Below are 57,671 nucleotides of genomic sequence, written 5' to 3'. Positions count from 1 at the left end.
TACCTAAGATAAGCACTCCGAAAAGTGTACCAATAATCTTACCACGACCACCTGTCATTCTTGTACCACCTATAATAACGGCAGCAATCGCATCTAATTCATATTGAACTCCAGAGCTTGATGATGAAATAGAATTTAAGCGTGATGTTTCAATGATAGCTGCTATACTTACTAATAATCCTGCTAAACTATACACAGCTATTTTAATACGATCCACCCGAATTGCAGAAAGCATGGCAGCTTTTTCATTACTTCCAAGTGCATACACGTATCTTCCAAAACGTGTCTTGTGCATCAAAATATAAACCAATGCAGTCATAGCAAAGAAAATAATGACAGGATAATCAAATATCCATAGATCACTGTTTGCGATAGCTGTAAAACCCTTCACTTCTCCTGAAACGCTTCCACCTTCGGCAATATATAACGCAATGGAGCGAGCTGCTGCCATCATTCCTAATGTAGCGATAAAGGAGGCAATCCTTCCTTTTGCAACCATTAATCCGTTCAAGAATCCTGCAAAGGAGCCAACGACTAGTGCAGTAAAAATCCCAACAAGTATACTCCCTGACGCATTTAACGCTAAAACTGTGATAACACCGACTAGCGCTAGCACTGATCCGACCGATAAGTCGATTCCACCTGACAGCATAACGACTGTCATACCTAAAGCAACAATTCCGATAATAGAAACTTGCATTAGTATATTTAGTTGGTTATTAATATCTAAAAATCTTGGATTCATAATAGTTGATGCGATAAAAATAATAATGAAAGCAATAATAACGCTATATTCTGACCACAGCCATGCAAGACGACTTTTTGCATTTAAAACTTGCGGACTATATTCTTTTACATTTGTATTAGCCAATTTTTGTGGCCTCCCTTTTCGAGCCGGTTGCATAATTCATAATTTCTTCTTCCGTTGCTTCTTCCCCGTTAAATCGTGCTGTTATTTCTCCTTGGTACATCACATTAATCGTGTGACAAATCCTTATTACCTCTGGTGCCTCTGAGGACAATATAATCACTGATTTTCCTTGTTCAGCTAATGCCACAATTTGTTGATAAATCTCCTGCTTAGCTCCAACGTCAATCCCCTGTGTGGGGTTATCAAAGATAAGTATATCCGCCCCGACTTCAAGCCATTTGGCGATGATGACTTTTTGCTGATTTCCACCACTTAGCTTATCGATCGTAATACGTGGGTTGTGTACTTTGATGTTCAATAGTTCTTTATAATACTGAAACTTTTCTGTCTCGACATTATTTTGTATAAATCCCGATTTCTCAAAATTTCCTATGGATGACAAGCTCATATTATGGATTACACTTAAGTCTTTAATAATCGCATTTTCCTTGCGATCCTTTGGAACAAGACCTATCCCTGCTTCCACCGCTTTTCGAGGGTGATCTATTTTTATGAGCTGACCATTGATTTTTATTTCACCAGTGTATTTTTTTCGGTATCCAAATAAGCTTTCAAAAAGCTCTGTTCTACCGTCCCCTGCTAGACCAGTAAAGCCTACTATTTCCCCCTTTTTCACTTTAAAATGAATGTTCTTAAACAATCCTAAGCTTGTTAAATTATTCACTTCTAACAATACTGGTCCAAATGAATGCTCATGTACGAAACGGGTTTGAGATATTGATTTGCCAACCATTAGCTTAGTGATTGTATCTAGATCTTCTTGCTCTACATTTCCACTTTTAATCATTTCTCCGTCACGTAATACGGTATAACGGTCGCATACTTCTTTAATTTCCTTCAGTTTGTGGGATATATAAATAATGGAGATGCCTGATTTCTTTAAGTTCTTCATCAATTCAAATAATCGATTCACTTCATGCTCAGCTAATGAGGTTGTAGGTTCATCCATAATAATAACGGTCGATTTATGAAGCAGTGCCTTGGATATTTCTATCAGTTGTTTGTAGGAGGTTGCTAGATTTCTTACGTATTCCTTTGGGTCGATGTCCACACCGAGCTTAGCTAAAATTTCATGTGTTTGCTGGCACATCTCTTCTACTTTTAAAAAGCCCACTTTGTTTCGAAGTTCGGAACCTAAAAACATATTTTCATACACTTTGAGATCAGTTACCATGTTTAGTTCTTGATGGATAAAGCTAATCCCTTGCTCCTGCGATATTCTTGGATTGGTCATTTTGACTTCTTTATCGTTTATGTAAATAGAGCCATTATCAGGCTGATGAACCCCCCCTAGAATATTCATTAAAGTGGATTTACCGGCACCATTTTCACCTAACAAAGCATGAATCTCTCCTTTTTCAATCTGAAGAGTCACATTCTTTAATACAGGTACACCATTAAATGACTTCTTAATGTTCTTCATTGTTATATAAGAATTTTTAGTCATGGTATTTATCCCTCCTAATATAGGAAAAGAGGAAATACAACAACTGTTTACACAACCATTGTATTTCCTAATATTCATTTAGAATTTAGATTCCGGATCATAGAACTCATCTACGTTATCTTTTGTTACTTGAGTAGCTTCTTTTACGACCATAGATTCTTCTGGTTCATTTCCTTTTGCGATATCCGCCGCAATTTTCACTGCATCTTCTACCATCGTTGGTGAGTAAAGGAATGTAGCTGTTATAAATCCATCTGCTTTGATATCTTCGAATATCGCTTTACCACCACCAGCACCTGTTACAAATTGAATATCTGTACGATTTGCTTCTTTAATGGCTTGTATAACACCAAGTGCCATTCCATCATCCTGTGTAAATACTGCATCTATTTGTGGATGTGCTTGTAAAATGTTTTCCATCACTTCTAGCGATTTTTCAGTAGAAAAGTCACCACTCTGTGAAGCAATTATTTCCATTCCTTCTGCACTTTCCATCGCTTCTTTAAAACCTGATCCGCGTTGCTCTGTAACTGAACTCGGCGGTCCGGAAATTTCCACAACTTTTCCTTTTCCATTTAACTTTTCTACAAAATATTTACCAGCATTTACTCCGATACCTTCATTATCCCCTTTTACAACAACCGTAGCTGCATCATTTTCAAGCTCACGGTCCACTATTATTAAAGGAATTCCTGCATCTTTAATCTTTTGTCCTACAGGTGAAAGTGCTGCCGATTCAATTGGAAGCATGACAATAACATCCACACCCTGTGCGATTAAATCATCTACATCGTTTGCTTGCTTATTTGGGTCAGCGGCATTTGTCATCACATATTCAATGCCATCACTTTCTTTAAGTGCTTTCGCTTGCTTTTCAGCACTATCAATTAATGCGCCCATCCATCCATGTGTTGCTGAAGGTAAAGAAATACCGATTTTTAGAGTATCGTCTTCTTTTCCATTTGCAGAATTCGTATCATCACTACATGCCACCAAACTAAAGACTGTTACTAAAGATAAACATAAGATTAGAAACTTCTTCAACACCATTCCCCCTTTGTTTTTATAAAAAGCTCCCCTTTTGTAATCGATTACATGTGAAACTAAGGGCAACGCTCTATTATTAATCCCCTTTAATAACAGAGCGCCAACCTTAGTTATATATCCTCACGTAGACTCTCGAAGAACTAGTTCATGATTCAATATGACACTATCCACATTATTTCCTTTGATCTTATCGATTAACATTTCCGCCGCCACAGTACCCATCTTATACATTGGCTGCGCAATCGTAGTGAGCGTTGGATTTGTCATACTAGAAAAATCAATTTTGTCAAAACCTACTACCGCTACATCATTCGGTACATGCAAACCAGATGCATTTATCTCTTTGAGTGATCCGATTGCTAAAAGATCCGATACCGCAAATATAGCTGTCGGGCGATCCTGTATTGCTAATATCTTTTTCACAGCCTGCTGTCCATACTCAAATCCTAGATGCTTTGTATAAATAATATAATCATCGTTCAAAGGTATACCATGCTCTTCTAATGCTCGTTGGTAACCCATTTCCCTCTGTCTCGCATATAAAAACTTCTCATCAGAATTCATTAGGGCTATTTTTTTATGACCAATTTGTATTAAATGCTTGACCGCCCGATAAGAGGCTTCTTCATTATCTATCGACACGTAAGGAATCCCACTATCGAGGTTATACTCACTACATTGAATGATGGAATACTTTTCTGCTAGCTCTTTTAATGTTTCAATATTAACCGCTGGATCCATTGAAATAATTCCATCAGCCATCTTTTTCCTAACAAGGTCAAAGTAAATATTTTCTTTTTCCGGATTCGAATCGGTTTCACATAGCAGGATATTGTAATTCTGACTAAGTGCAACATGTTCAATTCCTTTAATAACTTCTAAATAGAAAGGGTTGGAAATGCTCGGAATTAATATTAAAAAAATTCTACTTTCTGAATTTCTTAGATTTCTTCCTAACATACTAGGCTCATAATTTAAATGCTTTATAGCCTCTTCTACTTTAATTCGTGTTTTCGACGAAACTGTATTTTGTCCGTTTAGTACCCTTGATACTGTAGCTACAGATACCCCTGCTTGTTTAGCCACCTGCTGGATGTTTGTCATCTTCGTAGTCTCGCTTTCTATGATTCCATTTTAATATAAAATGAAATCGTTTACATTTACATCTTATTATATTCCGAATTATGCGTCAATATTTATTTTTCATTAGAAAAAACTATTGATTTACTTGAATATTTTATATATGTTAGTAATGTAACGGTTTACATTACAGTATATTCTGATAAATATATAGGAGGTTATTTCTTTGAAATTAGGTGTTTTTACGGTACTCTTCTCCGATAAGAGTTTTGAAGATATGTTAAGCTATGTTTCTTCTAAAGGTATAGAAGCAATTGAGTTGGGAACTGGGGGATATCCCGGCGATGCTCACTGTAAACTGGATGAATTGTTAAATGATGATACGAAATTGGAGGGCTTTAAGCAAAAGATCAGTGATTATGGATTAATCATCAGCGCACTAAGCTGCCATGCAAACCCACTGCATCCACAGAAAAAAATTGCAGAGCCTGCTGATGAGTTATTTATAAAAACAATGCACCTTGCATCAAAACTTGGCGTGTCCGTAGTAAATACATTTTCGGGCTGCCCGGGAGATCATGAAAATGCCCTTTATCCCAACTGGCCAGTAGCCCCTTGGCCACATGATTTCCAGGAAATATTAAAATGGCAATGGGAAGAAAAACTTATACCATACTGGAAAGAAAAAAATGATTTAGCACAGTCACTTAACGTAAAGATCGGATTAGAACTGCATGGAGGATTCTCTGTACATACTCCTGCTACACTATTGCGATTAAGAGAAGCTTGTGGACCTATGATTGGTGCTAACCTTGACCCTAGCCATATGTGGTGGCAAGGTATCGACCCAATTGAAGCCATTAAAATACTTGGACGTGAGAATGCCATCCATCATTTTCATGCAAAGGATACAATTATCGATCAGCAAAATATGAATCGAAACGGACTTACGGATATGACCGACTACGCCAATATGCGTGATCGTGCATGGTATTTTAGATCTGTTGGTTTTGGACACGATCAAAAAACATGGGCAGACATGATTAGTATGCTACGATTATATGGCTATGATTATGTAGTTAGTATTGAACATGAGGATGGATTGATGTCGATCGAAGAGGGATTCACGAAAGCAGTCGAAAATTTAAAACCGATTATTGTGAAAGATTCGATCAGCCAGATGTGGTGGACGTAATCGTCATAAACGAGAACCAGGTTCTAACACAATTTTAATTTCAGCTAGAACCTGGCACTCTAATTAACTAGAATTCACATAGGAAATTTCCTCTAAAAAAACGATTTCTTATTTGAAATCGTTTTTAAAATTTTTATCTGCTTTAATGCCTTTTGCTAAATAAATTATTAACGTCACTGTTCCTGAAACGGCAATGAGTAAGCTGATCAAGAAGCCTGTAATCCATAGACCAAAATCCATTGTTAAGTCTGCAAACATAAAAATAGCGAGCATAATCGCTCCTATAAACATTAGCACTGCTCCGGTTATTTTCAATGGTAAACCTCCTCTTGCTGTAACACGAAGAATTTATACTTCTTCTCATCTTACCGAACTTACGAAAGATCTAGCAAGCAATTAACAACTAGTCGTACCATTTCGATAACATATTTCATAAACGGGTACCAGGTTCTACCAAAATTCTAATTTCAATAAGTACCCGTTGCCCTTAATAAGAAACATTTAGATCAAAGCATCGGCCATTACAATCTCAAGCATCAGGTTTTCCCTTGCTCCTAAATCAATTTCATATGGGGACACCTTTTCATTTTCTTCACTTTTTATAATTCGAATCTCCGGACGACCAACTGCCTGGTAGTTATATTTTGAAACGATACCTGTACGCCCATCATTTAATCTAACCGTTAGGCCTGGTGGATAAATTGCGATACAATCTCTAAACAAGTTAACTTGATGCATGTCGAACTGCGTACCACTCCCAGCATACAAAATCTCGAGTCCTTGATGTGGCATCACTGCCGGCTTAAAGGCTCTTGGGTTTGTTACTGTATCAAACACATCTGCAACACTGATGATTTTGGCATATTTATGAATTTCATCACCTCTTAACCCCCTAGGATAGCCTGTACCATCGATTCGTTCATGATGCTGCAATGCACAATGAGCAACAGGTAATGGTATTTCATGTATTTTTCGTAGTATCTCAAAACCTTGTTCACAATGCTGTTTAACCAAAGCATTTTCCTCTTTTGTTAATTCACTTGGTTTATTTAATATTTCTAGTGGAACTTGCACTTTCCCTAAATCATGTAGTATGGCTCCCAATCCGATTTCTTCCACATTTTTAAGAGGTAATCCATTTGCAAGTGCAAGCTGACACGCATATATAGAAACATTCAATGAATGATTGAATACATAGTTTTCATGTATTTTTGTTGAAGCCAATAGATTCAATGCATTTTTATTGTCTGTGAGCAATGCCACTATATCTTTAAAGACTTTTTGAAAACTCCTTATAGTTCTACTTGATTTCATCATTCCTTGAAGATTTGAGTTAGACTGACTTAAATCCATTAATGTTTGAAATCCTTCCGTAATTGTATGTAGAGTTTCCATACGTAGCGCTTCTGGAATAGACTCGACAATATCTATTCCTTCCGATACTTCATCATCTATGTATAAAGTTGTAACATTATATTTCTTTAATCTAGGGATGAGGCGGTCTATTAGTTCTACTCCCTTAGCTAACAGAATTTTACCATTGTTATTCATTATTGGCTTACCCAATTTCATACCTGGCTTCCACTTATCTATTTTTACTAATCGCATAGTCCAATCTCCCCTCTTTAAGTACAATGAGTCAATTGTACTTACAAGATATAAAATACAAATACTAAAGGTTATATTTTTATATAGTTCCATTATATTACACTCTGCGATAAATAAGAATAACAAACGGGTATCTAGACCTAAAAAAATATTTTAGGCACGGTCCTTAAATTGGGTGTAAAGGACCACACTCTCACATAATTCCAAGTTCTATTGAAATTTACCTCTTGAAAAACTGTATCTATTTGGAAGTCCCTTTGCTTAACTAGGTGGCTCTAACGTCGTTTGGACTGCCATGCACAACGGAAAAATTGACGTTATTCCAGATTATACTGGCACTATCGTTATTAACTATTATCATGAATCTACTGGTAATGCGGATGAAACGCTAGCGAAAACAAAAGAGTTAGTTTCAGCTGATGGTATCACCGCTCTAGAATCCTTTGGGTTTAATAATACGTATACATTAGCTCTTGATGAAGATGAAGCTGAGTTGTTGGGAGTAAAAACATTTAGTGACTTCACGAAGGTATCAGATGACTTTATACTTGGCATAGTATTTGAATTTATCGATCGTCCAGATGGATTACCAGGGTTTCAAAAAGAATACGATCTCCAATTCAAAGATGTAAAAGGAATGGATCGTGGGATTATGTATCTCTCCATCAATGCTAAAGAAGTAGAAGTTATTAAATCTTATACAACAGATGGTCAGCTTCAAATGTATTATCTACTTGTGTTAGAAGACGATAAGGGCTATTTCCTACCCTATCATGCTCTTCCCCTTGTTCGTACAGAAATATTAGAACAGTACCCTGAAATTGGAGATGTGCTTCTAGAATTAGCTGGTAAAATAGATGAAACAGCGATGCAAGAAATGAATGCAAGAGTGGATAATGAGGGACAGATGGTTGAACTTGTGGCTAAAGAATTCCTTCAGGAAGCTGAATTTATTAGTAAAGATTAGATATGTTGAAAAACCGATTTCCTTTTGGGAATCGGTTTTTGTATGTGCCCTATGTAACACACAATTTGGAGTAATGTCCTATATAGGGCAGGGTATTATTTTATCGTCTCTACAAAATGCTTCAACACCCTAGCCGTCAGACCCCAAATCGTATATTTCTCATAGTCATAAAACCATTCTTCAATCGCTCGAGGTCTCCATTGGTATTTGTCACCGTTGAATATTTTATCATATGGAAAGTCCATAGGCGGCATCGGTTGGACAGAGACAGTGTGCATATAGGGCTCATGGCTCAAAAGCCAGCTAACTGGGATAGTGAATACCGCTTCGACCTCTTCTTTGTTAAAGGTTTTGATGTGGTGATGGTCGAGAGTAGCAACAAATGGATAAACAACAAAGGACGGAGAAGCTATATATGCACTCATCTGTCCTAGAACTTGAATACATGCTGGATCAACACCTAGCTCTTCGTGGGTCTCTCGTATTGCCGCTTCCATTGGAGATGAATCTGTGGGGTCGATTCGACCACCTGGAAAACTGATATCTCCTGGTTGCTTCCTCATCGTTAATGAGCGCACCTCGAATAGGACATGCCATTCATCATCCACTTGCACTAGCGGTATTAAAACAGCAAAACGTAGCGCTGTGTCCTCTCCTATAAAAAGCGGTTGCTTATAATGTAGGTCCTTTTTCAGCTTATCCAAAAACACAGAATCTCCCCCAACAGTAAGTTTGTTCTATTATCGTATCATTAAAATTGCTGTCCATGAAATAAATGACATCTTTCGCCAAATAAAGATAAGGTTTCTCTTTTCCCCACTCAAAGCGAAGCATCAAATAAAGTAGAAAAAAGCGAGGATGATACGATGGACAACCTGTATGATGAATGAAAGGAGCGAAAGCTTCATTTGGAATACTTTCGACTAAATGGTGGATGGAAAAGGCAATATCATTTTTTTGTAATTTCACTTCTAAATCTAGCGGTAAAATGAGTTGATTCATGTTATAATTTTTAAACATAAGGACACTTTAACAGATGATGTCCTTTTTTGTTGCCTGAAATTATGTAGAGATTAACTGAATATAGAAGAAATATTAGTTGTGCGGAGTGAAGGCGGCGACTCCCAGGGGACAAGCGCGTGGGAGAGACTACTGGCTCGACCCGTGCCCCCAGGAAAGCGTCCGCCGTAACGGAGAACAACGGCTACGAAGTAGACATAAAAATAAAGCAGTTCAAATTTTACTCATCGTAAAATTTGAACTGCTTTTAATTTTGAGGTGGGTTTTGTCCCAGCCTCACTTTTTATTACGGTAAAGTTATAGTTAGGTTTTAATAATTAACCCACTTTTTCCTTTTTAAGCTGTTTACTTCTTAACTGACCACAGGCTGCATCAATGTCTGTTCCATGTTCTTGGCGAATTTTGCAATTGACGCCTCTCTTTTTAAGCGTGTCATAGAAAGATAAAACTGATTCCTGCTCACTTCTCTGGTATTGACTATGTTCATCAACAGGATTATATGGGATTAAGTTCACATACAGTTGGTCCTTAATATCATAAAGTAGATCGGCAAGCTCCTCAGCTACCTCTTTCGTATCATTTACGTCCTTCAGTAAAATATATTCAATCGTAATTCTACGGTTGTTTTTTGCTAAATAATATTTTAGAGATTCCATTAGTTTTTCAATTGGCATTGCACGATTTATCTTCATAATTCTAGTGCGCAGCTCATTATTAGGTGCATGTAAGGATATCGCTAGATTTACTGGGATCCTCGTATCAGTGAATTCATAGATCTTATTAACAATTCCACTCGTTGAAACAGTAATTTTCCTAGCTGCTATTGCCAGCCCTTTATGATCGATAACTACGTTTAAAAAGTCTAACAGATTTGTAAAATTATCAAATGGCTCTCCAATTCCCATCACGACAATATGACTTACCATGTCTTTTTGTTCCAATTGATCGAGATGCAATTGGATATTCATAATCTGTTCGACGATTTCCCCACTTGATAAATCACGACTTTTTGCGAGTAAGCCACTTGCACAAAAACTACAGCCGATATTACAGCCCACTTGAGTTGTCACACAAACGGAAATGCCGTATTTATGTCTCATCATAACCGTTTCGATCAGGTTTCCATCCTGCAATCTAAACAAAAACTTCATCGTCCCATCGGCCGCTTCCTGCTTTATATGTTCCGTTAACGTTTGTATTGTATAGTGGTCTTGCAATAATTGAATACATTCTTCATGTACGTCTGTCATGTCTGCGAAATTCGTGACACGTTTTCTATATAGCCAATCCCAAACCTGCAGTGCTCGAGACTTTTTGTGACCATGCTCATGAAGCCACTCTATCAATTGATGTAATGTTAATCCATATATAGATTTTTTGTTCATATCTATCCTCTTCTCTTCATACTAACTTTAAAGCAATCTGCTGCTAGTTCTAGTACCAGACATTTAAACTTTATTATAGCATTTGATGGAACAACTCTCTACAAACCCATTGTTTAAACGCTTCCTACTTTATGGTAGCAACGTCATGACAGCAAAGAAATGCAGGATAGACGCTGCGAGCACAAATACATGCCAGACTGCGTGATGATATGTAAACCCACGCCACACGTAGAAAACTGCTCCGATTGTATACAAGATACCCCCAATTGCTAGCAGTATGAGTCCTTGAGATGATACATTCTCTAAAAGAGGTTTCCATCCAAATACCATTAACCAGCCCATCACAACGTATAACAATGTGGAAGTATGTAAGAATCTTTTCACAAAAAACGCTTTAAACACGGTCCCCGCAATCGCAAGCCCCCATACGATACCGAACAAAGTCCATCCTAATGGTCCTTTAATAGCGAGGAATAAGAACGGTGTATATGTTCCAGCGATAAAAAAGTATATAGCCGAGTGATCCATAATCTCAAAGAAATCTTTTAAGCGTCCTGCTGGAAACCCGTGGACCAGTGTGGAAGACAAATATAAAAGGACCATCGACGAACCAAACAATGTAAAACTTACAACATGCCAAGCTGTTCCATGTATTACGGAAGTTACGATTAATATTACAAGAGCTGCTATACTAAGCATAGCACCAATCCCATGAATAGTTGCATTAGCTATTTCTTCACGTTTGGAAAATATATGTGTATTGCTCATCTTTTGCTCATCCCATTCTGATATTCTCTATGTATAATATTATCACTTTGGTCCAATAAAAGCTGACATCATGAGTTTGTCAGGCGTACCATATCCAAAATTCACCGTAAAACATTCCTAATTTAAGGTAATAAAAAAAGACACCCTCAGAAAGGATGCCTCTTTTGCTAACTATGTTTAATTAATCCCGAAGAATTAAAGTTTTACAATGTTAACTGCTTGTGGTCCACGTTGACCATCTTCAACGTCAAATTCAACTTTTTGACCTTCGTCAAGAGATTTGAATCCTTCGCCTTGGATTGCTGAGAAATGAGCGAATACGTCGTTTCCGCCTTCAACCTCGATAAATCCAAAACCTTTTTCTGCGTTAAACCATTTTACTGTACCTTGTGTCATGTAAAAAACCTCCATTTATGGTGAATAAAAAATTCACATATTACAAAAAGCTACCGAAGACTCACGATTACCTTTTGTAATATGTGAATTCATTGTTTCTATCTAAGCAATTTAATTATTATCCTTACTATAAACCATATCTTCGCAGAAAGCTAGTAAAGTGCCTATTATATTTTATTTAAAGTATCTAACGTTTCTAATACATGTTCAAGAAACATCGCAAGATCGCTTATTTGATCTTCATTAATCTTCTTTGTAAACTTAACTTCTATTGCGTTTTTATAGCTAGATAGTTCTGTTCCGAATACAAAACTTAACGTTTGGGTTAACTTTATGTCGTCTTCCCAAATGTTTTTGATTGCTTGTTCGATTTCCTCACATTGTAGATCAGGATTTTGAATATTTTTAATAAATTTCAATGCTAGCGTACAACCTATATTTTTATTTCCTATTTCTAGTATTTCTCCTGCTAAGTCTTCTAGGGATGCGTCTAAAATAATTTCCGCAGTTAAGTCCGACTGGTCAGCTAGAGTAAACTCAATCCTAAAGGTTCTAGCGATAATGGAAAGGTCCATTTGATCGACCCGGTTTTTGATATCCACCTTTCGTTCCATGTTATCTAAATCATACACATGATTTTCGAATGCTACTTTTAAGTTTTCAAAAATAGTTGGATCATACATCGGGTTTCCTCCTGAGACATAATTTACTTAATCTTGTCTTTATACTAGCCGTCGATAAATAAAATTATACGGGCGCATAAAAATACCTAGGTATTCATTTGTCTAATAGACAATTTTATTGTCAAATTATTTCCCGAGAAATAATGACAGATAGCGTCAATTTCCATCATATTATTTGTTGATGGCTGTTTACTATTATAAGGGCAAGAAGTTTATGTTGCTTACTTATAATCTGTCTAGCTCAAACACCTAACTCTTCGAGTCGCTTTGGAGTTAGCGGCAAATTATGTTTTTAAACGAAATGCTCCTAACGCAAGTATTGGCTTGCGTAGGCGCTTGCACTATCACTAATATTTAATGTTCAATAATCTGAGCAATTTCTATTTCTACATTATGTAGATTATCTTGATCTAGTTTGAGTTGCTTTTGTAGTTGATTAGATATGTTAGCTAAATCCCTTAGTGTCTGGTTCAAACGGTCTATCGAATTATTAATTTTGGAATGTGTGGACCATGCAGAAAAGATATCATCGAATACATAATCCGCAAATGTAACAAAGTTATCTCTTCCAACAGATAAGTTATCGGCCTTTATTTGCTGGATATCTAACATTTCAGTATGAAATCTTTGTAAAGAACGCTGGGCCGCATGAATAGCTTCTTCCGATTCGTCGAGCTTACTATGCTTTAAAGATGTGGCGATTAGTCCGCCTCCCAAAAAAGTATCCCAAGTAGAGTAATCCTTTGCACCTTCCAGTAACTTTAGTGCTCTTTTTAAAGCGATTTTAGCTTCATTACCAGCAGTGATAGCTTCTGTTATTTCACGAATACTTGTTGCAAGAAACGTGTTTTGCTCATATAACTTCTCGAGTCGAGATGCCTGTTCCTGATCATTTCCGAAAATCCATTGCTCTTTTTCTTTAATCAGCTTCTCCCAATCTATATCAATAGATTCCCAACTCGCTTGATCTAGTTCCCGTTCATTGGCTACTATATCCTGTTCTAAATCTATTACTGTTTTTTCAATTTCTCTATACTTCGCTTCTACAGCCGCTAATTCTCCTAATTCTTTCTCACGAATTTCATCCTGCTTCCCTGTCCAAGTTCGAACCATTTTCAAGATTGAAAAACCGTCTAGGTTTTCTACATCCTTTTGCTCTTCTTTAAGTCGCGTCCAATACTCTTGCTTCTTATGTAACGCTGTTTGTAATTGCTCTTCCAATGTTTGCTGCTTCCTTTTTACCTTATCCCTCTTATTGATTTCCATCTTTAAAAACGACTGACTTTGTTGTAGTTTTTCCCACATATAAATCCCCTCCTATCTTTTGTACGGATTAGCGAGAATTATGTTTCAATTACAGAAAATAACCTTAAGTTTATTCACTTAATATATCTAAATTTATTGCTTCCCTAGCACTGCTATACAAATTTCTATGCCTCTTTTTAAATCCGCATGGGACCAGCTTGGGATTTTCCCGTGTTGAATAGCTAACTCATGAGATGCTGGTATGTGGATGAATCCGGTGGGCATGTCTAGATTGTTCATCTTGGCATAATGTAAAGCCTCATACATGACGTTATTGCATAAGTATGTACCTGCAGTATTCGAAATAGTAGCAGGAAGACCTTCTTTTATAAGTTCATCCACCATCGAACGTACAGGTAGCGTCGAAAAGTAGCCAGGTTCGCCGTCTAGCTGAATTGTTTCGTCTAATGGCGTATGTCCCTGATTGTCCGCGGCACCATCTTTCACATTGATCGCAATGCGTTCTGGAGTGATTTTATAACGTCCGCCAGCTAATCCTAAGGACATAACTGCATCTGGCTTTATCTCCTCTAGCTGATGAATTAGCTGTGCACCTGACTTTGCGAAGTCGACTGATAGAACTCTGCTTATTACCTCATATTCTCCAATTGTCTTGCCATCTAATTCTTCTACAATTTTCATCGTCGGATTCACTGTGAATGATAGAAATGGTTCAAATCCAGTTAACAGTAGTTTTTTCATCTTTAACCTCTCCAATTCCTATTATGAATTTTTAAATCCAATGCATTGGTCGCATAAGTGTTACTGGCAATTTAGTTTGGTTATCTCCTTTTGCAGAGTTTATCTGAACTTGTGTGAGGAATATTGCCCCTGTCAGATCTGCTCCACTTAGGTTGGCATCTCGAAAGTCCGCCCCGATAAAATCGGCATACCTCATATCAGCTTTTCGGAGATCGGCAGCTATTAGATAAGCGCCTCTAAAATTTACTCCTCTAAGATCTGCTCCTCGTAAATTTGCTCCTAGAAGATCTGCTCTACTACGATCCTTTTTCTTATTACCTATTGAACCTTTATCCTTACGAACTAGTTCACTTGTTTTTACAAGTAATGTGTTCATCCTAGCACGATGCTCTGGAATGTTTAACGCTAATAGTAAATCGGGACTTAGCCTCGTGAGTTTTTCGGTTTCTTCAATTGCAATACTGAGTTCTTTGTGAATTGTAAGAGTTTCCTCCTTTGTACGTGCCTCTGTAAGATACGAAAGAATTTCATGAAGCTCTTGCATAATTGGAAAAACGTCGAACATATCCCTCGCTATTTTTGGATTCTCTCGCCAGCTGACTCCCTTGAAAGTAACTTGAGAAACTTTCTGACCTGCCCCGAAGCATTCAAAAACAGTACACCCTTTATATCCTTGTTGCCTAAGTTCTTTATGTATTCCACAACGGTAGTCTGTTCGAAGATTCGTGCAGGGCGTACCAGCTAGTTTATCAACTGCAAAATCTACCGATGCAGCAAAATGGAGCCCCACGCAGCATAATGCAAAACAATTTTCGCAGTCAGCACGTAGATTATTCTTAGTATTTATAGCGGACAATCGTTACACTTCCTTTATATTCAAAATAAAGATATTAATAGTTTACCAAACAACTTGCTATTCGAGTATTCCTATATCATTATGAAAAAAAGAACATAAAAAAAGAGATACTCTCGAAAGAGTATCTCTTTTTTACAGTATTATCTTTACTTAAAATCCCTAAGAATTAAAGTTTTACGATGTTTACTGCTTGTGGTCCACGTTGACCATCTTCTACGTCAAATTCAACTTTTTGACCTTCGTCAAGAGATTTGAATCCTTCGCCTTGGATTGCTGAGAAATGAGCGAATACGTCGTTTCCACCTTCAACCTCGATAAATCCAAAACCTTTTTCTGCGTTAAACCATTTTACTGTACCTTGTGTCATGTAAAAAACCTCCATTTTGGTGAATAAAAAAATTCACATATTGCAAAAAGTTACCGAAGACTCACGATTACCTTTTGTAATATGTGAATTCATTGTTTCTATCTAAGCAATTTAATTATTATCCTAACTATATAACACATTTTGGGATTTGTCCAATGAAATGATCAATAAATAAAAAACTATTTAAACAGCTAACCTAACAAACTATCCAACTACATAGAATTTATCCTTATAAGAGTGGTATGATGGATAAATAAAATGCTTCACTATTTAGAATGAATAATAAATAATCACATTACATTGTTACAAAATCTGTATATAAATCGTTTAAAAATACAACTTCTATTATTTCATGAAACATGTGATATATAGTTGTTAAGGAGAGTTCTTTATATGAACGAAAGCGTATCTCAAATAGATTACCGTGAGATAATGGAGTATTCACGTGATCCGTTAATCATTCATACTAACCTTAAAATAATTGACGTGAACCATGTAGCGGTAGATTTTTTCAGAGCAACTAAAGATAAAATCATTGGAGCAAGTCCTTTAGATATTTTTCAGGAAGCCTCTAAGTTAGCTATTGAAAAAAGAATAGAATCTGCCTACCAACAACCAGCCAAAGTTATTGAAGAAACAATTTACCGAATGGATGGGACTACTGTAGAAGTTGAACTATATTGTCATCCCGTTCAAATTGGAAAGACAAAAGCAATACAAACGTATGTTAGAGATATTACCGTGCGTAAAGAAAAAGAATTGAAGCAACTTGAAATTATGAAAGAAATTAATGAATTATCAGCTACACTAGTTCCTGTATTAAATGGAATTGCTATATTGCCTTTAATGGGTTCAATCGATGAGGATCGAGCAAAACAACTACTAGATGAAGTACCATTTAAGGTACAAGAACAAGACATTAATATCTTAATCATTGATTTTTCTGGCATGTATACATTAAACAGTGTTGTGACAGATTACCTCTTTAAGATTAATAACGTCCTTTCCTTGCTAGGTGTACGTTCAATTATTACAGGGTTAAGACCACAATTGGCTCTAACGGCTATACAGTTAGATTATAAGCTAGACTCTATTCCTACCAAGTCTACTGTTAAGCAAGCGCTACATTCTTTAGGCATCATTCAAAACCTAACTATGCCTCTGGATATAAAAAATAATAACCAAAAAATGCAGACTCCGTGAACAATGAAGTCTGCATTTCTATTAACCTTCTTCATTGATAACAATTTTCCGCCCTTTAAGCTTTAACAATAGTGGGACTAACAACCAAGCCGTTGCAGCAACGATAAATATTAGCGATAGTGGCTTTGTCACAAATATACTAAAGTCTCCGTTAGAAATCGTTAACGCACGACGCATATTGTTTTCAATCATTGGACCTAATACAAGCGCAAGTACTAAAGGTGCCACTGGGTAGTCATTTTTTGAAAGTAAATAACCTAACAACCCACACCCTAGCAGTAAATAAAGGTCAAACGTTGTATACTGTACCGCATATACTCCGAAAAAGGATATGGCTATAATCATTGGCAATAAATACTTTTTCGGTGTTTCAATAACTTTTGCAAAAACCCGAACTAGTGGCATATTCAACACTAGCAACATTAAATTCCCGATTAACATACTTGCGATAAGTCCCCATGCAACCTCAGGATGCTCATCAAATAATAATGGGCCTGGCTGGATGTTGTACATGATCAGTGCACCCATCAATATCGCTGTCGTTCCTGAACCTGGTATTCCTAGAGTAAGTAACGGAATCATTGCACCACCAGAAGCGGCATTATTCGCGGATTCTGGACCTGCTACCCCAGCAATATGACCTTTCCCAAACATCTCTGGGTTCTTACTAAACTTTTTCTCTGTAGTATAAGAGAAAAACGACGCCAATGTTGCTCCTGCTCCTGGTAAAACTCCTATGAAGAAACCAAGTAACGATCCACGTACGATTGGTACTGTACTGTCTTTCATATCCTGTTTCGTCGGTAATATTCGGTTGATCTTCGCTATACTTCCTGTTTCTTCGTCTTTTTCTAAAATCGTTTTTACAACCTCACCAAGTGCAAATAATCCAACTGCAATTGTTAAAAATTCCAAACCCGAAAATAAAATCGGCTGATCATATGTAAATCGTGCAATTCCTGAAACTGCATCTATTCCGATCGTCCCAAGCATTAGTCCGAAAACCGTCATCATTAATGCTTTTGTCATCGATTTTCCCGCTAGACCACTAACAGCAGCGAGTCCTAATAGCATAAGAGAGAAATACTCCGCTGGTCCAAACTTTATCGCAACATTGGAAAGCGGCTCCGCTAGAAGTATTAATCCGATAAGGGAAATGATACCCGCCACAAATGACCCGATAGCTGAAATAGCAAGTGCCGCTCCCGCTCTCCCCTGCTGAGCCATCTGATATCCGTCTAAAGTCGTCACGACCGAAGATGATTCTCCTGGTGTGTTCAGTAAAATAGAAGTAGTTGACCCACCGTACATGGCTCCGTAATATACTCCTGCTAGTAAAATAATGGAGCTAGCCGCTGCTGCTCCCGTTGGCATTCCAGAAGTCATTGTTGCTGTTACAGGAATTAGTAGTGCAACACCACTCATTGGACCGATTCCTGGTAACACACCGACTGCTGTACCTATAATAACTCCGACTAATGCGAACAGAATATTATGCCACTGAAACGCAACCGCAAAGCCATCCGCTAAAAAATGTAATGTATCCATTGCTTAACCCCTTCCCTAAAACAGTGGAAACCCTGGTAATGATCCTCCCAGAAGCTCCGAAAACATAATATAGACACCGACAGAGAAAATAGTAGAAATAATGATGGAATATATTATTTTACCTCGTTCTACTGTTTGGAACGCAATTAGTAGGAATAGGAACGTAGAAACGACATATCCTATTTTCTCTAACAAAAATGCATACGCAATAGCACTTACAAAAATAATAATAAACTTCTTATACTGTAAACTTTCCTTCACTGTACCTTCTGTTTTAATTTTAAATGTTTCATATAATAAGCGAATACTTAATGCAGACAAAATAATTCCAAGACCCATTGGGAAAATCTTTGGCCCAACCGTCGAACCATATGCACTATCTGAAATTTTTTGGCTTTCCACCAAAAAAAGTATACCGATTAGTAAAAATGCAATTCCAGCAACTGTATCAAATTTCTTATTCAAGCATATTCCTCCTAACAGAAAAGGCGACTGTTATAGCCGCCTACAAACTTTTATTTCTGCATTCCAAGCGCTGTTAATAACTCGACGATTACTTTATCTTGATCTTCTAAATAAGTAGTAAATTCTTCTCCATTACGGTATTCGCTTGCCCAACCGTTTTTCTCAAGCTCTGCTTTCCATTCGTCCGTTTCAACCATTTTAGCGATTTTTTCATTCCAATATTCTTTCGCATCATCGGACATTTCTTTCGGTCCGAAAATACCACGCCATATTGTAAACTCTGCATCGATGCCTGATTCTTTAAAAGTTGGTACTTCAGCAAGCTCTCCTTCTAAACGATCAGCTGAACTAACTGCTAATACACGTACATCTCCTGATTTTACATACGTTGCAATTGTAGAAGCATCTGTTGCAATCACATCCGCATTATTACCCAAAAGCGCGGCTATCGCTTCGCCACCGCCGTCATATGAAACGTATTTTACAGATTTTGGATCAATTCCAGCTTCAAATGCTGGCAAAACCCCTACTAAGTGATCCATTGAACCCGGAGCAGATCCACCTGCTAATGTAACGGAAGTTGGATCCTTTTTAATAGCATTAAGTACATCTTCTAACGATTGGAAATCTGAATCATTTTTAACTACAATTGCTCCGTAGTCACGAGTTAGCTGTGCAAGCGGTGTTGTATCCTTATAACCATAAGGACTGTTTCCTTCAGCCTTATTGTTGTTTATCAGTATAGGTGGAGATTTCACCATTAGCATATAGTCGTTCTTTACTTCTTTTGTAGCAAATTCCGCCATATATACTGCTCCACCGCCACCTGGTTTGTTTTCTACGGTAATAGCTTTGTCCACTAGCTTTGTATCATTCATAATTTTGGCAACTGAGCGGGCTGTTAAATCCCATCCTCCACCAGCACCCGAAGGAGCAACAATTGTAATATTGTTTTTTGGATAATCTGAACTACCAGACGATGCACCATCACTATCACTTGATGAACAAGCAGCTAACCCTAATGCCAAAGTTGCCGCAAAAGCAACCGATGTGATTTTCTTCCACATTTTCATAATCCCCCTTATACCAAATGTTTTGATAGCGTTTTCATACGCCTGTATATAATTTATCAAAACATTCTCTATATTCGATGCTTTTGGTAATAAGTTAGATAATGATTTTAAAGTGCATTTTGTTCATAAAGTTCACGATGATATGATGAAATATCTCCGTTCCGGTCTGCCAACGGTTCCATATATTAATTCCGCATAAACAATTTTTTCAGATGCTAGATATTCTAAGTAGCGTCTCGCCGTAGAGCGACTTACCCCCACTGCTCCTCCAAGAGATTCAGCGGTGATTCCATTTTCTATTTTTTTTATATAGTCTACTACCTTTTCCTTTGTTAATGGATCTATTCCTTTAGGAGGTGTTATGTCTGAAAATATCGGGGAAGACATCGTGTTATTCCATAAGGACTTGATCAAATTTTCCTCGACACTTCCCTCTGCCGCTAATATTTCCCTTTTAGATTTATATCCGAGGAGACTTTCCTTAAACTTTTCAAAAGTTAACGGCTTTAAAATATAGTCTGCAACCCCACTTCGAAATGCTTTTTTTACAATTTCTGATTCTGCAGCTGCTGTTATAAAGATAATATCTGTCTCTGGACTATGTGATTGAATGATTGCTAATAAATCTGTACCAAGCGCATCTGGTAAATAAACATCCAAAAGTATTAAATCTGGTTTGTAGGATAGAATCCAATCCTTTGCTTCTTCTGCCGTGTTCGCTGTGCCAATTACTTGAAAACCATCCAACCTTTCTATAAATCGTCGGTGTATATCCGAAATTCTTTTATCATCTTCTATGATTAATATTTCGATTTCCTTTGTCATATAAGTACCCCCCTTTTGGTATCGAAACGATAAACAACGCTCCACCCAAATCACCTGTTTCTAATGCAATAACTCCTCCTAAATCATTTACATTTTCGTTAACCTTCATCAATCCATATCCTCGATCATCTTCGCTTTTAGTCGAAACTTTCTCCAATAACAATTTTTCGAACAAATTATCTGCAATTCCCTTACCAGAGTCTTCCACTTCTATTAGTATTTCTTCGTCTGTCTCCACTATTAATATGCGAACAATTCGCTGCTCCTCCGGAAAGCTTTCAATTGCTTCAAATGCATTCGTTACTAAGTTTCCTATTATCGAAACCAATAAATTTTTTTGAAGATGTTTTGGTAATCTATCTAAATTGCTATCTTCATCTAAAATAAACCGTATCTTCAATTCCTTTGCACGATTGAAAAAACCAATTACAATTCCTCCAAGAAAAGGATCCTGCAAGCGTTTCGTCATAAATTGTATAAGTGATTGATGCTCCGCAGTTTCTATATGAATCATATCTAGTGCCTCATCGTATGACTGCAATTGGATAAGCCCTGAAATCGTATATAATGAGTTGTTATATTCATGTGTTTGAGCACGCAGCGCCTCTGTATATTGCTTCACTTGCGACAATTCCTCTGCCAAGCGATCAAAATCTGACTGTAAGCGAAAGCTAGACACTGCTCCGACAATTTTATCTCCTACTCGTATTGGAATTCGGTTGACTATCGCTTTTTTACCTCGTATCTCCATAGGACGGTCTAACTGACCCTCTCCCGATTCCATTACCTGCAGCAGGCTTGTATTCGGAATAACTTCCCTTATGCTGCGACCAATTAACTCAGTACGGGTAGGTAGTGATAATATCTCATATGCCGCATTATTTACCATTCTAATAATCCCATTAGCATCTACTGTTATAATTGCTTCCCGGACGGACTCTATCAATGCATTCCGCTCGGTAAAAAGATTCGCTATCTCCGACGGCTCCAAGTCAAACAATTCTTTTTTAATATTGCGTGCCAATATACTCGACCCGATAATACCTAGTAAAATAGCAATTAGTACGATATAAACAATGTTATTTATGTACATGGCAAAGATTGAAGCAATATTATCCTTTAAAAAACCGACCGAAATGATCCCAATAATTTGTCCGTTTTCGTCAATAACAGGTGCCTTTCCTCGTAAAGCTTTTCCTAAAGTACCGGTCGCTTCGGAAACATATGATTCACCATAAATAAGTGCTTGTTCGTTATCATCACCTACCATTTTTTGACCTATTCTTTCTTCTATTGGATGTGCATAGCGAATCCCGTCTTCATTTCCGATTACTACATACTCTGCACCTGTTCTCTCCTGAATGACAGAGGCTATCGGCTGAAGTATTTCTGATGGATTTTCTGTTTGAAATCCCGCCAAAATATCGGGACGCTCTGCAGTTGTTTTCGCAATACTAAGTGCCCGTTCGCCCACCTGCTGCTCCACCGCATGTGAAATGATAAAGTAAAAGGAAATCCCGATAACAATTGCAACAAGCGATACAAATACTGCACCAAATAAAAAAATACGTGATTGTAACGACCTCTTTTTCATGCTTACCACTCTCTTCTCTATCCCCATAAAATAGTTGAAATATAAATCACAATAGTTACCGTTATACAGCTCATAATTGTAGAAAACAATACAATTTGCGCTGCCAAGTTTGCCTCTACATCGTACTCTAGCGCTAGTGTAGAGCTATTGCGGGATGTTGGAAATGCACTTGCGATAAACAATGACTGAGCTACTACCCCGTCAAAACCCATTAGTAGGATTAATCCAAAAGCTAATGTAGGTCCAATTATTAATCGACCAACAGTGCTAGTGAAAATGACCTTGTTAAATATTGTTTTTAACTCTAACTGCGCCAGCTGAGCACCTAATACAATAAGTGCTATTGATATAAAAGCATTCGCTAAGTATTCAATCGGAATTCTAAATGTAATAGGAAGCCCAATATTCCAAAAGTTCATTATTGCACCAATGATTAAGGCATGAACAATCGGCAGACGTAGTAAGCTGCGAAGTATGTCCAAACCAGTTTTAGTTGAGGAGATTAAATTATATAAACCATATGTATAGGTAATAATATTTTGGAATATAACGATGATTATTTGAATCGATGTACCAAGTGGATTTGCCACAAACAGCATTTGACTAACTGGGATCCCGTAATTTCCGGAGTTTATCAAAACAATACTATTATTAAAGATTGCTGCTTGGTTTCTATTAAGCTTTAATAATTTACTAAATAACCAACTAATCATCATAAGGCAAATACTAAAAATAAGTAAATAAACGATAATACTAGTTAGGACTTTCACATCTACTTGGGTCTCATAAATATTAATAAATACCGCTGCCGGCATTAAGCAGTATGTGATTAGATTAGATAACGCTTTTAAGTTAAAACGGAACTTGAGTTGTAGGATTGCTCCAATCACAAGCATTATTAGAATCGGTCCAACAACTTGAAAAAATACCATACTTAAATAAACCACTTTACTCACTCCTGTCCAAATTACTCCGAACCATATTATCGCACTCTTTAAAATTTTCCGCTATATCCTTTTTCTGCCCCCTGCAACTGACCTCCCTTTTTCTGCAGGTTGCTCTTCCATTCATACATCTCACCTTGAAACAGCAGACCGTGAACATATTATTGACATACACTTGGTGTACAAAGAAGTTACTGGAGGAATCTACATGAATATAGTGGAAGTGCATAATTTGGAAAAGGCTTATGGCTCGAATCAGGTTTTAAAAGGGGTGAACTTTCAAGCACGGGCTGGAGAAATAATCGGAGTGATTGGAAAGAATGGAGCGGGGAAATCTACATTTTTGGAAATTTTAATGACTATCAAAGAATATGATCAAGGTCATGTAGTTTTATTTCAAAAAGATATTCAAAAAAATAATTTAGACGGAATTCGAAAACAAATCTCGGTCGTTCTACAGCCCACTCAATTTTATAAAACGCTAAAAGTAGAAGAGCTTTTGAAATTGTTCAAAGCCTATTATCAATCCAATGTAGAGATTCATCAGATTATAACAGACTTCCAATTAGAACCACATCGAAAGAAATATTTTGACAAGCTATCAGGAGGATGGAAGCAAATTGTAAGTTTAGCGATTGCCTTTTTATCTAATCCAAAGTTGCTGATTTTGGATGAACCAACTACTGGGTTAGATCCACATATGCGTAATATGCTCTGGACGTATATAACGGACTACAACACTCGAACTGGTGGAACAGTCATTTTGACAACTCATAATATGGAAGAAATTGAAATGTATTGCGACAAAGTCATGCTTATCAATAATGGTATTAACGAAGTATTTGACACGACCGCTGGAATTCTTGCTTCTGGCTTCCCGTCTGTCCATGAGTTTTATCTTCAGAAAGTAACGATATAGGAGGAAATCATATGCTATTGACACAATTGAAATATGACTTACTGATGTTTTCAAGGGAATTATTTTACTTAGTATTCACAATCGTCGTTCCACCAGTTACGTATTTATTCATGGGGCAATTATTTGGAGAACAAACGTATGCAGGTAATTTAAATTATGCCGAAACATATACACCATCCTTTATATTGGTTATTACGTTTACGGTTGTGTTTTTCGCCTTTGGGTTTGATCAAGTAATGCAGCGCACAACAGGGGTAGAGAAACGAATTAGCATTTCTCCTGTTTCTAAAAATATGCTGCTCCTTTCTAGTATTATTCGCGCCATTATTATGACTAGCTTTGGATTTGTGCTCATTTCTGTTATCGGCTTTCTTATGTATGATTTACAACTTAGAATTTGGAGTGTCCTGTTGTCATACGGTTTTTTCATCCTGTTGAATACGGTTATGCTCATACTTGCTTCAGCTATTTACTCTTTTTTTCAACGTATGAACAGTGCATTGGTGTTTTCTATAGTTATTTTTCAGGTCGTTATTTTCACTGGCGGCTTAGCTATGCCTATACAACTAATGCCAAACTTTATACAGCTAATCGCAGACTTTAATCCTCTGTACCATATGAACAACCTTTTCATCACAATTTGGAACGGACAGTTTTCGTTGGACTCACAGTCACTTCTCTCTGTTGGATACTTAGCTGTACTTGTAATGGTAGCGTTGATTTGCCTACGTATTCAAAATAAACGAAAAATAGGATAGCCGCCCCTCAGCTAAACGATTACACTTAACCTAAAGAGGGGTGTGAATTTAGTTGAAGGTTTTACTAGATATTGATCGTGATTATAAAGAAACAAAGGTAGTTATAGAGACTCCTATATTAGATGATTCTGTGCAAGAGGTGCTGGACTTTATAAAGGGGAGAGAAACAGAATTTTTAGTCGGAAAAGTGGATGAGATGCAACATATACTAAAGCCTCAAGATATCCACTTTTTTCATACCGAAAATGATTCTGTTTTAGCGGTCAACGCAAACGGTTCCTATAAATTGAAGGAAAAACTATATGAGCTTGAGGATATTCTGCCCTCCAACAAGTTTATACGACTTTCTAAATCAGTCATTGCCAATTTACATGAATTAAGTAGGTTTGAGGCCTCCTTCAACGGAACATTATGTGTGTATTTTAAATCGGGTGTAAAAGAATATGTATCCCGTACTTATGTTAGCGCCATTAAAGAGGCGTTGAAAATGAACAGGAGGAAAAACGGATGAAAACCTTCCTATTTAGAAGTATGATTGGGATTTTCTTTGGAGCTTTTATCGCAGTTTTATTGACCAATTCGGTTGTCTTATTTAGTGAGAAAGATACGCTAGATGGGGCACTATTTCTAAAAAATTCGCTAGGATCTGTCTTTTGTGGATGGTTCTTTACTGTAAGTCCTTTATATTTCGAAAATAAAAAGCTCCTATTATGGCAGCAAACAATTCTCCATTTTGTGACGGTTGTTGTACTCTACTTTTTACTTGCCTTTGGGATAGGCTGGGTGCCTTTTAACCTTTCTAGTTTTTTACTAGCGATGGGATTATTCCTAGTAGTCTATTTGGCTTTTTGGATTTGCTTCTATGTATATTTTAAACAGCAAGTAAAAAAATTGAACGATGAGCTAGAGCTGTTATAAAAGTGAAACTTTTCCCACACATACATCGTAACTAAAGGGACGGAAGGAAGTGTATGTATCGTGGATTATTTCTTAGTATTTTTGGGAGCAGCCATTCCTTGGCTCGAATTAGCACTAGTCATTCCACTTGGGATTATTTCAGGGATGAATCCTGTAGCAGTGATCATCGTCGGTTTTGTAGGAAATATGGTGACGGTGCTTGCCCTTATTATCGGCTACGACAAATTTAAACTATGGCTTGCCAAACGAAATGAAGGAAAAGAGAAAAAAGTATCGAAGAGAAGTGAGCGTGCAAAAGAGCTTTGGAACAAATACGGTCTACCTGGTATGTTATTACTTGGACCCATTCTAATCGGTACTCATATTGCTGCATTTATAGGAATGACGCTTGGTGCATCTAAAGTAAAAACCATGTTATGGTCGACAATTAGTATTGGTGCTTGGGCTATTATATTTGGTGTAGCAACTTCCCTTGGATTTAACTTATTTGTACGTGAGTAGATATAGTAAGAAAAAAGCAAGCGTAGTTAAGTGAACAAATCTTTTTCTTACTGTTTCCGGAGTGCTTCGGACTGTCATTACTACATCATTAACGTGGGATATTGAGGCTGGGACAGAACTCCAAAACAGTATTTTTCTCTGTGAGAAAAATGCTGTTTTTTTGCTGTGCACAAAATTGATTTCCATTCCAGGGACGCTTTCCACGGGCGTGGCCTGAGCCCACCCCCCTTCATTACGTAATAGTATCCCTAATTCAACAGATGGTTTTTATATTAACTTTGACCACTATTATCATCTAAACGACAAGCTGGCTATGCTAAATCTTATTGCCCTCGTACTACACTATATTGATTGTTGTGAAAGGTGGCGACCCGGTGGGATGAGTGAGACAGATGAGACGTCACATTGATGCGTAAGCGACAGTGATGGCTCATCGTTTCCCAGCGGAAAGCGTCCACCTGTAACGGAAATCAGCAGTATTGTATAACAATGTGACCTAGCTTTTTCTATTCTTTTATCCCGCATTAACGGGCAGTATACTCCCACTTCAAGGCTTTACCAGAGTAACAAAGCATATGTTGGAGATAACTGCCCGTAAAAGCCCGAATGGTTCTGGCCAAAGGACGTTGGTCACTCAGGCATTGCCGCACGACGCGGCGCTTTTTGCCTGAGTTCATTTCGATCAGTGGAGGAAGAAGCCCCCCACTGATTGAAGTTTCACTTTATTGGTACATAGCCTACTTTTTCCACAAGTGCCTGCCCTTGTTCCGATAATATCCACTCGATTAATGGTTCCACGTTTGGATTGTCCGTTCCAGCGGTCACAATATACAATTCAGATGTTATAGGATAGATATCTGCTTGAATATTTTCTTTCGTCGGTGCTACTCCATTTATATCTAATAACTTGATCTGATCATTGCCGACCATTTCTGTGGAATAAAAGCGGAATGTAAAACCAATTGCATTTTTATAATTTCTATATTGAGATACCTCATTTATAATTCCTCCCATTCCTGTAACGATATCCTCTGAAGGTGGCTTCATAAGTGGCATTCCCTTCATAAGTGATTGAAGCGCAGATTGGGACCCACTGTCTTCCGGTCGTTGGAAAGCACGAATTGAATCATCTTTGCCCCCAAGCTGCTCCCAATTGGTCACTTTCCCCATATATACATCCGTAATTTGATCTACTGTAAGATTATCAATTGGATTTTTTTGATTGACGAAAAAGACAAATGCTTCTCGACCAATAGGTGTCATTTTAAGCTTTAATCCTTTTTGCTCTGCGGTTTTCTTTTGGGATACCGAAGGAGCAGCAGCGAAAATCATATCAACCTTTCCACTAAAGAGATTCTCATATGCATATGGTGTAGTACTTACCATTACTTCACTGTCGTAAAATGGATACGATTTTTCTGGATATGTTGCTTCTACAATTGCTGCGTATAACGGATAAAGCGCAGTTGCACCATCCAATTTTGGTAAGTCATCTGTGAGATGAAGCGTAGCTTTCTCGTTTAACGTGGTGACATTTCCAAATTTTGAAAAGGGTTCATACTGTCCTATATCCACTTCAGCATCTACTGTTGGTATTAATTGAGTATACACATCTTTTAATGGGGCAATCGCACTGATTAGTATTGCAGCTCCTGCGATACTTCCAAAAATAATTTTCCGCTGCTTCGTTTGAAAAAAATGAAATATATTAAACACAAACAATATATATAGCACGACTCCACAAGTTATAAGTAGTGCAATATAATCTATTTTGCCCATTATAAGTACGAAAAACAAACCAATGAATACAAAGAACACTATTCCAATTAAGGCAAAAATAGAAAGTATTACTCCCGCAATTTTCGACTCTACTTTCATCCCAATTCCCCCTTTTGTTATTCTGTTTTGAATAGTTCATTTAGACGAATATTTGTTTCATCTTCATCAAACGAACTAAACCAACGATAATTTTTGTCATCTAAAATACGGTAATGCTGGCTAATGACATTTTGTTGCATTCGGAAATTCCCCTTTGAATTTATTTCCTTCCACCACACACGACCGCCCATCGATTTATCCTTTGGACGATTAATGCCGTCATGTGCAATTGTTTCGATTACTTCCAATGGCTCATCCCCTAACACAGACTGCAATATTTCACTATCATGAAACAACGCACATACAGCGATTACAATTGTCCAACCTGCTTGTACTCTTTCTTTCTCTATTTGGACGAGCGTTTTCTTCGAGATTCCCATAATGCTTGCCATTTTATCCTGTGAATAGCCCTTTTCAAGTCGGATCATTCGAATCCTCAAAGAAATAAGCTGAATTACATATTCTTTGTCCATACTCTGCCCCTTTAAAATGAACTTTCAATCTATTAAGTGTAATTTTACACTAAATGTGTAAAGTATACAATTCATTTAGTGTTTTTTCTTTTATTAATAGGGAATGAATAATAATGAAAAATAATCTTGTAATTATTTATGTTTTATCGTTTAATATTCTAGTTGTTAAAAAAATTTGTAAAGGAATGTGATAAATGAACAAGTTTATAGGAGGATTAGCATTTTCCATGTTAATCGGTATGACATTGGGGGCCTGTGCACCTAAAGAGTCGACAGATGTAAAAGAAGAGGTTGTGCCTGAAAAAGATTTAGTGGATGTGAATGAAGATTACTTATCAGCCGTTGATGTCGATTATGCTTTTGATTTCACGAAGAGCCTAGAGGAATTTAAAACAAATGATAAACTTGGTTATCGGACTGCTGGATCAGAGGCAGAGCTAAAAACTGGGGAAAAAATTGCGGATGAAATGAAGAAAATTGGACTTACTGAAGTGACCAAGGACGAGTTCACCTTAGACACATGGGAATTTGAAAAGGCTGACCTAACTTTCGTAGATGAAAACGGCAAGGAGCATTTGGCCGTTTTAGGGGCTTACCAAGTAAATTTCGATACGAATGGTGCGAAGGATCTTGAAATTGTATACGGCGGTAAAGGGACTGCTGATGATTTAGCAAATCTTGACGTCGAAGGTAAGCTAGTTTTAATTGATATAAATCAACGTGAGGAATGGTGGATTAACTATCCTGCCTACCAAGCACATTTAAAAGGAGCTGCTGCAGTAATTGCAGTTCAGGAAGCTGGATATGCGGAAGTAGATGAAGATGCGCTTAATGCCCAGGACGTTTGCGGACCAGATGATGCTCCTGCATTTTCTATGTCTCAAACCGATGCAAATCAACTGAAGAAAGCTTTAGAATCTAGTGAGAGTGGTACGATGACTGTAAAATTCGATGCTAAATCTACTGTTAAAATGGATGGAAAGTCTTATAACTATTACGGAAAAATTATCGGCAAAGATCCTGAATCATATATTATTTTATCTGCTCACTACGATTCTTACTTCACAGGATTCCAGGATGACCATGCAGCCATCGGGTTAATGATGGGTGTTGCTAAAGGGTTAGTAGACAGTGGTTATCAACCAGAAAAAACGATTATTTTCAACGCACTTGCTGCTGAGGAATGGGGAGTTTCTAATTCTCGCTATGACTGGTCAACCGGAGCGTATAACCAAATATTCAATATTCACCCTGAATGGATTGGAAAAGCTTTTGCTAATATGAACTTCGAGCTTCCAGCCTATGAGCATACAACTCAAGATGAAATTCGTTCTGTTTACGAATTGAATAATTATTTAACGGAGTTTGCAAAAACTGTACCAAGTGTAGATGGCGTCTATAAAGATGGTATTTCTGTCGTTTCCCCACTACGTACATGGTCAGACGATTTTTCATTCGGAATTGCTGGTGTTCCAGCTCTTCGAAATGATTTCCAGGACAGTGATTTTATGCGCACTCATTATCATTCACAATTTGATAACGAGGACACATATAATGCGGAAGCATTCAAATTCCATTTGAATCTATATGGATTACTTTCGATGCATTACGATCAAACAGCAGTCGTTCCACTGGACTTCACAACACGTTTGACGGAAATGAAAAAAGTAATTGACACTGAGGTTTTTGGACAAGCTGAAGTTTCTTCCGAACAATTAGTTGCAGAGATTGACAAAGCAATTGCCCTTGCAGAAGAAGTAAATGCAAAGGTTGCTAAAGTAAATGACGATTATTTCGCTGCACTAACTGAGGAAGATCCAGAAGCTGCACAGAAATTATATGATGAAAGCCGTGAATTGAATAGCGGTCTACTCGCTGCATTCAAACATGCTGAAGACCAATTTGTTCGCTTAACATGGGAGGATGCACAAATATTCCCACACGAGCATGCTCAAAACAATATTAATAATCTTGCACTAGCTATTGATGCTTTAGAGAAAGGTGATATAACTACTGCGATTGATGAATACCTATGGGCTATCGACAACAATTGGTATGCATATGACTTTGATAAAGAAGTATTCGATTATTTCACGGACTATGTACTAGAGGCTCCTAAGGAAAAACTTATGTGGGGAGAAGGCAGAATTGTTGGCCATGAAAACTTATTCGATCCTATCAACTCATTGATCGAAAAAAGTGAACAAGAAGATGCCGATGTATCCGGTGAACTAGCAACACTGAATGAAGCACTTGAAAGACAAAAAGCATTACTGAAAACAACTACAGATGAAGAAACAAAAGCTGTACAAGAGCTTGGTAAACAACTAGAAGCATTAAAGTAATTATGAAAAGGCTATTCTTCGAGTCGTGAACTCGGATAGCCTTTCTTTTTTCTATATATTAAATTAAGGAACGAATCACTCTTCCATCCAAGTACGCTTGAATATCTTCTATTGCCTCTTGGTAATACGTAGTGTAGTTTCTTTCTGTTACATACCCTAAATGTGGAGTGGCTAATACATTTGGCATTGTTCGGTATGGATGGTCCTTAGGGAGTGGCTCGATATCGTACACATCTAATCCTGCTCCGGCAATCCAGTTTTCATCAAGCGCTCTTATGAGAGCCTGTTGGTCAACTATTGCCGATCGGGATGTATTAACCAAATAAGCGGAGCTTTTCATACGTTGTAAGTCCTTCTCACTAATAAGTCCCCTAGTTCTGTCGCTTAATACTAGATGAATAGAGATGTAATCACTTGTCTCTAACAACTCTTCTTTCGATTTCGCCAATCTGACATCTAGCTTATCTGTCTGCTCTTTTGTTAAGTTTTGACTCCACGCGATGACATCCATTCCAAAGGCTTTCGCAATAGTTGCCATTCGACTACCTATTTTACCTAGCCCAAGAATACCTAAACGCTTTCCATATAAATCTGTCCCAACTGTGCTCTGCCATAATCCATTGCTACGAAATTTAGCGTTTTCTTTCACAATATGACGTGCCAAGTTTAGTATTAAAGCCCACGTTAACTCTGTTGGTGGTTCAGAAGAACTCGCTGTTCCGCAAACAGCAACTCCATGCTCAGATGCAGCCACAAGGTCAATCGATGCATTCCTCATTCCAGAAGTAATCAGTAATTTAAGCTTTGGTAACTTTTCAAAAAGTGTTGCTCCAAAAGGTGTACGCTCTCGCATAACAATTACTATCTCCGCATCACGAATGGATTCTACTAGTTCATTTTCATCATAAAAGTGCTGAGAAAACGATACAATTTCGACCTTCTCTATAATAGTTGACCAGTCTGTAATTTTTAAGGCAACTTGCTGATAATCATCTAGAATAGCACAGCGTATCCTCATACTATTTCCTCCCTATTTCAAATAATCCACAACAATTTGCACTAAAAGTAAAATGGTAACCACTCGTAATAATGGCTTAACATGCTCTGCCTTTAATTTCCTTGCAAGGCGAAGACCGAGCTGGGCTCCAATTATCGCTCCTAACATTAACGCAAGAGTAACTGACCACATAATTTTCCCAGTAGAAATATACGTAATCGATGCTCCAAAGCAGCTCGAGAATACACCAATTCGGGCAAGTCCCACTGCACGTATGTAGGCAATTTTTTCACTTGCGTATAAGTATAGTGCTAGTGTGCTGCTACCTGGACCGAACATGCCGTCGTAAATGCCAATTCCTAATAATGCTGGAGCTGATTTTTTATTCAGTTGAAAGGTTTCCTTTCCACCAAAGTTCCCTTTTCCCATAAAGGAAGTAATAAAGGCGAAGCTCAGTAAAACTATAGCAATTATCATTAGTACCTCTCCACTTAGAAAAGATGCAATGAGTCCTCCTATTATTCCTCCTCCTAAGCAAAACACCAATACCGAAAGTGCCTCTTTACCAGTTACCTCTTTTTTTGTGAAGATCACTAGAAAACTCGAGAGCGAGCTAACTGTATTAGATACTTTGTTTGCCCCAATAGCAGAGTGCACTGGTAGCCCCATTAAAAGCATCATCGGCAGACTTATAAGTCCCCCTCCTCCAACTAATGTGCCAACTACATTCCCCACAATACCTATAATAAAAAAGATTAAAAACTCCATTTAAATGCCTTCTTTCAAAATCTGCTTTTGTTCATTTAGCATACATCGACTAATGTCATAAGTAAATTCGATAGTTATTATGGTTTTACATATGAAAAACTTATCATCTTTGGAAGGATTAATCGTTCTCTTAAGGGAAGTAGTAATACAGGAGGGATTTCATGAAAAAATGGTTTCTAGTTATTACACTAGCCTTATTCGGATGTACGGAGGAGACTGAAAAGTTGCCCACTCAGGGTCCAATTACAGAAAAGGTCGCTACTAATTTAAATATTCCCTGGTCTATCAATTTACATGACAATACCTTTTATATATCAGAACGTGTTGGCACGATTGCACGCATACAAGATAGCGTGGTTGTACATGAGCCAGTACAACTTTCTGATAAGCTTGCCACTATCTCTGAAGCAGGACTACTCGGATTTGTACTGAAGCCTGACTTTGAAGAAACCGGTGAGGCATTTGCTTACTACACATATGATATTAACGGAGAGCCCTTTAATAGAGTCGTGACTATTAAGCGAGAAGATGGTCAATGGCGTGAAATCGCTATTCATTTGGACGGCATAGAAACCGGTAATATTCATCATGGTGGTCGATTAGAAATTGGACCAGACGGATTATTATATGTAACTGTTGGCGATGCGGGAAATCCTGATAATGCACAGGACCCAGCTTCACTTAATGGGAAAATACTTCGAATGAAAGACGATAGTACTTTTGAAATATTCTCAATGGGGCACCGCAATCCACAGGGACTTACCTGGGATGAGGATGGAACACTATATGAAGCCGAACATGGTCAGTCAGCAAATGATGAAATCAATTTGGTTGAACAAGGCAAAAACTATGGCTATCCAATAATCGAGGGAGAGGAAACAAAAAAAGGACTTGAATCTCCTATTATCACATCTGGCAGCAGTGAAACTTGGGCACCATCAGGCATTACCTTTCATCAAGGCAAATTGTATGTAGCGACCCTTCGCGGTGAATCAATTAAAATTATGAATGTGGAAACAGGCGAGATAGAACAATCTATCACGGGATTCGGACGAGTACGCGACGTATTCTCCGACGGGGAATCGCTTTATTTCATCACTAATAATACGGATGGTCGCGGAACTCCTAATGAGGATGATGACGTACTATATAGACTTGAATAGTCTGATGGAATTGAGCGATAATTGGGTGTCATTGATCGGTTATTGCATGTCATCGATCGATTCTAAAAATTGATTTCCATTCCAGGGACGCTTTCCACGGGCGTGGCCTGAACCTGTAGTCTCAGGCGTCACGCTATCCCCGTAGGAGTCGCCCCTCCATTTCAGTCAATTTTATTAAATATCCATTATTTAGTAAAGGTTTCTCCTTATCCAATAAAATTTCTACTTCTGTCCCAGCCTTTTATTGATTTAAAGGAAGCGACATTGCAATTTGTATACCAGATCTTCCATTAAACATTCTACCTTCATCGATAAAACCCGATTTTTCATACACGGCCTGTGCAGCTTTGTTTGCTTCATTCACTCCAAGTACAACTCTTTTTATATCTGGAAAATACTTGGCAGCAAAAGTATGTAGTAGTTTCATAGAGTTTTGCGCGATTCCCCTCCCCTGGTATTCTGGATGTATTGAATACCCTCTAAGTAAAATACTCTCCTCACTATCTGTATAATGGAATTTATCCTCACCAGTGTCTAGCACGAAAAAACCAGCAACTAGATCATCTTCCGTTATAATTATGGGAGTATACGATGCATTTATTTGAGCTCGTTCTAGTAATTCTAATGGATGTCCAGTAAATGAAAGCTGCTCCTCAGATAACGGATAATTCTCTAACGATTTTCTATAACTGTCATTATAAATAGTAAGCTTAACCATGAATTTCACCCCTTTTAAGTAGCTTATCACAAGAGTCGGAGGTGTTTCCAAATGAAAATAGCAATTATAGGTGGAGGTATCGGGGGTCTCTGTGCTGCCGTTACTTTACAAAAACAAGGATTTTCTGTTCAAGTATTTGAGGCAAACCCTGCCTTTCAGCCAGTTGGCGCTGGTATAGGAATAGGTTCGAACGCTTTACAGGCACTGATGGAAATTGGAGTTGGAGAAGATGTATTTGCGAATGGTCATGTACTTCATACACAGGTCTTTCAAAATGAGCGTGGAAAACCTTTAAATACGATTGATTTCACCGTACTAAAAGAGCTATATGGTCAAGAAAATATTACTATTCATCGCGCTGATTTGCATAGGACTTTTCTGGAAGCACTTCAACCTAATACACTTCAATACAGTAAAAAATGCATATCAGTCGACCAAAGCGATACTCAAGTAACCATCCATTTTGAAGACGGTACTATTGTGATCGCCGATTTACTCATAGCTGCCGACGGTATCCACTCATCTATACGGCAACAGATTGTCCCCAGCTCTGTTCCAAGATACGCAGGTTATACATGCTGGAGAGGTATAACCGAAAATAAAGAAAGAGTTGATGAATACACGTCCACCGAATTATGGTCTACACAAGGCCGATTTGGGATGGCTCCTATGAAAAATGGATTAGTATATTGGTTCGCTTGCATTAATACAGCTGCAAGAAATCCACAATTTCAGCATCTCACTTCCCAGGAAATCGGAGAATTATTTCAACACTTCCCAAAGGTTGTGCATAACATCATTACCACTACACCTTTTGAAAAGATTCTTCATCATGATATATCTGATATTAAACCGTTGCGACAGTTTGTTTTTGGGAGGGTTATCTTACTAGGTGATGCTGCTCACGCTACTACACCCAATATGGGACAAGGAGCTGGGCAAGCAATTGAAGATGCCATTGTTCTTGGAAATGGCTTCAAACAATTTGAAAATGTGGATAACGTGTTAGCATTTTATGAAGAGAAACGAGTTGAAAGAACTGCAAAAGTAATCCGTCTTTCTCGTCAAATAGGTGCAACCGCTCAAATTCAATCTTCACCAATTGCCGGAGTTCGTGACTTTTTATTCCCTTTTATTCCATCGAAGGTTTTAATGGGACGATTGAAATTCTTATTTGATGTGAAGCTAAAATAAAGTGCCTTGCATTTAGCAGGCACTTTATTTTTGATTAATATATTTGCAGTCCTAATGGGTCCACTATTTCTATATGTTTTGGGACTTTTAAGTGAATATATGTCAAACCTCTTACCATTCTAATTTCCTCATCAAGTAATGACTGTTTTAAAGAATACAATTCATTTGAAAACAATTCTAAATTAAGCTCTTGCTCGGAAGGCTCTTGAATGACTAACTGATCTCCATTCCAGTCCAATTCATTAAGTGGAATTCTGTCCTCAATTTTTAGTCCAAATACATTTATATGAGTTCTATATTCTATCCCTTCTACTTTAAGATCAGTAGAGTCAATCCATTCCACTACCACTTTTGTTGTGTATGGATCATTTCCTTTATACTCTAGAGATAATGTATTTCCACTTAATTCATGAGACCATTCTTCCTTAAGAAACTTCTGATTGAATTTGTTTTCTTCTAGTTTAAGTAAAGATTTTTGAAAAGAATTATTTTCCGTTTGTAATTGTACTAACTCTTCAACGGATAATTTTTCTAACATAGTTTCTTTTGGTAAAAGTTCATATACAACACCTGAAGCGATTAATATACCGACATAGACAGTTATAATAATTTTATTTAGACGTAAGTTCCCTTTATATTTTACTTTTTTCGTTAGATAAAGAACAATGATTATTCCGATGACTATAGGTATTAATCCAATAAATAGAATCAGCCATGTAATACTCATGATCTAACCTCCAAACGATTTGAGATCGCAGTGGATGTCGCAAAGAGCAATATCGTTATGACGAAAATCTTCATAACAAGTATCAGCAATGAACCGTTCTCAACAAAAATAGATTCTGATATCCTATTCCAAATACCTGTCATTAACAACATAACAATAATTACTATTGCACCAAAAAACAATAGCTTATGCTTTTGAAACAAAGTGCCAGCTATATATCCTATTGAGCTGAACATCCATAAAAGAGTTATCATCGCTAGAATAGTTAGTAGAGAATTAATAGGATTCTCTAGAATAGTAGAACCTTCTACAAATTCATTATTACTATTGAAAGTTAAAAAGATACGCATTAGATAACCTGATAGGAAAGTAGTTACACCCGCAAAGCAACTAAAAATTAATAGGACAATACAATTAGCTAAATTACTACTAAGACGAGTTGCCACAAATGAAAAGTCATCATATCGATACGCTTTAGTAGTTATTAGGTTTCCCACTGAAATAGCTAGTAATGACATAAAAATAAAACCAATATCAATAGAAGATATATTTATACTAATAGAAGTATTATTAAAAGAAGTTCCACTACCTCCTGCTTCGCCTGCAAAAAGTATCCCCAGTATCTGTAAAATAATTAGCGAATAAATCAATCCATTATATGCATTTAGTTTAAACTTCACCTGAGATAGCACGACACTCGTTAGGCTACTATTACTTAAAAACATCATCGATTCCCCCTTTCGTCTCACTCGTCACATACATGCACACCTCACTAGCAGGTAACGCTTGAATAACAGCACCTTCTAGACGAGCACTCTCCATCTTAGAATTGTTTTTAACTACTACATAAAGCCTTTGTGCATCAACCCTTTTGGAATGAAGAATTTCTTCCCCCTCTGTCCATCTTTCTACATCAGCAATTGGACCCTGAACAGCTACCGCATATTCCTTTACTTTATCTAGAGATTCATGGAATACAACTTTCCCTTTATGAATTAATAAAATATCCTCCAGTAAATGCTCTATTTCTGCTAAATGGTGGCTAGAGATTAAAATAGAGCGAGGATGAGCTATATAATCCTTTAGTAAAGCTCTATAAAAGTCGGTTCGAACCGCTTCGTCCATTCCATTCGTTGGCTCATCAAACATCGTTAACTCACAGCGAGTTGACAATCCAAAAATCATATTGAATGTAGCCCTTGCGCCCTTGGATAGCTTAGAATGCTGCTGCTTTGAATCCAAACTAAAGTATTGAAATAAACGAGCAGCAAGCTGTGCATCCCACCTTTTATAAAAAGCTGGTGCACTTTGCAATATTTCTTCTAAGGTAAGGGAGTCTGGAAAAGTCATTTGATCATCCACCAAAATACTGTTTGCAGAAACCATCAAGTTATTATAAGGATTTTTCCCAAAAACGCTTACTTCACCTGACCGATGCTTAGTAAAGCCAGCCATTATTTTGAGTAAAGTGGTCTTCCCAGCTCCATTACGTCCTATAAGCCCTGTTATCTTTTGTTCTGTCAGTTGAAATGTTATATCCACTAAAGCATTAGTCCGTCGAAAACCTTTACTTACTTTTTGACAATCTATCACATTCATTAGATTTCCTCCTCGCAGTTATGGATGAGTTGTATTAGTTCCTCTTTTGTTACCGATAACCTTTTTGCTTCTAAAACTATGTCCATTACCATTTTTGTAAGTGTCTCATTTCTCCGTTTTTCCAGAATCATTATTTTGGCCTCTGGTGCTACGAACATCCCAAGTCCCCTTTTCTTATATAAAATATTTTCCTCAACTAGTATCGTTAGTCCTTTTGCAGCTGTAGCCGGATTAATATTAAAAAGCTCCGCCAATTGATATTGAGAATATATTTTTTCGTCATCCTTAAAACGCTCTGCTATGATTTCATTCTCCAACCACTCTGCAATTTGCACATATATCGGCTTAGTACTATCGGTATTTATAATCACCTGAGGTTAATCTCCTCTCATTTGAAAATCAGTGCATTAGTGTTGTAATGTAGTATATAATATCGTTTGAGAATTGTCTAGTTTAATTTGGAATTATAACCCACTTCTATTTGCTTACATTTGACCATTTAAAAGGAATTTACAAAGTAATAGAGAATAAATAGATATAAGAAAAGAGGGATATGATTTATGAAAATTAGGTCAAGTCGCGGTAAATGTAGAAAACGTAAAACGAGCTGTTGCATTTTATAGGGACGTTATTAAGTTATCGTTATTATTTGAAATGGACGGTCTTGCATTTTTCCAATGTGGAGAAACGAGACTTCTATTAAGTCGACCTGAAAGGGAAGAATTCAATCATCCAAGCTCCGTCTTGTATTTCCAAGTAGATGATTTAAATAGGGAGGTTTCTAGAATGAAGGATTCAGGAGCTATTTTTATAGATGAACCACATATGGTTGCAAAGGTCGGGGATACAGAGACATGGATGGCATTCTTTAAAGATACCGAAGGAAATACACATGCATTAATGGCTGAGAGTTAATTAAAAAAGTATCAGTACAATAATTGTGCTGATACTTTTTTGTTACTTTAGAAAGATTTTCTTCTGACTTTTTTAAAAGAAGAATAAAATTTTCCGTTCCGTAAATCAAGTAATTCGTCACTGGATATTCAGGTTAATTAAAAAAGTTAAAACTAACCTTGCCCCTCTCATTAGTAGTTAAGACGAAGAATTTTGAATGTAAGTTAGAAACTTCTTTGTAGCCGGAGAAATATTTTTCATAGAACTAACCGCTATTCCAAGAGTACGGTTTATAGGTTCTATCATTTCTTTAATATGAATATTTCGTTGATGTCCTCTTAGAACAAGTTCTGGCAGTATGCTGATCCCTAGCCCCATTTCAACCATCGCCATAATAGCATGGTCATCCCCTGCAATAAATTTGACATCCGGTTTAATGGAAGCTGCTGTAAGAACTCGATTAATATCATCATCTGACCCTTTTCTTGGCATGATGAAAGGTTCATACTTTATTTTTTGCAATGGAATCGTACTACTTGAACTTAAAGGATGTTCAGGAGGTAATATGATAAGCATTCGGTCTTGTTTTAAAGGGATTACATCAAGCTTATCCACTGTAGGAAGAGAAACGAACCCACAATCAATATCTCCGTTTATAAGCCACTCTTCTATTTGCCGGTAATCCCCAGGAACCAGATTGATTTTAATTTTAGGATAATCTTGTTGAAAATACTTGATGACTTTAGGAAGCCAATGTACAGAAACACTAGTAAAAGTACCGATATTAATCATACCAACTTCAATCCCATGAATCGAGGCAACTTCCTGCTCCAGGTGTTCATTCCACTTTAAGATTTCTTTAATGGTTTTCATAAGTTGTTCACCGTTCTTGGTCAATTTAACTCCAGAACGCCCTCTTACGACTAGTAAAAAACCCAATTCCTCTTCTAAACTGTTGATAGTATGACTAACCCCAGATTGTGTATACCCCATCACTTCAGCAGCTTTTGTTAGGCTCCCATACTTTACTACATTGCTAAGTACTTTGTATTTACTTATACTCATCTTTTATGCCCCTTATATTAGTTTTACTCATATTTGATATAAGTAACATGCGTTTTATTTATACTTGTATGCTTAGTATACTGGATTTATAAAAAAGGAGGGATTAGAATGAGTGAATTCAAATCTAATTTACTTATTCTATTTGTCACTATCTGTTGGGGTTCGTCATATCTCTTCATGAAAATAGGCCTGGACACGATTTCTGAATTTAATCTAATTGCTCTTCGTTTTGGGATTGCTTTTGTACTTGCAGCATTGCTCTTTTATCGCCGTATGAAGCAGTTAGATTTTATGACACTAAAATTTAGTATATTATTAGGTTTTATTTTGTTTATCGTTTTTACAACGATAACATTCGGCTTAAAAACGACATCAACATCTAATGCAGGGTTTCTAGTTAGCTTGACCGTAATTTTTGTACCTTTGATCAATGTCATTGTATTAAGGACTAGGATCGAACGAAAGATAATGATAAGCATTCTTGGAGCGCTCTTAGGAATTGCCCTCTTAACTATTCAGAGTCCATTTCAAGTTGCAATAGGAGACATCCTTTGTATAATAGGTGCTTTCTTTTATGCACTGCATATTACAATAGTTGGAGTAGTCTCCAAAAAGGTAGACTCCCTAAACTTGGGAATTACGCAATTAGGGTTTGCAGGTTTGTTTGGATTTATATTTTCCTTACTCTATGAGACACCTATATTACCAAAAACAGCGGAAGGATGGTTCGCCATTTCTATGCTTAGCATTTTGTGTAGTGCTATAGGGTTCATACTTCAGACAGTTGCTCAAAAATATACGACACCAACTAGAACGGGACTGATTTTTTCAATGGAACCCGTCTTTGCAGCTTTATTTGGATATTTATTTTTGCATGAGATCATGTCAGGGAAAAATATTTTGGGTGCTGTGATAGTTCTTTTGAGTATTTTCCTTACTACTGTTAAAAGAAAAGCTAGTCCTAACTAACTTTGGGGCAACATAAACTATCTTCACAGGTTTGGAACCGATCGAACCATTTATTGCCTGGACACCATCACACGATGAAGAGGAACGAGAACGCTACTTAGAAGAATATAAAAAGCGTTTGCATAATCTTTCAGAGTCACCTTCGATTCCATATCATCCATCTTCTCATTATGATGAACATCATCAACTAAAAACAGAATACAGATAAATAAACAGTATTATTATTTTCCGATGCTAAATTTATAAAAATTGTATCTCCATTTATAAGAATTAAAGAATTTCACGAAAAAAATAGGAAGTCTGAATAATAATTTTTCACATAAGCGTACCTTTCTGCAATAAGTGGAGATGCCTTTTCGTTAACGATGCGGTATAGTGCAAGCAGGAAATTAGGTATCTATGTCGAATAAATTACTATAAAAGAAGCATATTAAACAGGGGGTGGAGACATGAAAGCACTATTAGTAATTGATGTACAAAATGCAATTGTGGAATTTAGAGATTTTCATCGAGAACTTAACAGGATTGAAAGTATTATTAAAGACTTTAAAGAAAATGAGGAACCAGTAATATTTATAAGAAATTTAGATGATGAAGAAACAAGCCCTTTTAATAAAGAATTGCCAAGCTCAGAATTGCATTGTTCTTTAAAAGAATATGCAGATATTGTAATTGAAAAGAAAACACCAAGTGCTTTTTTTCAGACAGAACTTAGTGATAAGTTAGAGCAACTAGGTGTGGAACATCTTTTTATAACAGGATTTAACACTGAGTTTTGTTGCCAGTTTACTGCAATAGCAGCCTATGACAGGGGCTATAAAGTCACATTTATTGAAGATGCTACAGGAACTGTTAATGACGAAGCTACATATGAAATGAAGGGATTGGATGTAAGAGATTTCGTAGGGACAGCTTTGCATTGGTCTAATGTTATTGAAGTATTGGACCAAGAAGAATATGTCGAAGAGTATAAAGTGAGTAAAGTTAGTAAAGTTTAAATATTTTATAATTGAAGATTAAACAGCTATAAATAAAAGTTCACTAAATCAGCTAATCTCATTATAAAAAAAGTCGTTACCGATAACTCGGTAACGACTTTTCTTTAGTGCCCAGCGACGTCCTACTCTCACAGGGGGAGACCCCCAACTACCATCGGCGCAAGAGCTTTACTTCCTTGTCCGGGGCTGCGAAAGCAGATGGGAGGCAGATTTCTTCGTCAGCCGCACTCGTTCAATTCTCGCGTATGTTATACGCTCCGAGTCTCTCTCTCACTTACTTCCTTGAACTCTTTGCCCCTCTACTTTCTCGCATACTTTCTTATAGAGATAGACTACCTACGGCTTATTTTTTAACACAAAAAAGCCGCTACCAATTACTCGGTAACGACTTTTATTTGGTGCCCAGCGACGTCCTACTCTCACAGGGGGAGACCCCCAACTACCATCGGCGCTGAAGAGCTTAACTTCCGTGTTCGGTATGGGAACGGGTGTGACCTCTTCGCCATCATCACTAGACTCTTCGGCTTTCAATACACATCGTACTTCTTCGTCAACTGCATTCGTTCGGTCAGTCACATACGTTAGTATGTTCCTTTCCTCTCTCAATTGTTTCCTCGAATTACACGTGTCTTGAAACCCTCATATATAGAGTGTTTGTTCACTCAAAACTGGATAAACGACATTGGAACTGAAACAAATTTGGTTAAGTCCTCGATCGATTAGTATTCGTCAGCTGCACGTGTCGCCACGCTTCCACCCCGAACCTATCTACCTCATCGTCTTTGAGGGATCTTACTTACTTGCGTAATGGGAAATCTCATCTTGAGGGGGGCTTCGTGCTTAGATGCTTTCAGCACTTATCCCGTCCACACATAGCTACCCAGCGATGCTCTTGGCAGAACAACTGGTACACCAGCGGTGTGTCCATCCCGGTCCTCTCGTACTAAGGACAGCTCCTCTCAAATTTCCTACGCCCACGACGGATAGGGACCGAACTGTCTCACGACGTTCTGAACCCAGCTCGCGTACCGCTTTAATGGGCGAACAGCCCAACCCTTGGGACCGACTACAGCCCCAGGATGCGATGAGCCGACATCGAGGTGCCAAACCTCCCCGTCGATGTGGACTCTTGGGGGAGATAAGCCTGTTATCCCCGGGGTAGCTTTTATCCGTTGAGCGATGGCCCTTCCATGCGGAACCACCGGATCACTAAGCCCGTCTTTCGACCCTGCTCGACTTGTAGGTCTCGCAGTCAAGCTCCCTTCTGCCTTTACACTCTTCGAATGATTTCCAACCATTCTGAGGGAACCTTTGGGCGCCTCCGTTACACTTTAGGAGGCGACCGCCCCAGTCAAACTACCCGCCTGACACTGTCTCCTACCCGGGTTACGGGTATGGGTTAGAATTTCAATACAACCAGGGCAGTATCCCACCGACGCCTCCTCCGAAGCTGGCGCTCCGGGCTCTATGGCTCCTGCCTATCCTGTACAAGTTGCACCAAAATTCAATATCAAGCTATAGTAAAGCTCCACGGGGTCTTTCCGTCCTGTCGCGGGTAACCTGCATCTTCACAGGTACTATAATTTCACCGAGTCTCTCGTTGAGACAGTGCCCAGATCGTTACGCCTTTCGTGCGGGTCGGAACTTACCCGACAAGGAATTTCGCTACCTTAGGACCGTTATAGTTACGGCCGCCGTTTACTGGGGCTTCAATTCGCACCTTCGCTTGCGCTAAGCACTCCTCTTAACCTTCCAGCACCGGGCAGGCGTCAGCCCCTATACTTCACCTTACGGTTTTGCAGAGACCTGTGTTTTTGCTAAACAGTCGCCTGGGCCTATTCACTGCGGCTCTTCAAGGCTATTCACCCTAAAGAGCACCCCTTCTCCCGAAGTTACGGGGTCATTTTGCCGAGTTCCTTAACGAGAGTTCTCTCGCTCACCTTAGGATTCTCTCCTCGACTACCTGTGTCGGTTTGCGGTACGGGCACCTATCACCTCGCTAGAGGCTTTTCTTGGCAGTGTGAAATCAGGAACTCCGGACATACGTCCTCGCCATCACAGCTCAATGTTATAGAATGCGGATTTGCCTACATTCACACCTTACTGCTTGGACATGCATAACCAACAGCATGCTTACCCTATCCTTCTGCGTCCCCCCATTACTCAAACGGTGGTTTGGTGGTACAGGAATATCAACCTGTTATCCATCGCCTACGCCTATCGGCCTCGGCTTAGGTCCCGACTAACCCTGAGCGGACGAGCCTTCCTCAGGAAACCTTAGTCATACGGTGGACGGGATTCTCACCCGTCTTTCGCTACTCATACCGGCATTCTCACTTCTAAGCGCTCCACCAGTCCTTCCGGTCTGACTTCAACGCCCTTAGAACGCTCTCCTACCACTGATACCAAAGGTATCAATCCACAGCTTCGGTGATTTGTTTAGCCCCGATACATTTTCGGCGCAGCGTCACTCGACCAGTGAGCTATTACGCACTCTTTAAATGATGGCTGCTTCTAAGCCAACATCCTGGTTGTCTAAGCAACGCCACATCCTTTTCCACTTAACAAATACTTTGGGACCTTAGCTGGTGGTCTGGGCTGTTTCCCTCTTGACTACGGATCTTATCACTCGCAGTCTGACTCCCAAACATAAATCATTGGCATTCGGAGTTTGTCTGAATTCGGTAACCCGGGATGGGCCCCTAGTCCAAACAGTGCTCTACCTCCAAGATTCTAACGTTTGAGGCTAGCCCTAAAGCTATTTCGGAGAGAACCAGCTATCTCCAGGTTCGATTGGAATTTCTCCGCTACCCACACCTCATCCCCGCACTTTTCAACGTGCGTGGGTTCGGACCTCCAGTAAGTGTTACCTTACCTTCATCCTGGACATGGGTAGATCACCTGGTTTCGGGTCTACGACCACATACTCATTCGCCCTATTCAGACTCGCTTTCGCTGCGGCTCCGTCTTCTCAACTTAACCTTGCATGTAATCGTAACTCGCCGGTTCATTCTACAAAAGGCACGCTATCACCCATTAACGGGCTCTAACTACTTGTAGGCACACGGTTTCAGGATCTATTTCACTCCCCTTCCGGGGTGCTTTTCACCTTTCCCTCACGGTACTGGTTCACTATCGGTCACTAGGTAGTATTTAGCCTTGGGAGATGGTCCTCCCGGATTCCGACGGAATTTCACGTGTTCCGCCGTACTCAGGATACACTCAAGAGAGAATGAATTTTGGACTACGGGGCTTTTACCCTATCCTGCGGACCTTTCCAGATCGCTTCGTCTAACTCATTCCTTTGTAACTCTATGTAGAGTGTCCTACAACCCCAAGAGGCAAGCCTCTTGGTTTGGGCTATTCCCGTTTCGCTCGCCGCTACTCAGGGAATCGATTTTTCTTTCTCTTCCTCCAGGTACTTAGATGTTTCAGTTCCCTGGGTGTGTCTCAGATGCGCTATGTATTCACGCAAATGTACTGCTCCATTACGAACAGTGGGTTTCCCCATTCGGAAATCTCCGGATCAAAGCTCACTTACAGCTCCCCGAAGCATATCGGTGTTAGTGCCGTCCTTCGTCGACTCCTAGTGCCAAGGCATTCACCGTGCGCCCTTATTAACTTAACCTAAAAGTTAAAAAGTCTTACACGTCATGATTACGTAAATAATCACAACAGAATTTCTTGTTGTTTATTGTTTCAATGTCGTTTTATCCAGTTTTCAAAGAACAAATTTCGAATCTTCATATAAAAATGAACATTCAAAACTGAACTGCAAAACGTTAAGATACAGATAAAGATCTGTATTCCGATATTATCCTTAGAAAGGAGGTGATCCAGCCGCACCTTCCGATACGGCTACCTTGTTACGACTTCACCCCAATCATCTGTCCCACCTTCGGCGGCTGGCTCCCGTAAGGGTTACCCCACCGACTTCGGGTGTTACAAACTCTCGTGGTGTGACGGGCGGTGTGTACAAGGCCCGGGAACGTATTCACCGTGGCATGCTGATCCACGATTACTAGCGATTCCGGCTTCATGTAGGCGAGTTGCAGCCTACAATCCGAACTGAGAACGGTTTTATGGGATTTGCTCACCCTCGCGGGGTTGCGACCCTCTGTACCGTCCATTGTAGCACGTGTGTAGCCCAGGTCATAAGGGGCATGATGATTTGACGTCATCCCCACCTTCCTCCGGTTTATCACCGGCAGTCACCTTAGAGTGCCCAACTAAATGCTGGCAACTAAGATCAAGGGTTGCGCTCGTTGCGGGACTTAACCCAACATCTCACGACACGAGCTGACGACAACCATGCACCACCTGTCACCGCTGTCCCCGAAGGGAAAACTCTATCTCTAGAGCGGTCAGCGGGATGTCAAGACCTGGTAAGGTTCTTCGCGTTGCTTCGAATTAAACCACATGCTCCACCGCTTGTGCGGGCCCCCGTCAATTCCTTTGAGTTTCAGTCTTGCGACCGTACTCCCCAGGCGGAGTGCTTAATGCGTTAGCTGCAGCACTAAGGGGCGGAAACCCCCTAACACTTAGCACTCATCGTTTACGGCGTGGACTACCAGGGTATCTAATCCTGTTTGCTCCCCACGCTTTCGCGCCTCAGCGTCAGTTACAGACCAGAAAGCCGCCTTCGCCACTGGTGTTCCTCCAAATCTCTACGCATTTCACCGCTACACTTGGAATTCCGCTTTCCTCTTCTGTACTCAAGTCCCCCAGTTTCCAATGACCTTCCACGGTTGAGCCGTGGGATTTCACATCAGACTTAAAGGACCGCCTGCGCGCGCTTTACGCCCAATAATTCCGGACAACGCTTGCCACCTACGTATTACCGCGGCTGCTGGCACGTAGTTAGCCGTGGCTTTCTAATGAGGTACCGTCAAGGTACGAGCAGTTACTCTCGTACTTGTTCTTCCCTCACAACAGAGTTTTACGATCCGAAAACCTTCTTCACTCACGCGGCATTGCTCCATCAGACTTTCGTCCATTGTGGAAGATTCCCTACTGCTGCCTCCCGTAGGAGTCTGGGCCGTGTCTCAGTCCCAGTGTGGCCGATCACCCTCTCAGGTCGGCTACGCATCGTCGCCTTGGTGAGCCGTTACCTCACCAACTAGCTAATGCGCCGCGGGCCCATCCTGTAGTGACAGCCGAGACCGTCTTTTAACATTTCCCCATGTGAGGAAATGGATTATTCGGTATTAGCCCCGGTTTCCCGGAGTTATCCCAATCTACAGGGCAGGTTGCCCACGTGTTACTCACCCGTCCGCCGCTAAATCAGAAGAAGCAAGCTTCTTCGTCATTCGCTCGACTTGCATGTATTAGGCATGCCGCCAGCGTTCGTCCTGAGCCAGGATCAAACTCTCCATAATAGAGAACTTAAAAAGCTCATTTTGTTTTGCTGGCATCATCATTAAATGATGTCAAAATTGTTTTGCTTATCATTCTAACAAGTTAGCTGATAAGCTGTATGTCTTAACGTTTTGCATGTTCAGTTTTCAATGTTCATGTTGTTGCGATGTCGTTTTGACGACTTTATTATCATATCAAATCCTGATATCTTTGTCAACAACTTTTTAAAATTTGTTTTCCGTGTAAGTCACTAATGAAAATGACAACTTGATAACTATACCATCTGTTATTAACATTGGCAAGTGATTTTTTCGATTTTTTTTTAAAACTTTATATTTAATAGGCAATGTTCAAGTTATTGGTTGATTTTGAATAACCCATCCTCTTTTGTAGTATCCGAACACAAATGACTTCAGCAAACATAATAGCTGATATTTCTACTTTAAGCGATAGAGACAGAAAAACGACGATTTTAGATTATCTAACTCGTCATTTCTTGCCGTCAGTTTCACAACAAGGAACTTTAATAGGTGAATTGAGAAAGTTTTCAGGTTTTCATTGTCGTCATCATGAGCGTGATGGTCGGCAAGTTTATAAGTGTAAAGACTTCATAAATTAAGCACTGATTTGACCAACTCTCCCTATGTATCGTTCTAAAATGGATTGAGTATATGTTAAATGGTCTATCACTTGTAAAACCACTTTAAAAATTGATATCACACGTATCCTCTTTTTACTGGAGGCATAAAGTATTGTCTGCACTCGCAGAAGAAAGTATCGATATTTTTGAAGAACTAGTAGAAGTAGACATACTTCTGAGAAAGTCATAAAGGAAGAAAAGTTATTCCGAACTGTAAACCAAGAAAACGTGGCAGTCTGCTTCAAAAAAAGGTATTTCCATTGAACAAGTCTGTGTATTAGTGGTTAGAGACCGAAGCAAAATAACTCTTTCAAAGCTTACCATTTCCGTTTAAAGAAATGGGTGAGTTGTTTTAACGGCGTTTCTACTTAATATTTACAACTTTATTAGTATGTTTTCAATTCTTCGACAATAGGAAAATAGAAAGCCACTTAAGTAAAAAAAAGCAAATGCTTATCTTGGCAAGTGTTCATGGAACTTGTAAAACTGAAGATAAGTTAAGAATGAGAAACACCGCATTCTAAGTGCAGTGATTATTTCCGTTATTTATAGCAAAATTAAAATACACATAAAAATGAGCATATCATGTGTCTCCAAGCTCATGTATTTTACTTTCCATTCTTAACTAAATCATCCGTTAAATTAATTCACTAACTTATAAATAAAAGAATTGTAATATCTAACGACCAATAACATTTATTCATTGTTTTCCTTTACTTCACTTATAAGGGGGCTTTGACCATTCAAAAAGCAGAATAATTAAGAAAACTACAAAATAAACAATTATATTATCAATCCACTTAACCTCTTCTTTAACAATTAATTACCAAACAGTTGATATTAAAATATATTAAAGAGCATCTGAGGCTTTTCTTAAACATAATGTCACCCCCTCTATTACAGGTTATTTTCTAAAAATTAAAGTTATTAAAGTATCTTGCTGTATTAGTTTAGGTGAAAGACTTTAAATACTTATTCCTATTTTAATGTAAATATCCAATTAAGGAAAAACCACTTAATCAGATATAGGGATAGGTGGCAGCATACCATTCCGAGACAATTCAACCAATCTTTTGCTTTGAACTAAACATTTAATATAAAAGTATCTGTATTACTTGCCTCATATTGTTGTTTAGTTAACTGTATCCTATTTAATTCTAGCAGCAATATATTTTATTTATTTAAATGAGTAAAGTTGTATATGCTCTAAGACTTCCTGAAACTCTTTACCATTCTACTTTCTCACACATTTCTTATAGAGTGAATCTGCCTTCGGCTTTTTCCCACTGGTTCCGCTATTTTTGATATAGCCAGAAAAAATTGATCCTATATTCTATAGAAAGTTATTCATTTACGTAATCGCATATAATGCTATTGAGTCCCTAGAAACTCAGCCTAGATCACGGAAAATGGCCAGTTGGAACAGAAATTAATAGTATTATTTAATTGAACTTTCTTTATAGACATACAAAAAAAGTCGCTACCGATAACTCGGTAACGACTTTTCTTTGGTGCCCAGCGACGTCCTACTCTCACAGGGGGAGACCCCCAACTACCATCGGCGCAAGAGCTTTACTTCCGTGTCCGGGGCTGCGAAAGCAGATGGGCGGCAGATTTCTTCGTCAGCCGCATTCGTTCAATTCTCGCGTATGTTATACGCTCCGAGTCTCTCTCACTTTCTTCCTTGAACTCTTTGCCCCTCTACTTTCTCGCATACTTTCTTATAGAGATAGACTGCCTACGGCTTATTTTTTAATACAAAAAAGCCGCTACCAATTACTCGGCAACGACTTTTATTTGGTGCCCAGCGACGTCCTACTCTCACAGGGGGAGACCCCCAACTACCATCGGCGCTGAAGAGCTTAACTTCCGTGTTCGGTATGGGAACGGGTGTGACCTCTTCGCCATCATCACTAGACTCTTCGGCTTTCAATACACATCGTACTTCTTCGTCAACTGCATTCGTTCGGTCAGTCACATACGTTAGTATGTTCCTTTCCTCTCTCAATTGTTTCCTCGAATTACTCGTGTCTTGAAACCCTCGTATAAATAGAGTGTTTGTTCACTCAAAACTGGATAAACGACATTGTTACGATAAACAAATTTGGTTAAGTCCTCGATCGATTAGTATTCGTCAGCTGCACGTGTCGCCACGCTTCCACCCCGAACCTATCTACCTCATCGTCTTTGAGGGATCTTACTTACTTGCGTAATGGGAAATCTCATCTTGAGGGGGGCTTCGTGCTTAGATGCTTTCAGCACTTATCCCGTCCACACATAGCTACCCAGCGATGCTCTTGGCAGAACAACTGGTACACCAGCGGTGTGTCCATCCCGGTCCTCTCGTACTAAGGACAGCTCCTCTCAAATTTCCTACGCCCACGACGGATAGGGACCGAACTGTCTCACGACGTTCTGAACCCAGCTCGCGTACCGCTTTAATGGGCGAACAGCCCAACCCTTGGGACCGACTACAGCCCCAGGATGCGATGAGCCGACATCGAGGTGCCAAACCTCCCCGTCGATGTGGACTCTTGGGGGAGATAAGCCTGTTATCCCCGGGGTAGCTTTTATCCGTTGAGCGATGGCCCTTCCATGCGGAACCACCGGATCACTAAGCCCGTCTTTCGACCCTGCTCGACTTGTAGGTCTCGCAGTCAAGCTCCCTTCTGCCTTTACACTCTTCGAATGATTTCCAACCATTCTGAGGGAACCTTTGGGCGCCTCCGTTACACTTTAGGAGGCGACCGCCCCAGTCAAACTACCCGCCTGACACTGTCTCCTACCCGGGTTACGGGTATGGGTTAGAATTTCAATACAACCAGGGCAGTATCCCACCGACGCCTCCTCCGAAGCTGGCGCTCCGGGCTCTATGGCTCCTGCCTATCCTGTACAAGTTGCACCAAAATTCAATATCAAGCTATAGTAAAGCTCCACGGGGTCTTTCCGTCCTGTCGCGGGTAACCTGCATCTTCACAGGTACTATAATTTCACCGAGTCTCTCGTTGAGACAGTGCCCAGATCGTTACGCCTTTCGTGCGGGTCGGAACTTACCCGACAAGGAATTTCGCTACCTTAGGACCGTTATAGTTACGGCCGCCGTTTACTGGGGCTTCAATTCGCACCTTCGCTTGCGCTAAGCACTCCTCTTAACCTTCCAGCACCGGGCAGGCGTCAGCCCCTATACTTCACCTTACGGTTTTGCAGAGACCTGTGTTTTTGCTAAACAGTCGCCTGGGCCTATTCACTGCGGCTCTTCAAGGCTATTCACCCTAAAGAGCACCCCTTCTCCCGAAGTTACGGGGTCATTTTGCCGAGTTCCTTAACGAGAGTTCTCTCGCTCACCTTAGGATTCTCTCCTCGACTACCTGTGTCGGTTTGCGGTACGGGCACCTATCACCTCGCTAGAGGCTTTTCTTGGCAGTGTGAAATCAGGAACTCCGGACATACGTCCTCGCCATCACAGCTCAATGTTATAGAATGCGGATTTGCCTACATTCACACCTTACTGCTTGGACATGCATAACCAACAGCATGCTTACCCTATCCTTCTGCGTCCCCCCATTACTCAAACGGTGGTTTGGTGGTACAGGAATATCAACCTGTTATCCATCGCCTACGCCTATCGGCCTCGGCTTAGGTCCCGACTAACCCTGAGCGGACGAGCCTTCCTCAGGAAACCTTAGTCATACGGTGGACGGGATTCTCACCCGTCTTTCGCTACTCATACCGGCATTCTCACTTCTAAGCGCTCCACCAGTCCTTCCGGTCTGACTTCAACGCCCTTAGAACGCTCTCCTACCACTGATACCAAAGGTATCAATCCACAGCTTCGGTGATTTGTTTAGCCCCGATACATTTTCGGCGCAGCGTCACTCGACCAGTGAGCTATTACGCACTCTTTAAATGATGGCTGCTTCTAAGCCAACATCCTGGTTGTCTAAGCAACGCCACATCCTTTTCCACTTAACAAATACTTTGGGACCTTAGCTGGTGGTCTGGGCTGTTTCCCTCTTGACTACGGATCTTATCACTCGCAGTCTGACTCCCAAACATAAATCATTGGCATTCGGAGTTTGTCTGAATTCGGTAACCCGGGATGGGCCCCTAGTCCAAACAGTGCTCTACCTCCAAGATTCTAACGTTTGAGGCTAGCCCTAAAGCTATTTCGGAGAGAACCAGCTATCTCCAGGTTCGATTGGAATTTCTCCGCTACCCACACCTCATCCCCGCACTTTTCAACGTGCGTGGGTTCGGACCTCCAGTAAGTGTTACCTTACCTTCATCCTGGACATGGGTAGATCACCTGGTTTCGGGTCTACGACCACATACTCATTCGCCCTATTCAGACTCGCTTTCGCTGCGGCTCCGTCTTCTCAACTTAACCTTGCATGTAATCGTAACTCGCCGGTTCATTCTACAAAAGGCACGCTATCACCCATTAACGGGCTCTAACTACTTGTAGGCACACGGTTTCAGGATCTATTTCACTCCCCTTCCGGGGTGCTTTTCACCTTTCCCTCACGGTACTGGTTCACTATCGGTCACTAGGTAGTATTTAGCCTTGGGAGATGGTCCTCCCGGATTCCGACGGAATTTCACGTGTTCCGCCGTACTCAGGATACACTCAAGAGAGAATGAATTTTGGACTACGGGGCTTTTACCCTATCCTGCGGACCTTTCCAGATCGCTTCGTCTAACTCATTCCTTTGTAACTCTATGTAGAGTGTCCTACAACCCCAAGAGGCAAGCCTCTTGGTTTGGGCTATTCCCGTTTCGCTCGCCGCTACTCAGGGAATCGATTTTTCTTTCTCTTCCTCCAGGTACTTAGATGTTTCAGTTCCCTGGGTGTGTCTCAGATGCGCTATGTATTCACGCAAATGTACTGCTCCATTACGAACAGTGGGTTTCCCCATTCGGAAATCTCCGGATCAAAGCTCACTTACAGCTCCCCGAAGCATATCGGTGTTAGTGCCGTCCTTCGTCGACTCCTAGTGCCAAGGCATTCACCGTGCGCCCTTATTAACTTAACCTAAAAGTTAAAAAGTCTTACACGTCATGATTACGTAAATAATCACAACAGAATTTCTTGTTGTTTATTGTTTCAATGTCGTTTTATCCAGTTTTCAAAGAACAAATTTCGAATCTTCATATAAAAATGAACATTCAAAACTGAACTGCAAAACGTTAAGATACAGATAAAAATCTGTATTCCGATATTATCCTTAGAAAGGAGGTGATCCAGCCGCACCTTCCGATACGGCTACCTTGTTACGACTTCACCCCAATCATCTGTCCCACCTTCGGCGGCTGGCTCCCGTAAGGGTTACCCCACCGACTTCGGGTGTTACAAACTCTCGTGGTGTGACGGGCGGTGTGTACAAGGCCCGGGAACGTATTCACCGTGGCATGCTGATCCACGATTACTAGCGATTCCGGCTTCATGTAGGCGAGTTGCAGCCTACAATCCGAACTGAGAACGGTTTTATGGGATTTGCTCACCCTCGCGGGGTTGCGACCCTCTGTACCGTCCATTGTAGCACGTGTGTAGCCCAGGTCATAAGGGGCATGATGATTTGACGTCATCCCCACCTTCCTCCGGTTTATCACCGGCAGTCACCTTAGAGTGCCCAACTGAATGCTGGCAACTAAGATCAAGGGTTGCGCTCGTTGCGGGACTTAACCCAACATCTCACGACACGAGCTGACGACAACCATGCACCACCTGTCACCGCTGTCCCCGAAGGGAAAACTCTATCTCTAGAGCGGTCAGCGGGATGTCAAGACCTGGTAAGGTTCTTCGCGTTGCTTCGAATTAAACCACATGCTCCACCGCTTGTGCGGGCCCCCGTCAATTCCTTTGAGTTTCAGTCTTGCGACCGTACTCCCCAGGCGGAGTGCTTAATGCGTTAGCTGCAGCACTAAGGGGCGGAAACCCCCTAACACTTAGCACTCATCGTTTACGGCGTGGACTACCAGGGTATCTAATCCTGTTTGCTCCCCACGCTTTCGCGCCTCAGCGTCAGTTACAGACCAGAAAGCCGCCTTCGCCACTGGTGTTCCTCCAAATCTCTACGCATTTCACCGCTACACTTGGAATTCCGCTTTCCTCTTCTGTACTCAAGTCCCCCAGTTTCCAATGACCTTCCACGGTTGAGCCGTGGGATTTCACATCAGACTTAAAGGACCGCCTGCGCGCGCTTTACGCCCAATAATTCCGGACAACGCTTGCCACCTACGTATTACCGCGGCTGCTGGCACGTAGTTAGCCGTGGCTTTCTAATGAGGTACCGTCAAGGTACGAGCAGTTACTCTCGTACTTGTTCTTCCCTCACAACAGAGTTTTACGATCCGAAAACCTTCTTCACTCACGCGGCATTGCTCCATCAGACTTTCGTCCATTGTGGAAGATTCCCTACTGCTGCCTCCCGTAGGAGTCTGGGCCGTGTCTCAGTCCCAGTGTGGCCGATCACCCTCTCAGGTCGGCTACGCATCGTCGCCTTGGTGAGCCGTTACCTCACCAACTAGCTAATGCGCCGCGGGCCCATCCTGTAGTGACAGCCGAGACCGTCTTTTAACATTTCCCCATGTGAGGAAATGGATTATTCGGTATTAGCCCCGGTTTCCCGGAGTTATCCCAATCTACAGGGCAGGTTGCCCACGTGTTACTCACCCGTCCGCCGCTAAATCAGAAGAAGCAAGCTTCTTCGTCATTCGCTCGACTTGCATGTATTAGGCATGCCGCCAGCGTTCGTCCTGAGCCAGGATCAAACTCTCCATAATAGAGAACTTAAAAAGCTCATTTTGTTTTGCTGGCATCATCATTAAATGATGTCAAAATTGTTTTGCTTATCATTCTAACAAGTTAGCTGATAAGCTGTATGTCTTAACGTTTTGCATGTTCAGTTTTCAATGTTCAATAGTATTAAATAATGGAGCGGGTGAAGAGAATCGAACTCTCATCATCAGCTTGGAAGGCTGAGGTTTTACCACTAAACTACACCCGCATTAAATTATGTTAAATTGTTATGTGACTGGTGCGGCCGAGAGGACTTGAACCTCCACGGGGTTATCCCCCACTAGGCCCTCAACCTAGCGCGTCTGCCGTTCCGCCACGACCGCTTAGTAATTAATAGGACAAGGTTGATTATACTCTCTTACACCTTAAATGTCAATAACAATTTGATGAGCCATGTAGGATTCGAACCTACGACCCTCTGATTAAAAGTCAGATGCTCTACCAACTGAGCTAATGGCTCAAAAATGGCTGGGGTACCTGGATTCGAACCAGGGCATGATGGAATCAAAATCCATTGCCTTACCGCTTGGCTATACCCCAACATGGCGGTCCCGACCGGGATCGAACCGGCGATCTCCTGCGTGACAGGCAGGCATGTTAACCGCTACACCACGGGACCGTTGAAAATATTAAATAATAAATGGTAATGACCCCTACGGGATTCGAACCCGTGTTACCGCCGTGAAAGGGCGGTGTCTTAACCGCTTGACCAAGGGGCCATAATGGCTCCGAAGGTAGGACTCGAACCTACGACCGATCGATTAACAGTCGATTGCTCTACCACTGAGCTACTTCGGAATAATTTTTGTCGTTTTGTTTTACTCGACTTTTTCTATTATAGAGAGGGTTTTGTAAAACGTCAACTACTTTTCGAAAATTTATTTCAGATTTTCCGAAGAAACTAATATCAAATCTCCGTAACACTTGCCACAACGGTATTTCTTTGTATTTAAAAGAATTTTCCGATTATATAAAAGGGAGCATTTTGCACATTTATACGTATACCTCTTTGTAGCTTTCCTTCCTTTTCCCTCTATTAGCGTAGAACAAAATCTAGGTGAATTTGTTGCTTTGAGTAGCTCACGAAAGTCGGCATCCCGATGTTGATATCCTTTTCCTTCTATATGTAAATGATAATGACAAAGCTCATGTTTGATCACCCCTACCAATTCTTCCAATCCATATTTTTCGAATACTAACGGATTTATCTCTATATGATGTGATCTCAACATATATCTCCCACCAGTAGTTCGGAGACGGCGATTAAAATATGCTTTATGTAGAAAGTCTTTCCCAAATATCTCGTTCGATACACGACATACTAGTTCGTACAGTTTTTCATCTGACAAATTACTCACTCCTATTTAAAAAGAGGTTGTCCAATGGCATATCTCCATTGGACAACTCTATTAGTTACACTTGTTGTTCTGGAGGAAGCATCGTTAATGCAATTCTTCCTTTATTGGCATCGAACTGTTCTACCCATACAGTTACTATATCTCCGAGCGAGACCACATCTAAAGGATGTTTGACAAATCCTTTTTTTAGTTTAGAAATATGAACTAAGCCATCTTGTTTTACGCCGATATCTACAAATGCACCAAAGTCTACTACATTTCGAACTGTCCCTTGCAGTTCCATCCCTGTTTTTAAGTCCTCTAATTTGAGTACATCTTTTTTCAGGATTGGCTGCGGGAATGCTTCACGAGGATCACGTGCCGGCTTGATCAATGTATCTACAATATCTTTTAGTGTGATTTCGCCTATCTCTAACTCTTTACTTACTTCTTCTATTGAAATCTTCTTTAACGCCTCTTCTGCTTCCCTTGTTCCGATTTGCGTTTTCTTAAGACCCGCAATCTCTAGAACCTGCTCCGCTCCTTTATAACTTTCGGGGTGAATACCAGTTGCATCAAATGGATTTTTTGCATCTGGCACGCGTAAAAATCCAATTGCTTGCTCATATGTTTTAGCGCCAAGGCGTGGAATCTTCTTGAGTTGTGCTCGAGAAGTAAATCTTCCTTGCTCATTCCTCATATTCACCACGTTTTCTGCGACTGTTTTTGAAAGTCCAGAAACATATTGTAATAGAGATGCTGATGCAGTGTTTACATTTACTCCGACTTGGTTAACTGCAGTTTCTACTATAAAGGATAGAGAATCCGATAATTTTTTTTGTGAGACATCATGCTGGTATTGTCCTACTCCTACTGCTTTCGGATCTATTTTCACTAATTCTGCGAGAGGATCCTGCAGTCTTCTTGCAATAGATACTGCACTACGCTGCTCTACTTGTAAGTCAGGAAACTCGTTACGTGCAGTTTCTGAGGCTGAATACACACTGGCACCAGCTTCATTTACTATTACGTACGCTACTTCTTCCTCTGCTTCTTTTAAACAGTCCACGATGAATTGTTCTGTTTCGCGGGAGGCTGTTCCATTTCCGATGGCAACCAATGATATAGGGTAGTTCTTTAAGTAAGCAAGTACTTTTTTCTTCGATCCTTCTACATCCATTTTAGGTGCATGTGGATAAATAGCAGAAACCTCTAGAAGCTTTCCTGTATCATCCACAACCGCT

46 protein-coding genes, 7 tRNA genes, 6 rRNA genes and 4 pseudogenes (2 of these 63 only partly in view) are annotated in these 57,671 nt (G+C 39.6%); 16 read left to right on the top strand and 47 right to left on the bottom strand.

What is annotated here, in order from left to right; all coding sequences use genetic code 11:
* The 4 genes from MKY37_RS13485 to MKY37_RS13470 form a co-directional block, all read right to left on the bottom strand.
* On the bottom strand, positions 1 to 871 hold the 5' portion of the coding sequence (locus MKY37_RS13485) for an ABC transporter permease (RefSeq protein WP_340777900.1). The gene continues 104 nt to the left of window position 1, outside the view; the window shows 871 of its 975 coding nt (coding positions 1-871); its start codon is at positions 869 to 871; the stop codon falls past the left edge of the window.
* A complete protein-coding gene (locus MKY37_RS13480) occupies positions 864 to 2,378 on the bottom strand; it encodes a sugar ABC transporter ATP-binding protein (protein WP_340777897.1) in 1,515 nt (504 codons plus the stop codon). Before MKY37_RS13480 ends, MKY37_RS13485 begins: the two co-directional genes overlap by 8 nt.
* A 78-nt stretch (positions 2,379 to 2,456) precedes the next feature.
* The gene (locus tag MKY37_RS13475) at positions 2,457 to 3,428 is read right to left on the bottom strand and encodes a substrate-binding domain-containing protein (RefSeq protein WP_340777895.1); all 972 of its coding nucleotides are present in this window, start codon (positions 3,426 to 3,428) and stop codon (positions 2,457 to 2,459) included.
* Positions 3,429 to 3,545: 117 nt separating this feature from the next.
* The gene (locus MKY37_RS13470) at positions 3,546 to 4,529 is read right to left on the bottom strand and encodes a LacI family DNA-binding transcriptional regulator (RefSeq protein ID WP_340777893.1); all 984 of its coding nucleotides are present in this window, start codon (positions 4,527 to 4,529) and stop codon (positions 3,546 to 3,548) included.
* 202 nt (positions 4,530 to 4,731) lie between these two features.
* Here MKY37_RS13470 and MKY37_RS13465 point away from each other — a divergent pair, with 202 nt between their 5' ends.
* Positions 4,732 to 5,700 carry a sugar phosphate isomerase/epimerase family protein gene (locus MKY37_RS13465; RefSeq protein WP_340777890.1) on the top strand — a complete coding sequence of 323 codons (969 nt, stop codon included), beginning with the start codon at positions 4,732 to 4,734 and terminating at the stop codon, positions 5,698 to 5,700.
* 108 nt (positions 5,701 to 5,808) lie between these two features.
* On the opposite strand, the gene MKY37_RS13460 is transcribed toward MKY37_RS13465, so the two are convergent.
* On the bottom strand, positions 5,809 to 6,015 hold the full coding sequence (locus tag MKY37_RS13460; protein ID WP_340777887.1) for a hypothetical protein: 207 nt from the start codon (positions 6,013 to 6,015) through the stop codon (positions 5,809 to 5,811).
* A 186-nt stretch (positions 6,016 to 6,201) separates the two neighbouring features.
* Positions 6,202 to 7,308, bottom strand: a complete 1,107-nt coding sequence (locus tag MKY37_RS13455) for an HD-GYP domain-containing protein (RefSeq protein ID WP_340777884.1) — start codon at positions 7,306 to 7,308, stop codon at positions 6,202 to 6,204.
* Positions 7,309 to 7,588: 280 nt separating this feature from the next.
* Between MKY37_RS13455 and MKY37_RS13450 the strand changes: the two are divergent.
* Positions 7,589 to 8,275 (top strand): annotated as a pseudogene (locus tag MKY37_RS13450) (glycine betaine ABC transporter substrate-binding protein); the annotation flags it as partial.
* Positions 8,276 to 8,370: 95 nt separating this feature from the next.
* On the opposite strand, the gene MKY37_RS13445 reads toward MKY37_RS13450, so the two are convergent.
* The 10 genes and pseudogenes from MKY37_RS13445 to MKY37_RS13400 form a co-directional block, all read right to left on the bottom strand.
* Positions 8,371 to 8,985 (bottom strand): NUDIX hydrolase, encoded by a 615-nt coding sequence (locus MKY37_RS13445; protein ID WP_340777882.1) that lies wholly within the window; start codon positions 8,983 to 8,985, stop codon positions 8,371 to 8,373.
* Between the two features lie 121 nt (positions 8,986 to 9,106).
* A pseudogene (locus MKY37_RS13440) lies at positions 9,107 to 9,295 on the bottom strand (IS5/IS1182 family transposase); the annotation flags it as partial.
* Between the two features lie 317 nt (positions 9,296 to 9,612).
* Positions 9,613 to 10,680, bottom strand: a complete 1,068-nt coding sequence (gene rlmN, locus MKY37_RS13435) for a 23S rRNA (adenine(2503)-C(2))-methyltransferase RlmN (RefSeq protein ID WP_340777881.1) — start codon at positions 10,678 to 10,680, stop codon at positions 9,613 to 9,615.
* A gap of 129 nt (positions 10,681 to 10,809) precedes the next feature.
* Positions 10,810 to 11,448: a PAQR family membrane homeostasis protein TrhA gene (gene trhA, locus MKY37_RS13430; protein WP_340777878.1), complete on the bottom strand. Its 639-nt coding sequence runs from the start codon at positions 11,446 to 11,448 to the stop codon at positions 10,810 to 10,812.
* 195 nt (positions 11,449 to 11,643) lie between these two features.
* Complete coding sequence (locus MKY37_RS13425) at positions 11,644 to 11,844, bottom strand: cold-shock protein (RefSeq protein WP_090568674.1); 201 nt, start codon at positions 11,842 to 11,844, stop codon at positions 11,644 to 11,646.
* A gap of 167 nt (positions 11,845 to 12,011) precedes the next feature.
* Positions 12,012 to 12,527: a hypothetical protein gene (locus tag MKY37_RS13420; protein WP_340777876.1), complete on the bottom strand. Its 516-nt coding sequence runs from the start codon at positions 12,525 to 12,527 to the stop codon at positions 12,012 to 12,014.
* A 354-nt stretch (positions 12,528 to 12,881) separates the two neighbouring features.
* Complete coding sequence (locus MKY37_RS13415) at positions 12,882 to 13,832, bottom strand: hypothetical protein (RefSeq protein WP_340777875.1); 951 nt, start codon at positions 13,830 to 13,832, stop codon at positions 12,882 to 12,884.
* A gap of 93 nt (positions 13,833 to 13,925) precedes the next feature.
* The gene (gene pcp / locus MKY37_RS13410; RefSeq protein ID WP_340777873.1) at positions 13,926 to 14,534 is read right to left on the bottom strand and encodes a pyroglutamyl-peptidase I; all 609 of its coding nucleotides are present in this window, start codon (positions 14,532 to 14,534) and stop codon (positions 13,926 to 13,928) included.
* Positions 14,535 to 14,565: 31 nt separating this feature from the next.
* A complete protein-coding gene (locus MKY37_RS13405) occupies positions 14,566 to 15,390 on the bottom strand; it encodes a pentapeptide repeat-containing protein (RefSeq protein WP_340777870.1) in 825 nt (274 codons plus the stop codon).
* A 166-nt stretch (positions 15,391 to 15,556) separates the two neighbouring features.
* Positions 15,557 to 15,757: a cold-shock protein gene (locus tag MKY37_RS13400; RefSeq protein ID WP_090568674.1), complete on the bottom strand. Its 201-nt coding sequence runs from the start codon at positions 15,755 to 15,757 to the stop codon at positions 15,557 to 15,559.
* Between the two features lie 393 nt (positions 15,758 to 16,150).
* Here MKY37_RS13400 and MKY37_RS13395 point away from each other — a divergent pair, with 393 nt between their 5' ends.
* The gene (locus MKY37_RS13395; protein WP_340777867.1) at positions 16,151 to 16,960 is read left to right on the top strand and encodes a PAS domain S-box protein; all 810 of its coding nucleotides are present in this window, start codon (positions 16,151 to 16,153) and stop codon (positions 16,958 to 16,960) included.
* 21 nt (positions 16,961 to 16,981) lie between these two features.
* On the opposite strand, the gene MKY37_RS13390 is transcribed toward MKY37_RS13395, so the two are convergent.
* From MKY37_RS13390 to MKY37_RS13365, 6 genes are all read right to left on the bottom strand, one after another.
* Positions 16,982 to 18,508, bottom strand: a complete 1,527-nt coding sequence (locus MKY37_RS13390; protein ID WP_340777865.1) for a tripartite tricarboxylate transporter permease — start codon at positions 18,506 to 18,508, stop codon at positions 16,982 to 16,984.
* 15 nt (positions 18,509 to 18,523) lie between these two features.
* The gene (locus tag MKY37_RS13385) at positions 18,524 to 18,973 is read right to left on the bottom strand and encodes a tripartite tricarboxylate transporter TctB family protein (RefSeq protein ID WP_340777863.1); all 450 of its coding nucleotides are present in this window, start codon (positions 18,971 to 18,973) and stop codon (positions 18,524 to 18,526) included.
* A 50-nt stretch (positions 18,974 to 19,023) separates the two neighbouring features.
* On the bottom strand, positions 19,024 to 20,046 hold the full coding sequence (locus MKY37_RS13380) for a tripartite tricarboxylate transporter substrate binding protein (RefSeq protein ID WP_340777861.1): 1,023 nt from the start codon (positions 20,044 to 20,046) through the stop codon (positions 19,024 to 19,026).
* Between the two features lie 132 nt (positions 20,047 to 20,178).
* Positions 20,179 to 20,871, bottom strand: a complete 693-nt coding sequence (locus MKY37_RS13375) for a response regulator (RefSeq protein WP_340777859.1) — start codon at positions 20,869 to 20,871, stop codon at positions 20,179 to 20,181.
* Complete coding sequence (locus MKY37_RS13370) at positions 20,834 to 22,465, bottom strand: sensor histidine kinase (protein ID WP_340777857.1); 1,632 nt, start codon at positions 22,463 to 22,465, stop codon at positions 20,834 to 20,836. The genes MKY37_RS13375 and MKY37_RS13370 overlap by 38 nt, the downstream gene beginning before the upstream one ends.
* A 17-nt stretch (positions 22,466 to 22,482) precedes the next feature.
* Positions 22,483 to 23,412 carry an AEC family transporter gene (locus MKY37_RS13365; protein ID WP_340777855.1) on the bottom strand — a complete coding sequence of 310 codons (930 nt, stop codon included), beginning with the start codon at positions 23,410 to 23,412 and terminating at the stop codon, positions 22,483 to 22,485.
* A 205-nt stretch (positions 23,413 to 23,617) separates the two neighbouring features.
* Here MKY37_RS13365 and MKY37_RS13360 point away from each other — a divergent pair, with 205 nt between their 5' ends.
* The 5 genes from MKY37_RS13360 to MKY37_RS13340 are packed head-to-tail and all read left to right on the top strand — an operon-like array spanning position 23,618 to position 26,505.
* Positions 23,618 to 24,328: an ABC transporter ATP-binding protein gene (locus MKY37_RS13360; protein ID WP_340777854.1), complete on the top strand. Its 711-nt coding sequence runs from the start codon at positions 23,618 to 23,620 to the stop codon at positions 24,326 to 24,328.
* 11 nt (positions 24,329 to 24,339) lie between these two features.
* Positions 24,340 to 25,086, top strand: a complete 747-nt coding sequence (locus tag MKY37_RS13355) for an ABC transporter permease (protein WP_340777852.1) — start codon at positions 24,340 to 24,342, stop codon at positions 25,084 to 25,086.
* A gap of 52 nt (positions 25,087 to 25,138) precedes the next feature.
* Positions 25,139 to 25,597: a LytTR family DNA-binding domain-containing protein gene (locus MKY37_RS13350; protein WP_340777850.1), complete on the top strand. Its 459-nt coding sequence runs from the start codon at positions 25,139 to 25,141 to the stop codon at positions 25,595 to 25,597.
* Positions 25,594 to 26,004, top strand: a complete 411-nt coding sequence (locus tag MKY37_RS13345) for a DUF3021 domain-containing protein (RefSeq protein WP_340777849.1) — start codon at positions 25,594 to 25,596, stop codon at positions 26,002 to 26,004. Before MKY37_RS13350 ends, MKY37_RS13345 begins: the two co-directional genes overlap by 4 nt.
* A gap of 57 nt (positions 26,005 to 26,061) precedes the next feature.
* Positions 26,062 to 26,505: a small multi-drug export protein gene (locus tag MKY37_RS13340; protein WP_340779926.1), complete on the top strand. Its 444-nt coding sequence runs from the start codon at positions 26,062 to 26,064 to the stop codon at positions 26,503 to 26,505.
* 717 nt (positions 26,506 to 27,222) lie between these two features.
* On the opposite strand, the gene MKY37_RS13335 is transcribed toward MKY37_RS13340, so the two are convergent.
* Together MKY37_RS13335 and MKY37_RS13330 are read right to left on the bottom strand one after the other, a co-directional pair.
* Positions 27,223 to 28,383 carry a PstS family phosphate ABC transporter substrate-binding protein gene (locus tag MKY37_RS13335; RefSeq protein ID WP_340777847.1) on the bottom strand — a complete coding sequence of 387 codons (1,161 nt, stop codon included), beginning with the start codon at positions 28,381 to 28,383 and terminating at the stop codon, positions 27,223 to 27,225.
* Positions 28,384 to 28,400: 17 nt separating this feature from the next.
* Positions 28,401 to 28,856: a helix-turn-helix transcriptional regulator gene (locus tag MKY37_RS13330; protein WP_340777845.1), complete on the bottom strand. Its 456-nt coding sequence runs from the start codon at positions 28,854 to 28,856 to the stop codon at positions 28,401 to 28,403.
* Between the two features lie 194 nt (positions 28,857 to 29,050).
* Here MKY37_RS13330 and MKY37_RS13325 point away from each other — a divergent pair, with 194 nt between their 5' ends.
* Positions 29,051 to 31,201 carry a M28 family peptidase gene (locus tag MKY37_RS13325; RefSeq protein ID WP_340777842.1) on the top strand — a complete coding sequence of 717 codons (2,151 nt, stop codon included), beginning with the start codon at positions 29,051 to 29,053 and terminating at the stop codon, positions 31,199 to 31,201.
* Between the two features lie 58 nt (positions 31,202 to 31,259).
* Here the strand turns inward: MKY37_RS13325 and MKY37_RS13320 are convergent, their stop codons facing one another.
* Both MKY37_RS13320 and MKY37_RS13315 read right to left on the bottom strand, forming a co-directional pair.
* On the bottom strand, positions 31,260 to 32,219 hold the full coding sequence (locus MKY37_RS13320) for a D-2-hydroxyacid dehydrogenase family protein (protein WP_340777840.1): 960 nt from the start codon (positions 32,217 to 32,219) through the stop codon (positions 31,260 to 31,262).
* Between the two features lie 12 nt (positions 32,220 to 32,231).
* A complete protein-coding gene (locus tag MKY37_RS13315) occupies positions 32,232 to 32,966 on the bottom strand; it encodes a sulfite exporter TauE/SafE family protein (protein ID WP_340777839.1) in 735 nt (244 codons plus the stop codon).
* Between the two features lie 161 nt (positions 32,967 to 33,127).
* Between MKY37_RS13315 and MKY37_RS13310 the strand changes: the two genes are divergently transcribed.
* A complete protein-coding gene (locus MKY37_RS13310; RefSeq protein WP_340777837.1) occupies positions 33,128 to 34,129 on the top strand; it encodes a PQQ-dependent sugar dehydrogenase in 1,002 nt (333 codons plus the stop codon).
* Between the two features lie 241 nt (positions 34,130 to 34,370).
* Here the strand turns inward: MKY37_RS13310 and MKY37_RS13305 are convergent, their stop codons facing one another.
* Positions 34,371 to 34,847, bottom strand: a complete 477-nt coding sequence (locus tag MKY37_RS13305) for a GNAT family N-acetyltransferase (protein WP_340777835.1) — start codon at positions 34,845 to 34,847, stop codon at positions 34,371 to 34,373.
* Positions 34,848 to 34,898: 51 nt separating this feature from the next.
* Between MKY37_RS13305 and MKY37_RS13300 the strand changes: the two genes are divergently transcribed.
* Positions 34,899 to 36,041: an FAD-dependent monooxygenase gene (locus MKY37_RS13300; protein WP_340777833.1), complete on the top strand. Its 1,143-nt coding sequence runs from the start codon at positions 34,899 to 34,901 to the stop codon at positions 36,039 to 36,041.
* 34 nt (positions 36,042 to 36,075) lie between these two features.
* Here MKY37_RS13300 and MKY37_RS13295 read toward each other — a convergent pair whose 3' ends face one another.
* Genes MKY37_RS13295 through MKY37_RS13280 form a run of 4 tightly spaced genes read right to left on the bottom strand, consistent with a single transcriptional unit; the run spans position 36,076 to position 38,738 of the window.
* The gene (locus MKY37_RS13295) at positions 36,076 to 36,768 is read right to left on the bottom strand and encodes a hypothetical protein (RefSeq protein WP_340777831.1); all 693 of its coding nucleotides are present in this window, start codon (positions 36,766 to 36,768) and stop codon (positions 36,076 to 36,078) included.
* Positions 36,765 to 37,493: a hypothetical protein gene (locus MKY37_RS13290; RefSeq protein WP_340777828.1), complete on the bottom strand. Its 729-nt coding sequence runs from the start codon at positions 37,491 to 37,493 to the stop codon at positions 36,765 to 36,767. Before MKY37_RS13290 ends, MKY37_RS13295 begins: the two co-directional genes overlap by 4 nt.
* Positions 37,480 to 38,367: an ABC transporter ATP-binding protein gene (locus MKY37_RS13285; RefSeq protein ID WP_340777826.1), complete on the bottom strand. Its 888-nt coding sequence runs from the start codon at positions 38,365 to 38,367 to the stop codon at positions 37,480 to 37,482. Before MKY37_RS13285 ends, MKY37_RS13290 begins: the two co-directional genes overlap by 14 nt.
* A complete protein-coding gene (locus MKY37_RS13280) occupies positions 38,367 to 38,738 on the bottom strand; it encodes a GntR family transcriptional regulator (RefSeq protein ID WP_340777824.1) in 372 nt (123 codons plus the stop codon). Before MKY37_RS13280 ends, MKY37_RS13285 begins: the two co-directional genes overlap by 1 nt.
* A 193-nt stretch (positions 38,739 to 38,931) precedes the next feature.
* Between MKY37_RS13280 and MKY37_RS13275 the strand changes: the two are divergent.
* Positions 38,932 to 39,282, top strand: a pseudogene (locus MKY37_RS13275) (VOC family protein); the annotation flags it as partial.
* Positions 39,283 to 39,459: 177 nt separating this feature from the next.
* Here MKY37_RS13275 and MKY37_RS13270 read toward each other — a convergent pair.
* Positions 39,460 to 40,326 (bottom strand): LysR family transcriptional regulator, encoded by an 867-nt coding sequence (locus MKY37_RS13270; RefSeq protein ID WP_340777823.1) that lies wholly within the window; start codon positions 40,324 to 40,326, stop codon positions 39,460 to 39,462.
* A 108-nt stretch (positions 40,327 to 40,434) separates the two neighbouring features.
* Here MKY37_RS13270 and MKY37_RS13265 point away from each other — a divergent pair, with 108 nt between their 5' ends.
* From MKY37_RS13265 to MKY37_RS13255, 3 genes are all read left to right on the top strand, one after another.
* Positions 40,435 to 41,295, top strand: coding sequence for a DMT family transporter (locus tag MKY37_RS13265; protein ID WP_340777821.1), 861 nt, complete (start codon positions 40,435 to 40,437; stop codon positions 41,293 to 41,295).
* Between the two features lie 31 nt (positions 41,296 to 41,326).
* Positions 41,327 to 41,503 carry a hypothetical protein gene (locus MKY37_RS13260; protein ID WP_340777819.1) on the top strand — a complete coding sequence of 59 codons (177 nt, stop codon included), beginning with the start codon at positions 41,327 to 41,329 and terminating at the stop codon, positions 41,501 to 41,503.
* A gap of 241 nt (positions 41,504 to 41,744) precedes the next feature.
* The gene (locus MKY37_RS13255) at positions 41,745 to 42,293 is read left to right on the top strand and encodes a cysteine hydrolase family protein (protein WP_340777818.1); all 549 of its coding nucleotides are present in this window, start codon (positions 41,745 to 41,747) and stop codon (positions 42,291 to 42,293) included.
* Between the two features lie 400 nt (positions 42,294 to 42,693).
* Here MKY37_RS13255 and rrf (MKY37_RS13250) read toward each other — a convergent pair.
* The 3 genes from rrf (MKY37_RS13250) to MKY37_RS13240 form a co-directional block, all read right to left on the bottom strand.
* Positions 42,694 to 42,809, bottom strand: a 5S ribosomal RNA gene (gene rrf, locus MKY37_RS13250).
* Between the two features lie 183 nt (positions 42,810 to 42,992).
* Positions 42,993 to 45,921, bottom strand: a 23S ribosomal RNA gene (locus tag MKY37_RS13245).
* Positions 45,922 to 46,117: 196 nt separating this feature from the next.
* Positions 46,118 to 47,671, bottom strand: a 16S ribosomal RNA gene (locus MKY37_RS13240).
* The 16S, 23S and 5S rRNA genes sit together here, the layout of an rRNA operon.
* A gap of 386 nt (positions 47,672 to 48,057) precedes the next feature.
* On the opposite strand from MKY37_RS13240, the pseudogene MKY37_RS13235 reads away from it, so the two are divergent.
* A pseudogene (locus tag MKY37_RS13235) lies at positions 48,058 to 48,815 on the top strand (hypothetical protein).
* A 1,278-nt stretch (positions 48,816 to 50,093) separates the two neighbouring features.
* On the opposite strand, the gene rrf (MKY37_RS13230) reads toward MKY37_RS13235, so the two are convergent.
* From rrf (MKY37_RS13230) to MKY37_RS13175, 12 genes are all read right to left on the bottom strand, one after another.
* Positions 50,094 to 50,209: ribosomal RNA gene (gene rrf, locus MKY37_RS13230) — 5S ribosomal RNA — on the bottom strand.
* Positions 50,210 to 50,395: 186 nt separating this feature from the next.
* Positions 50,396 to 53,324, bottom strand: a 23S ribosomal RNA gene (locus tag MKY37_RS13225).
* A 196-nt stretch (positions 53,325 to 53,520) separates the two neighbouring features.
* Positions 53,521 to 55,074: ribosomal RNA gene (locus MKY37_RS13220) — 16S ribosomal RNA — on the bottom strand.
* A gap of 150 nt (positions 55,075 to 55,224) precedes the next feature.
* Positions 55,225 to 55,298 (bottom strand) — tRNA-Gly (locus MKY37_RS13215).
* A 28-nt stretch (positions 55,299 to 55,326) separates the two neighbouring features.
* Positions 55,327 to 55,413: transfer RNA gene (locus MKY37_RS13210), tRNA-Leu, on the bottom strand.
* A gap of 64 nt (positions 55,414 to 55,477) precedes the next feature.
* Positions 55,478 to 55,550 (bottom strand) — tRNA-Lys (locus tag MKY37_RS13205).
* Positions 55,551 to 55,555: 5 nt separating this feature from the next.
* Positions 55,556 to 55,630, bottom strand: a tRNA-Gln gene (locus tag MKY37_RS13200).
* Between the two features lie 3 nt (positions 55,631 to 55,633).
* Positions 55,634 to 55,709 (bottom strand) — tRNA-Asp (locus MKY37_RS13195).
* A 28-nt stretch (positions 55,710 to 55,737) separates the two neighbouring features.
* A tRNA-Glu gene (locus MKY37_RS13190) sits at positions 55,738 to 55,809 on the bottom strand.
* A 4-nt stretch (positions 55,810 to 55,813) separates the two neighbouring features.
* A tRNA-Asn gene (locus MKY37_RS13185) sits at positions 55,814 to 55,888 on the bottom strand.
* Between the two features lie 80 nt (positions 55,889 to 55,968).
* Positions 55,969 to 56,439, bottom strand: a complete 471-nt coding sequence (locus MKY37_RS13180; RefSeq protein WP_340777815.1) for a SprT family protein — start codon at positions 56,437 to 56,439, stop codon at positions 55,969 to 55,971.
* A gap of 64 nt (positions 56,440 to 56,503) precedes the next feature.
* Positions 56,504 to 57,671: the 3' portion of a Tex family protein gene (locus tag MKY37_RS13175; RefSeq protein WP_340777814.1), read on the bottom strand. It continues 998 nt past the right edge of the window; 1,168 of the gene's 2,166 nt are visible here — the last part of the coding sequence; its start codon lies off the right edge, out of view; it ends in the stop codon at positions 56,504 to 56,506.

The sequence above is a fragment of the Psychrobacillus sp. FSL K6-2836 genome, from assembly GCF_038003085.1.
Classification (GTDB): domain Bacteria; phylum Bacillota; class Bacilli; order Bacillales_A; family Planococcaceae; genus Psychrobacillus.
Note: the sequence above shows the minus strand (reverse complement) of the source record. Positions and strands in the feature narration are given on the sequence as shown.

Coding starts and splice junctions, on each gene's coding strand:
- MKY37_RS13480 (WP_340777897.1), bottom strand. CDS start 2,378: ATGACTAAAAATTCTTATATAACAATGAAGAACATTAAGAAGTCATTT.
- MKY37_RS13475 (WP_340777895.1), bottom strand. CDS start 3,428: ATGGTGTTGAAGAAGTTTCTAATCTTATGTTTATCTTTAGTAACAGTC.
- MKY37_RS13470 (WP_340777893.1), bottom strand. CDS start 4,529: ATGACAAACATCCAGCAGGTGGCTAAACAAGCAGGGGTATCTGTAGCT.
- MKY37_RS13455 (WP_340777884.1), bottom strand. CDS start 7,308: ATGCGATTAGTAAAAATAGATAAGTGGAAGCCAGGTATGAAATTGGGT.
- rlmN (WP_340777881.1), bottom strand. CDS start 10,680: ATGAACAAAAAATCTATATATGGATTAACATTACATCAATTGATAGAG.
- trhA (WP_340777878.1), bottom strand. CDS start 11,448: ATGAGCAATACACATATATTTTCCAAACGTGAAGAAATAGCTAATGCA.
- MKY37_RS13425 (WP_090568674.1), bottom strand. CDS start 11,844: ATGACACAAGGTACAGTAAAATGGTTTAACGCAGAAAAAGGTTTTGGA.
- MKY37_RS13420 (WP_340777876.1), bottom strand. CDS start 12,527: ATGTATGATCCAACTATTTTTGAAAACTTAAAAGTAGCATTCGAAAAT.
- MKY37_RS13415 (WP_340777875.1), bottom strand. CDS start 13,832: ATGTGGGAAAAACTACAACAAAGTCAGTCGTTTTTAAAGATGGAAATC.
- pcp (WP_340777873.1), bottom strand. CDS start 14,534: ATGAAAAAACTACTGTTAACTGGATTTGAACCATTTCTATCATTCACA.
- MKY37_RS13400 (WP_090568674.1), bottom strand. CDS start 15,757: ATGACACAAGGTACAGTAAAATGGTTTAACGCAGAAAAAGGTTTTGGA.
- MKY37_RS13395 (WP_340777867.1), top strand. CDS start 16,151: ATGAACGAAAGCGTATCTCAAATAGATTACCGTGAGATAATGGAGTAT.
- MKY37_RS13390 (WP_340777865.1), bottom strand. CDS start 18,508: ATGGATACATTACATTTTTTAGCGGATGGCTTTGCGGTTGCGTTTCAG.
- MKY37_RS13380 (WP_340777861.1), bottom strand. CDS start 20,046: ATGAAAATGTGGAAGAAAATCACATCGGTTGCTTTTGCGGCAACTTTG.
- MKY37_RS13375 (WP_340777859.1), bottom strand. CDS start 20,871: ATGACAAAGGAAATCGAAATATTAATCATAGAAGATGATAAAAGAATT.
- MKY37_RS13370 (WP_340777857.1), bottom strand. CDS start 22,465: ATGAAAAAGAGGTCGTTACAATCACGTATTTTTTTATTTGGTGCAGTA.
- MKY37_RS13360 (WP_340777854.1), top strand. CDS start 23,618: ATGAATATAGTGGAAGTGCATAATTTGGAAAAGGCTTATGGCTCGAAT.
- MKY37_RS13355 (WP_340777852.1), top strand. CDS start 24,340: ATGCTATTGACACAATTGAAATATGACTTACTGATGTTTTCAAGGGAA.
- MKY37_RS13345 (WP_340777849.1), top strand. CDS start 25,594: ATGAAAACCTTCCTATTTAGAAGTATGATTGGGATTTTCTTTGGAGCT.
- MKY37_RS13335 (WP_340777847.1), bottom strand. CDS start 28,383: ATGAAAGTAGAGTCGAAAATTGCGGGAGTAATACTTTCTATTTTTGCC.
- MKY37_RS13330 (WP_340777845.1), bottom strand. CDS start 28,856: ATGGACAAAGAATATGTAATTCAGCTTATTTCTTTGAGGATTCGAATG.
- MKY37_RS13325 (WP_340777842.1), top strand. CDS start 29,051: ATGAACAAGTTTATAGGAGGATTAGCATTTTCCATGTTAATCGGTATG.
- MKY37_RS13320 (WP_340777840.1), bottom strand. CDS start 32,219: ATGAGGATACGCTGTGCTATTCTAGATGATTATCAGCAAGTTGCCTTA.
- MKY37_RS13315 (WP_340777839.1), bottom strand. CDS start 32,966: ATGGAGTTTTTAATCTTTTTTATTATAGGTATTGTGGGGAATGTAGTT.
- MKY37_RS13310 (WP_340777837.1), top strand. CDS start 33,128: ATGAAAAAATGGTTTCTAGTTATTACACTAGCCTTATTCGGATGTACG.
- MKY37_RS13305 (WP_340777835.1), bottom strand. CDS start 34,847: ATGGTTAAGCTTACTATTTATAATGACAGTTATAGAAAATCGTTAGAG.
- MKY37_RS13300 (WP_340777833.1), top strand. CDS start 34,899: ATGAAAATAGCAATTATAGGTGGAGGTATCGGGGGTCTCTGTGCTGCC.
- MKY37_RS13295 (WP_340777831.1), bottom strand. CDS start 36,768: ATGAGTATTACATGGCTGATTCTATTTATTGGATTAATACCTATAGTC.
- MKY37_RS13290 (WP_340777828.1), bottom strand. CDS start 37,493: ATGTTTTTAAGTAATAGTAGCCTAACGAGTGTCGTGCTATCTCAGGTG.
- MKY37_RS13285 (WP_340777826.1), bottom strand. CDS start 38,367: ATGAATGTGATAGATTGTCAAAAAGTAAGTAAAGGTTTTCGACGGACT.
- MKY37_RS13270 (WP_340777823.1), bottom strand. CDS start 40,326: ATGAGTATAAGTAAATACAAAGTACTTAGCAATGTAGTAAAGTATGGG.
- MKY37_RS13265 (WP_340777821.1), top strand. CDS start 40,435: ATGAGTGAATTCAAATCTAATTTACTTATTCTATTTGTCACTATCTGT.
- MKY37_RS13255 (WP_340777818.1), top strand. CDS start 41,745: ATGAAAGCACTATTAGTAATTGATGTACAAAATGCAATTGTGGAATTT.